This window comes from candidate division KSB1 bacterium (assembly GCA_024655945.1).
In the GTDB taxonomy this organism is placed as follows: Bacteria; Zhuqueibacterota; Zhuqueibacteria; order JANLFK01; family Oleimicrobiaceae; genus Oleimicrobium.
In genome coordinates, this window is the sequence record JANLFK010000015.1 from 57,672 (window position 1) to 98,686 (window position 41,015).

Here is a 41,015-nt window from a genome sequence, read left to right on the forward strand (position 1 = left end):
TAACACGCGGCAGGTCCAGGGGGCTGACGCTGAGCTCGTCCAGGTCGAGGCCCACCAGCAGCATGGCCGCCAGCGGGTCGCTGGCCATCTCGCCACACATGCCCACCCAGATGCCGCGTTCGTGACCGGCTTCCACCACATGTTTGATCAGGCGCAGCACCGCAGGATGATAGGCCTCGAACAGATGCGCCACGCGCTGGTTGCCCCGATCCGCCGCTAAGGTGTACTGAATGAGGTCGTTGGTGCCGATGCTCAGGAAATCCACCTCGGCTGCCAGCTGGTCGGCGGTGAGCGCCGCAGAAGGCACCTCGATCATGATGCCCAGCTCGAGGTCGCGGTCATAGTCCAGACCCTGCTCATCCAATTCCTTTTTGACCTCGGCGATCACCCTCTTGGCCTGCAGCAGCTCATCCAGGGAGGAGATCATCGGCAGCAGCAGGCGCGCCTGCCCATGCGCACTGGCGCGCAGGATGGCCCGCAGTTGCGTCTTAAAGAGCTCGGTATGCTCCAGGCAGATGCGAATGGCGCGTCGGCCAAGAAACGGGTTCGCCTCCGGCTGACCATTGCCCTCCTCTGCGATTTTGTCGCCTCCCAAGTCAAAGGTGCGAATGATCACCGGATTGGGAGCCACACCCTCTACCACCATGCGATAGGCGTTGTACTGCTCCTCCTCAGTGGGCAGGCCCTTGCCGGAAAGGTAGAGGTACTCGGTGCGGAACAGGCCAACCCCCTGCGCACCGTGGGCCACCACAGAGTCGATCTCCTCCGGGAACTCGATGTTTGCTGAAAGCTCGACGTCTTTGCCATCCAAGGTGCGCGCTGGCAGCTCCCGCAGCCTTTCCAGGCGCTGCTGCAGTTGCGCAAACTCCGCCCGCCGGCGACGATACTCCTCAATCACCTCCGGCGACGGGTGGATGACCACGGTGCCGCGCAGACCGTCCAGGATCATCATGTCACCGGTCTGCACCACGGCCGAAATCCTGCGCAGGCCCACCACCGAGGGGAGTTCCAGGGAGCGCGCGAGAATTGCCGCATGCGAAGTGCGCCCACCAAGGTCGGTGGCAAACCCCAGCACCTTTGCCTTGTCCAGGGAGACGGTGTCAGACGGCGAAAGGTCACTGGCCACGATGATCGCCGGCTCGGCCAGCGGGGCTAAGTGGTCCGGCCGCTGCCCCTGGATGTGGCGGATGACCCGACGCTTCACGTCGCGCACATCGGCAGCGCGGGCGCGCAGATATTCATCCCCGCCGGAGGCCAACGAGCTCTGCATGGCCCGCATGACTTCGTAGAAGATCAGGTCGGCGTTCTTGCGCTCGCTGCGAATGCGACGGATGGTCTCGTCGATGACCACCTCGTCCTCCAGCATCAACTGGTGAGCCTCAAAGACCTTGGCGCTCTCCTCGCCCAAGTCTCTCCCCACCTCGTGGCGGATGCGTTCCAGCTCTTGTCGCGCCTGTTCCACCGCCCGCTTGAGTCGCTCGATCTCGGTAGGCACCTCTTCCTCGGACAGATCGCGCGGAAAGATGTGCACCACGTCCCCACCCAGGACAAAGGCCTTGCCGATGGCGATGCCCGGTGAGGCGGCGATGCCTTGGAGCGTCTGCTCCTGTTTCGACTGGTCTACTTCTCCCACGCCCATCTCCCCTCCCGTGAGAACCTACTGCTCATCGAAGGTGCGCACGCTTATCAGCTCCTCCAGTGCCGCCATGGCCTCTTGTTCATCCACGCCATCGACCCTGACGGTGATGGTGCTGCCCATCTCCGCCGCCAAGGTCATCACGCCCATGATGCTCTTGCCGTTGACTTCGCGGCCGTCTTCATTCTTGGACACATAGACCTGCGACTTGAACTTGCCTGCGGTCTTGACAAACAGGGCCGCCGGCCGCGCGTGCAGCCCCAATTGGTTCTTGATTGTGAACCGCTTGACAATCATGGGCGGTTGCGCCAACTCTCCTTTGCGGCCCAGGCCATCGTTCAGCCAATGGCCGCGCCCAAGAGCACCCCAGTCACCAGGAGGGCGAGCACCACTGCCGGTACGGAGACCTTGCCGCTGCGCAGCGCCGCACAGGAAAGCAGCGCCGAGCCCGCACCCACCGCCAGGGAGGAGGCCGCGCCAGGCCCCAGCCACTTGGCACCGCTCGCCAGCAGAAGGCCGACAATGCCCGCTCCGGCAGTTGCTAAGCGATCGGCATACGGCTGAAACCTGCGCACCGAGATCCTTCTGACCACATCAAAGCCCTCGCGAAAGCCTTGGAACAACACATGAGCCCGGAACCACAAGTGCGGCACATTGTACACCAGCAAGAAGGCTATCACCCCCCACCAGCCGAGATGCATCGCCAAAATGACCCCTATCATGGCTGCTATGGGCTTGGCGCGGGACCAAAACAGCGTGTCGCCGATGGCGCCTAGGGGGCCACACAGCCGCTCTTTGAACAGGCGAATTGGCCGATCCTCTGTCCAGTTCTGCGCCACGGCCTGCTGCTCCAACTTGGCCACTGCGCCCAACACCCACGCAGCGGTAAACGGATGGGTGTTGAAAAACTGCAGGTGGCGCTGCAGGAAGGCCCGGCGCTGTTCTTCTGTTCTGGCCACCCTCCTGGCGATGGGGAGGATGGCAAAGCAGAAGCCCAAGGCGAGCATGCGCTCAAAATTCCATGAGCCCTGAATAAAAAAGGAGCGCCACCACACCCGCCAGAGATCACCGGTTCGCACCACTTCATGCATGGCTGCCGCCTTGCACCTTCACGCCAGGTAAAGGTAAAGCAAACCCGCTCCCAAACCAGCAGTCGCTGCCCACACATTCCTCCGCGAAAGGAGCAGCATGCACACGGCGCCGACGCCTGCGCCGATGAGCATTGCGCGTGTGAAGCCGAACGCCCCATCCCAGGAGGCGGGCACAACGGCGATTGCCTTGGAAAGTAGCCACAGGCCCACCACGGTAGCGACTGCGGTCAGGAGCGCCCCGGCCGCAAAGGAGAGCGCCATAGCCACCACGTGGCAGGTGGCCACCCCGGCCACATCGCCGCGCGCCGCCGCAGCATCGGCCCGATGCAGGAGAAGGACGTTGGCACGCCTGCAGCCGGTAACCACGGACCCGCCAATAACGGCTACCATCACGCCCCAGGCGACGGCCGCAAAGAGCTGCACGTCCGGACGATTGCTCGCCCGACCAAGCCAGATGGCCACACTGGCGCTCACCAGGGCACCCACGTTCCCCTCACTGACGCGCACCCCGCCCACCGGCACTTCAGCCAGCCAGAGCAGCTCAAGCAGTATGCCTATGGTCAGCCCCATCGGTACGTCGTGGAGCACAAGCCCAGCCAACGTGCATGCCACCAGCGGATGGGAAATCAGCACCTGGAAGGCAGCGGTGGTGTCGCTGGCGACCACGCCCCCGATGAGACAAATCAACAACACTTCTTGTGAAGGGGGTGCCATTGCGCGCAAACAGCCTCTTGAATTATACGCAATTCCGGCCTAAGAATCAATCGCAAAACTGCGCGAGCTTGGGTACCGAGCCCAGCCTGTCATGCAACCCGGGCCACCAGCTGCTCGCTCAGCTCCGCAAGGGCCTCCACCGCCGGACAGGGTCGCAAGGAGGAGAGTGCCTCCCGCGCTGCCTGCAGCTCCGCTGGGACCAACGCCTCCGCTTGAGCAATGACGCCCAATCTCCGGAACAACTCCTCCACCCTATCCAACTCCTCGCCGGTCAGAGGCCTCCCGAAGTGGGCCATGAGCCACTCCCGCTGTTCGGAGGACATGAGGGGCTGCGCAGCCACGACCAGAAAGGTCTTCTTCCCCTGCGTCAGATCGCTCCCACGCGGCTTTCCAGAGACTGCCGCCGGCGAAAGAAGGTCGAGCAAATCGTCCTGCACCTGAAAAGCGATGCCCAAATGAGTGCCATACTCGCGCAGCGCCGCCACCTCTGTTTTGCTCCCTCCGCCGGCCAGTCCACCCAGTTCGCACGAGGTTGCCAGTAGGCACGCAGTCTTTTTGCGAACCATGAGCAGATAGTCGTCCATGCTCACCGCCGGGCGGGACTCAAACTCCTTGTCGAGAGCTTGGCCTTCGCACACTTCCACGATCCCCTGCGTGAACACCCGCGCCATCTCTGCCAGATGCGGCAAAGGCGGACTGAGGAGCGCACGATAGGACAGGCCCACCAGGCCGTCTCCGGCCAGTATGGCCGTGCCCACATCCCATTTGACGTGCACGGTGGGGCGACCGCGCCGCGTATCGTCATGGTCCATGATGTCGTCATGGACCAGGGTAAAGGTGTGCAGAAGCTCCACCGCCACTGCTGCCGGCACGGCCGCTGCCACCTGGCCGCCCACCGCCTCCGCAGAAAGGAGGACCAACAACGGGCGAATCCTCTTGCCGCCGCTGTCGATCAGGTAGCGCATTGGCTCGTAGAGAAGTCCCGGTTCCTGCGGTGCACAGATTTCCGCCAGCGGCCTTGCTAACAAGGCACGCAGTTCCCGGGCCTTCTCCTCGAGGACTCCCACCCTCAGCAGCCCTCCATGAATCGGCCTTTGAGGAAGTAGCGCACCTCGCGCAGCCGGTCAACCTCGGCACACCCGGTCAGAAACATAGCCAGGCGGAACTCTTCGCGCCATTGGGAGATGAGCTCCTCGACGGTCGGCCCCTCCTTCCCGAACAGAGCCCTCAGGAAGGGTGCGGCAGCTCCGGCCATCTCGGCGCCAAGCGCCAAGGCCTTGGCCACATCCAGCCCGTCGCGGACGCCGCCAGAGGCAAGGAGATGCAGGCCGGGAATGGAACGGAGCTCCTGCAAACACAAGGCAGTGGGAATGCCCCAGTCCCAGAATTTCTCCGCAAGGCGAGGATCTGCCCCGCGGTAGTATTCCACGGCAGCCCACGAGGTACCACCTGCCCCGCTGACGTCAATGTAGCGCACCCCAATGTCTGCCAAGCGCTGCGCCACTTCCTTGGAGATGCCTGCGCCGGTCTCTTTGACAATCACCGGCACCGGCAGTTCCTCCACAAGCTGCTGCAAGGCCGCCAGCACGCCGCCAAAGTCTGTGTCTCCCTCCGGTTGCAGCGCCTCGTGCAATGGGTTGAGGTGGACGGCCAAGGCATCCACCTCCACCATGCGCATGATCCGCTCAACTGCGCCAAGTCCTCCCCTCTGCGCCACCTGCGCCACGCCGATGTTCCCGACCAACGGAATATCCGGCGCCACCTCGCGCACCGCACTGAAACTGCGCACGTGCTGCTGGTTCTCTAAGAGCTGCCGTTGGCTGCCCAAGCCAAGGGCTACGCGCTGGCTCTTGCAGGCCTGGGCAAGGCGCGTGTTCACTTCTTCGGCCTGGGCAAAGCCGCCGGTCATGCCGGTAATCATCAGCGGCATGGAGAGTGCCCTGCCGAGAAAGGTGGTACCGGTGTCCACCCTCTCTAAGGCCACCTCAGGCAGCGCACAGTGCAGGAGCTGAATCTGCTCAAACCCGGTGGTGAGCGCACGGAAACTCACGTCCTGTGACAAGCAGATCTCCAAGTGGTCCGCTTTGCGCGCCGCAACGCTGTCAACGCCATTTGTGCGCCCCTTGTCGTCGCCGGACACTGCCAACTTCCTCTGCTCCATCGTTACCCCGCCAATTATGGCTCAAAGGTAAGCAAAATCTGATTCCCAGTCAAGGGAAAGTTCCCCGTCGACGGCGCCCGCGCCCGCAGAATTTGCTTGCGTCTGTCCGCTTTTTTTCTTAACATATGCACGCCGGTGGTGGCTGTGCAGAATGAGGAAACGACGATGGAGAAGTGCCGAACGTTCTACCAATGAAAGGACGCTGATTGTCCGACGCCCTGTACAAGACGCTGCGCCTGTTGCGCTGTTTGTTTCGTTATGAGGTGGTCGGCCTGTCCAACCTGCCCGCCAGCGGGCCTGCGCTCCTGGTGGCAAACCATGTGGGCAGCACCGGTCCCATCATGCTCTTCTTCTCCCTCCCTGTACGTTTCCATCCCTGGGTGATTGCCGACCTCAGGGATCGCCGCCGTTCGCCAGCCTACCTCCTGCAACAATTCGTCCAGCCGACCCTGCACTTAGAGGGCTACTTCGGTCGCTTGCTCGCCAAGCTCATCAGCACCATCACCGTGCCACTTCTGCGCAACTTGGGCTGTGTGGCAGTGGAAACGCACAGCACCTGGACGGGGGCAGCATTCCGACGCAGCCTTTCGCTCCTCTTCCACGGCAGGAACATCCTGATCTTCCCGGAGGACCCTGCCCTGTCCATGGATCCCACCACGATGATGTACCCATTCAAATTCGGCTTTGTCCACCTGTGCCAAATGTTTCGGGAGCGCACCGGCCTGTCCCTGCCGGTGGTGCCGATTGCCGTGCATCCTTTCCGGCGCCTCATCTCAATCGGCCCGGTCCAGTACTACGAAGGCAACGGCTACGCCGAAGCGGAGGTGGCCCCGTTCGCCACGCGTCTTCACGAGCTCGTCCGGGAGCTTTACCTCAACCTCCCTGCGCCCCTACGCACAGCGAGCACATGACCCTGCAGGCCTGCAAGGTAGCGAAGGAGGAACTGGTTATGTGCACACGAGTGATCGTGGTGCTGAGCAGCCTTCTCTTTCTGGTGTCAGTGGGCAGTGGGCAAGTTGCGCCCACCTTCGAGCAATTCTTCATCGACAAGGCCTTGCGCGTAGAGCTCTGCCAGGTGGGCGATGCGCACGAGGAGTTCATTACCGTCCACCGCCTCTGCGAGGAACCTACCTGGCCAGAGACCAGAACCCAGCTCCTCGACCCCTTCAACAACGGTCGCTACACGGTGAAGCTTTACGACGTGGCCAGCAATTGCCTCATCTACTCGCGCGGCTTCGACTGCATGTTCGGCGAATACAAGACCACCACCCCTGCTTTGCAGCACACCAAGCGGGTCTTTCAACGCGCGCTGCGCGTGCCGTACCCTAAGTACCCGGTGCTCCTGGCCATCGAGGCACGGGATAAGCAGAACGCCCCCGACGTCCTCTTCACGACCTTCATTGATCCCAATGACTACCACATCGTCCGGGAGAGCGCTCCGGGCGACGCGGAAGTGTACGAGGCGCACGTGGTCGGCCCTCCCCAGGGGGCAGTCGACCTTGTCTTTGTCGCCGAGGGGTACACGGCGGCGGAGCGAGACAAGTTCACAAAGGACGTGGACCGGTTCATCGGCTACCTCTTTGCCACGCCACCCTATGCCGAACACACCGACAAAATCAATGTGCGCGGCCTGTTCAAGCCTTCGCCGGAGTCGGGGATGGACGAACCCAGGCAAGGCTCCTTCAAGCGCACTGCCTTTAACGCCTCCTTCAACGCCTTTGACCTGGACCGCTACATGCTCACCGAGGAGAACTGGCAGCTGCGCGCCACCGCCAGCCAGGTGCCCTACGACGCCATCGTCGTGCTCGTCAACAGCGTGCGCTACGGCGGGGGCGGCATCTACAACGACTATTGCATCACCACGGTGGACAACCCTGCCAGCAAGCGGGTGTTCCTGCACGAGCTGGGCCACTCCTTTGCCGGCCTTGCCGACGAATACTACGCCTCCGAGGTGGCCTACAACGAGTTTTACCCACCGGGAGTGGAACCCTTGGAGCCGAACATCACCGCTTTCCTGAACCCAGAGCTCTTGAAGTGGAAAGACCTGGTGTCGCCGGGTCTGCCGCTGCCCACGGACTGGGGCAAGGAGCGCCTGGACAGCCTGCAGGCGGAGCGGCAAAAGGCAAACCGGGCCATGGCGCAGGAGCTGGAACACGCAAGCAAGTCAGGGGCCAGCCAGGCGCAGCTGGACAAGATCCGCGCGAAGTATCGCAAGACGACAACTCGTCTGGACGCGCAGATCGAGGAGGTGCGCAAGGAACACGCCCACCTTCGGGACAAAGTGGGCGTGTTCGAAGGCGCGGGGTACGCCTCCAAGGGCCTCTATCGGCCGATGGTCTACTGCCTGATGATTTCCAGTCCAGACGACCAGTTCTGCAGGGTGTGCCAGCGAGCTATCTCGCGCATGATCAGCTACTACAGCGCACAGTGAGCGGGCAATCCCATCTTGCCCAAGAGGTTGATGCACGGTGACAGAAAGGAGGAAAGACGGCAATGCTTGTGAACAGGCGCGGCTTCATGACCTCCATGGGAGCAGGGGCCTTGACAACGCTTCTCGTGCCTGCTATAGGGGAAAGCTTTTCGGCGCCACGGGCACGGGTTCCCTGGCGCGCGCCGCGAGGTAAGGGCCTGCGCCCGCCGCTCCTGACCCCCCTGCCTGCCTCGGCCATTCGCCCTCTGGGTTGGTTGCGCGCTCAGCTGCGCATCCAGGCCGAAGGCCTGACTGGCCACCTGGACGAATTCTGGCCCGATGTGGCCCACAGCAAATGGTTCGGCGGCGACGCCGAAGGCTGGGAACGCGCCCCCTACTGGCTGGACGGTCTCATCCCCCTGGCCTGGCTCTTGGAGGACGCGACGCTCAAAGAGAAAGCGACCGCCCGCATCGAGCAGATCCTCGCCGGCCAACGCGAGGACGGCTGGTACGGCACCTATGTGCCCCCGGACCAGAGCGCCACAAAACAGTACGACATCTGGGCATTTTTCCTGATGAACAAGGTGCTCGTCCACTACCACGAGCTCACCGGTGACGACCGTGCCCTGCAGGCAGTGCTGCGCTGCCTGAAAGCCATGGACCAGCACCTGCGCCACTATCCCCTGTTCAACTGGGGCAAGTTCCGCTGGTTCGAGGACCTCATTGCCGTCTACTACGCCTATCGCCACACGGGCGAGGTGTGGCTCCTCGACCTGGCCCGCCTCCACCACGAGCAGGGGTTTGACTATCCAAGCTTCTACCGCCAGGAGGACGTGACCGTCCCTACGCCGCGTCGCGGCCTGTGGAAATGGACCAAGCACGTGGTGAACACCGCCATGGCCGTCAAGTCGGGAGCCCTCTGGTGGCAACTGAGCGGCGCGCCCCAGGACAGGCACTTCCCTGCGGAGATGATCGCCCTGCTGGACCGCTACCATGGGCAGGTGAACGGCATGTTCAGCGGCGACGAATGCCTGGCGGGCAAGAATCCCCTGCAAGGCACTGAGCTGTGCGCCGTGGTGGAGATGATGTACTCGTTGGAACAGCTGGTGTCCATCTTAGGGGAGGCGGCGCTCGCCGACCGCTTGGAGAGAATCGCCTTCAACGCGCTGCCGGCGACCTTCTCGCCGGACATGTGGGCCCACCAGTACGACCAACAGGTCAACCAAGTGCAATGCACCATCAACGAGGAGCATCTCTGGACCACGAACGGGCCAGAGTCGAACATCTACGGCCTGGAGCCGAACTTTGGCTGCTGCACGGCCAACATGCACCAGGGGTGGCCAAAGTTGGCGGCCCACCTGTGGATGCGCACCCCTGACCAAGGGCTGGCCGCGGTGGCCTACGCCCCGAGCGCCGTGGTCGCACAAGTCAAGGGCAAGCCGGTCACCGTGACCTTGGAGACCGATTATCCCTTCCGGGAGCAGCTGTCGTTTGTCATCGACAGCAAAGAGCCGGTGCGTTTCCCTCTCTGGTTGCGCATCCCGGCGTGGGCCGAGGGGGCAAAGGTGGATGTGCCAGGACTGGTTTCTTCGCCCCTGCGCCCGGGGAGCTTTGCCAAAATCGAACGGGAATGGCGAGGCAGCACTCGCCTGACCCTGGAACTCCCCATGCGGCCTCGCGTGGAGCAGCGCTACAACGACGCCGTCGCCATCGTGCGCGGTCCGCTGGTGTTCTCCTTGCTGATTGGCGAGGAGTGGCAGCAGGTGAATCAAGACAAGCCGTATCGGCAGCCGCCGCACGCCGACTGGGAGGTCCGTCCTACCACGCCGTGGAACTATGCCTTGCGGGTAGATGCCGCTAACCCGGAGCACTCCCTGTCCTTCGAAGAGCGCCCGGTGGGCTCGCCGCCCTTTTCGCCGCAAGGGGCAGGCATTGTGGCCAAGGCGAAGGGGAGACGACTCCCCAACTGGAAGCTGCAACACGGCTGGGCAGGTGAAACACCGCCAAGCCCAGTGCATTCCGAGCAGCCGCTCGAGGATGTCACTTTGATCCCCTACGGCTGCAGCAACATCCGCATCACCGAGTTCCCGCAGCTGGTCGAGTAGACGGACGGGGTCGGGGAACAGCACGGGGAGGGAATAACTTCGACAGCAGCCGAATGGGTGGAGCTGTGGCTATCTTGCTTGCCGGATGGCTGGGAGCTAACGACTGATAACGCTGCTATTGAGGACAAGAAGGGTCTCTCTTGCCGAGCTGGCCGGACGCACGGCCGGAAAAGGCTGCAAGACAGCGGGCTCCGCCCGTCGCCATTCCCCATGACCCCGGCCACGCACTTGCCAGGCTGTGCTCTTGAGGCTCACTGCCACCCGTATTCAAGCCCGGCCTGGTACATCGCCACGATGTTCTCCGGTGGCGTGATGGGCTGGATGTTGTGGCACGGCGCCAAGATGTAGCCGCCGCCTTCACCCAAGATCCGCAGGTTGTCCACCACCTCCTGCCGCACCTCTTCCACCGTGCCAAATGGCAGCGTGTGTTGGTTGTCTACGCCGCCGTGCAGCACCACCTTCCGGCCAAAGTCGCGCTTCAGGCCCTCGCGTTTCATGCCCGGGGTGCGCCACTGCAGGGGGTTGAGGATATCGATGCCCGCCTCGATCATGTCAGGAATGATGCGCCGAATGGCCCCATCATTGTGGTGAAAGACGAACGCCCCCGCCTGGTGGGCAAGGTCGATCATCTTCTTCATTCTGGGGAGAAAGAACTCTCGGATGACCTCCGGCGAGAAAAGCAGGTCGTTCTGGCCGCCCATGTCTTCGGCCACGTAGGTATAGGTCACCTGGCCTGGCGCCTGCTCGTAGATGCGCATCGCTTCCTGGTAAGAGAGCTCCAGCAGATGGTCCAGACAGTAGTGCACCATCTCCGGGTTTTCCAGCAGGTCGATGAACGCCTGCACGTCACCGCGCAGGTATTTGTAGGTCAAAAAGGGCTCGTACAGGCCGCCAGCCAAGGGCCAGCGGGCGTTCTCTTTGGCCTGCTTCTTGATGTCGGCATAGTCCCACCAGTCGGCGCTCGGCCAAGTGTAGTTGCGTTCGATCTCGGCCGCCGAGCGGAAATCCGCCAAAGGGTGGTGGATGCACTCGCTGTAGGTGCCGGTGCCGTAATCCACCGTGCGGAAGCGGCAGCCGAACACGTCAGTGTCCGGCGGCAGGGCAACCCCGACGTAGCGGGGAGTCAGCCGCACCGGGGCATCGATGTGCAGGCGCGCAAAGAGCTCCTCTCTGCTGCTGCACCCCAGGTGACGCATGAGGCGCTCCGTGGTCTCCGGCGTGGCCCAGTAGTCCATGGGAGCACGGTCTGGCTTCTGACGTTTGAGCACCGCGAGCCACCTCTCGCGCGGTGTCATTGTCTCTTTGCCCACGTTCACCTCTGCTGCACAAATTCGGCCCGGCTCCAGGCAAAACGGCCGCCGGTGTTCTCCGACGGCCGTGCCCATAGCCCTCTCGGTCTCGCCACGCGAGCCCCTACTCCTCCATGATCTCGGCTTCCTTCTTCTCGAGAAGCTGGTCGATCTCTTTGATGATCTCGTCGGTCAGCTCCTGCACCTTCTCCTGGTAGCGGTGAGAGTCGTCCTCAGAGATCTCATGATTCTTCTCGGCCAACTTCAGCTTGTCGTTGGCGTCGCGGCGCACGTTGCGCGCGGCAATACGACCCTCTTCGGCGATCTTCTTGCAGACCTTGACCAGCTCCCTGCGCCGCTCCTCGGTGAGTTCCGGGATGGGCAGGCGAATGAGGTGGCCGTCGTTGATGGGATTCAGCCCCAGGTCAGCCTTCAGGATGGCCTTTTCGATGGCGCCGATGACCGTGCGGTCCCAGGGCTGGATGGTGATCAGGCGCGGCTCGGGCACACCGATATTGGCCACCTGCTTGATGGGCACCTGCGCCCCGTAGTACTCCACGCGCACCGCATCCAGCAAGGCGGCCGAGGCCTTGCCCGTGCGAATCTTGGCCAGCTCCGCACTGATGCTCTCCACAGTGGCGCGCATGCGCCGCTTGGCGTCCTGGAGGATCATTTCCGGTTTGTTGTCAGCCATTGCTCTCACCACTCACTTTCGTTCCAACCTTTTCACCCAACACCACGCGCAACAGGTTACCAGGCTTGTTGAGGTTGAAGACGATAATGGGCAGTTTATTGTCCATGCACAAGGTGACCGCGGTGGCGTCCATCACCTTGAGCCCCTTGCGCACCACATCCATGTAGCTGATGGCATCGAACATGGTGGCGTCTTGGTGCTTCATCGGGTCGGCGTCGTAGACGCCATCGACCTTGGTGGCCTTGAGAATGACTTCGGCATCGATCTCCACCGCGCGCAGAGCGGCAGTGGTGTCGGTGGTAAAGAAAGGGCTCCCTGTGCCGGCGGCAAAGATGACCACGCGCCCCTTTTCCAGATGCCGGATGGCGCGACGCCGGATGAAAGGCTCGGCCACTGCCTCCATCTTGATGGCCGTGAGCACCCGCGTGGGCACCCCTTTGCGCTCCAGGTAATCCTGCAAGGCCAGGGCATTGATCACCGTGGCCAGCATGCCCATGTAGTCGGCGGTCACGCGGTCCATGCCGCGCGCGCTGGCCGACAAGCCCCGGAAGATGTTACCACCGCCGACCACCACACCCACCTGCACGCCGTGTTCTCGCACCACGCGGATTTCGTCTGCCATGGTGCTGACCACTGCCGGATCGATACCGAGTCCCTGCTGGCCCATGAGGGCCTCGCCGCTCAGCTTCACCAAGATGCGCTTGTACACGGGTTCTTGCACGAATTGCCTCGGTACGCTCTACTTTACGAAAGAGCCGCTGGCATTAGCTCCACCAGCGGCACCGCACTCCCCTACTCGCCAAGCTGGAAGCGAACAAAACGCCTCACCACGATGTTCTCGCCCAACTTGGCAATGTACTCGGTGATGAGGTCATTGACCGACTTGTTCGGGTCTCTGATGAAGCTCTGCTCCAAGAGACAGACTTCCTGATAGAACTTTTCCAACTTGCCCTGGGCGATGCGTTCCACCACCTGCTCCGGCTTGCCTTCGTTGCGCGCCTGCGTGCGGTAGATTTCCAGCTCCTTCTCGATAACCTCTGCCGGCAGCTCCTCGCGGCGCACCACTCTGGGGTTGGCGGCCGCCACCTGCATGGCTAAGTCGCGTGCCAGCGTCTTGAACTGGTCGGTCTTGGCGACAAAGTCGGTCTCGCAATTGAGCTCCAGCAGTACCCCCAGACGGCTGCCAGGGTGGATGTAGGACTCGATGACTCCTTCGCGTGCCTCGCGACCAGCCTTCTTCTGGGCGGTGGCGATGCCCTTCTTGCGCAACACCTCTATCGCTTTTTCAACATCCCCCTGCGTTTCTGCCAGTGCCTTCTTGCAATCCATAAAGCCGGCGCCAGTCTTTTCACGCAAAGCCTTTACCTGCGCAGCCGGTACGTCCATATCTTCGCTCCTTCCCTAGGCTATTCCTTGCTCAGATCTTCCCATTCAGCGGCATCCGGGGCAACGTGTTCTTCCGGGACTGGCGGCTCGCCCACCTGCTCTTCCTCCTCTGCTGCCGGCGGTACCAGCGCCGTCCCTTCTTGCGCCTCGATAATGGCATCGGCAATGGCGCGCGTAATCAGGCTGATGGACTTGAACGCATCATCGTTGGCCGGGATCGGAAAATCGATGGGATCTGGGTCAGCGTTGGTATCCAGAATGGCGATGACGGGGATGTTCAGGCGGTTCGCCTCCGCCACCGCAATGGCCTCCTTCTTGGTGTCCACCACATAGAGCGCACCGGGCACCCTGGTCATGTCGGCAATGCCGCCAATGGCCTTGAGGAGCTTCTCCCGTTCCCTTTCCCGGGCGAGGATCTCCTTCTTGGACAGGCGGTCGTAGGTGCCGTCGGTGGCCATCTTCTCCAGCGCCTTGAGGCGCTTGGCGCTCTTCTTAATGGTGACAAAGTTGGTGAGGGTGCCACCCAGCCAGCGTTCGGTCACGAAGAACTGCCCGCAGCGCTCCGCCTCGGCGCGGACAATGTCCTTGGCCTGCTTCTTGGTGCCCACAAAGAGGATCTTTTCGCCGCCACGCACGATGCGCGCCACCTCTTCGCAGGCGCGCTTCAGACAGGCCTCGGTCTTTTTCAGGTCAATGATGTGGATGCCGCTGCGTTCCATGAAGATGAACTTTTTCATCTTCGGGTTCCAGCGGCGGGTGAGGTGGCCAAAATGACAGCCGGCCACCAGGAGGTCTTGGAGAGTCACCTGTGCCATGCAATTCACCTCATGTTGGGGTTCAACCTCCACCTCTCCTCGGGCCCCTAAGAACCGCACATAGCGGCACCCCTCAGGGCATAGAGAGGTGTGCGTGATAACGTCGGCAGATGGTTATCGCTTGGAGAACTGGAAACGCTTGCGCGCGCCCGGCTGACCGTACTTCTTGCGCTCGACCATGCGCGGGTCGCGGGTCAGGAAGCCCTGGCTGCGCAGGGTCGGCCGCAACGTCTCATCGGCTTTGACCAGCGCCCGGGAAATCCCCAAGCGCACTGCCCCAGCCTGGCCGGAAAGTCCCCCGCCATCCACGCGGGCGATGATGTCGAATTTGCCCAAGGTGTTGGTAATCTGGAGCGGCTGCTCGATGATCATCTTCAGCGTCTCCCGCTTGAAGTAGTCCAAGAGCGGCCTGCCGTTGACGACCATCTGCCCCTTGCCGGGCATCAGCCGCACGCGCGCGACTGCGTCTTTGCGTCTTCCCACTGCCTGATAGTGTACAGTCTTGGTTACCATGTTCGTTCAACACTCCCGATCTCGGAGGATACCACAGTCCTTGAGCGCGCCGGAGAGCATTCCCAGGCGCCACTCTCATCAGGTCAAGGTAGCAACATTCGAGTACTTTCAGTACGCAACAATCCACCCCCGTTCCCTTGGGAGAAAGCCAGAGGCACGTAAACTTACACTGCCCTCTCCCATCCCCATGCGCCTCTTGCTCGCTTCGCCGTGGGACCTTGGCGGCTCCCACACCATCGCCCCCTTGGCTGCTTGTTGTCGCCTACCGCGATTCATGTTCTGAAGTGGCGCAGCGTCCTATTCTGCGACCTGCAGCTCTATGGCATCAGCACCCTCAGTCCGGTGCAGCAGCCCAAACATGGATGCGCTCCGCGCCACCGGGAGCGAAATGTCCGACCAATTGATAGCAAGGAGGTACAACAGATTGTCACAGACCCAGAGAGCGCCGCCTCGTGAGTTGTCCTGCGGCGCAGCACGCAGCCCATTGCGACCAACACAACGCAGGGATACTCCCCTCTATTTCGAACTTCTCTCAAGAATCGGGCAACACTGCGCGGGAAAGAGGTCGGCGGGGTCCAGACCGCTCGCAAGGGCAGTGCCGTCAACGAGCAATCTCGCCCTCTTCGCTCCAGGCGCAACTCCTCCACGTTTTCGCCGCCCTTGGAGCGCGCCCCACGCCGGTCCATAAACTGGGAAAAGACCCCGTTCCGGTCGCTGCTGTCCTGGTCCAGTGAAGGTCCCACCGCACCCGTGGAAGCAAGCTGGCTCTTCTTCAGGTGGAGCTCGCTTTCCCCCACGAAACGCTGCTGCGCCCCTCTTTCACCCCTTGGGCTACCTTCCCTATCAAAGAACAAGTCCCGACACAATCCTAACGGCGCCGGCTATCGCACTGAGAGCGGCAGCGGTTCCGGCTGCTGGGCCTGGTGTGGATGCTCCGGCCCAGGGTAGATTTTCAGCTTCTTGAGGAGCTTCCTGCCCAGGCTGTTGTGCGGCAACATCCCCCATACCGCGTGGCGCAACACCCGCTCCGGCTTCTCGCGCATGAGCTTGTGATATTGCTCAACGCGCAAGCCACCTGGGTAGCCGGTGTAACGGTAGTAGCGCTTCTGTTCGGTCTTCTTGCCCGTCACCTTGACCTGGGCGGCGTTGACCACCACGACAAAATCGCCCACATCCATGTGCGGGGTGTAGATGGGCTTGTGCTTGCCACGCAACACGCGTGCGATCCTGCTCGCCAGACGTCCCAGCACCTGGTCGGACGCATCCACCAGGTACCACTTCTGCTCGATGTCCTTCTTTTTCGGTACGAATGTTTTCAAGCCTTGCTACCTCCTCCCTGTTCAAAGAGCTTGGAAAGGTATCAAAAATGCTGCAAAGAAGCAAGATGTTTTTTCGTTTTCTGCGGGTTCCCTGCGGGCTCGCTGTTCTCCTAACCCCCCGCGCACCAAAACAGCCCCTTGTTGCACAGGGCAAGCACCAGTCCCCGCAACTTCCAGCCGTGGAACGGGGTGTTCCGACACTTGGAGTGCAGGCGACTGCGATCCACCACCCACTCGGCCCGCGGGTCGATGAAGCTCAGGTTTGCCATTGCCCCCTTGGCGATCTTCACCTGCTCAAGGCCCAAAGCGGCGCGCGGCCCTACGGTCATGGCCCTTAGCGCCTGGGCGAGGCTCAACACCTTGCCATCCACCAGTTCGCGCAGCACCAGCCCGAGGCTCGTCTCCAGTCCGATGATGCCGAACGGGGCCGCCGCGCATTCCACCTCCTTCTCTTCGATGGCATGCGGGGCATGGTCGGAGGCGATGACCTGGATGGTGCCATCGCGCAGCCCAGCCCGCAAGGCCTCCACGTCTGCAGCCGTGCGCAGCGGCGGATTCATCTTGGTGTTGGTGTCGAAGCCAACCACCGCCTCGTCGGTCAAGGTCAGGTGATGGGGTGTCACCTCGCAGGTCACCTGCACGCCCTCAGCCCGCGCGCGGCGAATGAGCTCCACTGCCCCGGCTGTAGAGACATGGGCGATGTGCAATTTGCCACCGGTGTACTTGGCCAGGAACAGGTCCCGCGCCACCATAATCTCCTCGGCAATGGCCGGCATGCCGGGCAGACCCAAGTTGGTGGAGACAAAGCCCTCGTTCATCACCCCGCCTGCGCTGAGAGTCAACTCCTGGCAGTGGTCGATGACCGGCCGGCCGAACATGCTGGCGTACTCCAAGGCCCGGCGCATCACTGCGGCATTGTGCACAGGGTCGCCGTCATCAGAAAAGGCCACGGCTCCCGCTTCCACCAGTTCGCCCATTTCCGCGATCTCTTCCCCCTTGCGCCCCTTGGACACGGCTGCGATGGGGAAAAGCTCCACGAGCTGGCCAGCGGCTCGCTCCTTGAGAAAGTCCAGCACCTCCCGCTTGTCGGCAGGGGGTTCGGTATTGGGCATGGGGCAGACGGCGGTGAAACCGCCGGCCATGGCTGCTCGACAGCCTGTCTCCACGGTCTCTTCGTCCTCGCGCCCTGGCTCGCGCAGGTGCACGTGCATGTCCATGAGCCCGGGAACGACAACCGCGCCACTGACGTCGATCACCTCGCCGTCGAACGAAGCGATCTCCACCTTGCCCAATTCGGCAATGCGCCCGTCGACGATGAGGATGTCCTCAGGGGTCTCTTTACCCGTGTCCAGGTCGAGCAGGGAGCCGCCTTTGAACAAGACTTTCTGTGCAGGTTTCGGCTGGTTCACGTTGTGCCTCGTGCTGTCATGAACCTTGGAGCGCACCCTGTGCACCGGCCAGCAGGTAGAGCACAGCCATGCGCACGGCCACGCCGTTGGTCACCTGGTCAAGGATCACGGAGAACTCGCTATCGGCCAAGTCGCTTTCGATTTCTACGCCGCGGTTGATGGGACCCGGATGCAGGATGGTGACCTCCTTGCCCGCGCGTTCCAGCCGGCGCCTGGTCACGCCGAAGCGTGCGTGGTACTCGCGCAGCGAAGGGAAGAGCCCGGCAGCCTGGCGCTCGCGCTGAATGCGCAGCACGTTGAGCGCATCCGCCCAGGCGATGGCCTCATCCAGGTCGTGGGTGACCGCCACTCCCCAGCGCTCCGCCTCCACCGGCATCAACGTGGAAGGCCCGCACAGGAGCACCTCCGCGCCCATGGTGCGCAGCCCATGCAGATTGGAGCGCGCCACCCGGCTGTGTTCGATATCCCCGACAATGGCGACTTTTAGCCCCTCCAACCGGCCGAACTTGTGGCGCAGGGTCATCATGTCCAGAAGCCCCTGCGTGGGGTGCTCATGACAACCGTCGCCCGCATTGATGACCGAGGCCGCCAAGCAACGGCTCAAGAAGTGCGGGGCCCCGGCTGCGCTGTGGCGAATGACTACCATGTCCACCTTCATGGCCTCGATATTGCGTGCCGTGTCCTTCAGGGTCTCGCCCTTGAGCACCGAAGAGGTAGCTGCCGAGAAGCTGACCAAGTCTGCGGAAAGGCGCTTTTCCGCCAGCTCAAAGGAAAGTCGCGTGCGCGTAGAGGGCTCGAAGAAGACGTTGGCCACCGTGACGGCGCGCAGCGTGGGCACCTTGGGAATGGGGCGCTCTAACACTTCGCGGAAGGTCTCGGCTGTGTCCAAGATGAGGGTGAGCTCCTCGCGGCTCATCCCTTGGAGTTCCAGAAGATGCTTGCGGCGGAACTCCATCTATTTCCCCTCCTCGGCCGCAATCAACAGCACGCAGTCCTCACCGTCCTGTTCCTTGAGGCGCACCTGCACCTCCTCGCCGATGGAGGTGGGCACGTTCTTGCCCACATAGTCTGCGCGAATGGGAAGTTCGCGGTGGCCGCGGTCCACCAGCACGGCTAACTGTACCGTGGCCGGCCGGCCAAAGTCCATGAGCGCGTCCAAAGCGGCGCGCGCCGTGCGCCCGGTGTAGAGCACATCGTCCACCAGCACCACGTTCATGTCGTCGATCTCGAAGGGGATGTCGGTGCCGCGCACCATGGGGATCTTGCGGCGAAAGTCGTCGCGGTACATGGTGATGTCCAGCGTGCCCAAGGGGATGCGCTTGCCCTCCAGCGCCTCGATCTTGCGCACGATGCGTGCCGCCAAGGGGGCACCACGCGTGCGGATGCCCACCACCGCTAACTTTTCCGTACCGCGATTGCGCTCCAAGATCTCGTGCGCTAACCGCGTGATGGTGCGCTCCAGCCCCTGCTCGTCGATGAGCTCCGCTTTGACCTTTTGTTCCGGCATCTTCCCTTCCTGCGCACAAAAAAAGCCTCGGCGAGAACGCAACAAGGCTTTGCAAGCTTCACCCAGGCCCTTGCCGATCTCACGGGATTGGCTTAAAGGGAGCAATTGTGCTTGCCAATTATAGCTAATTTCCGCGACATTGTCAACCTTTTTTCACAGATCACGCAAAGAACGCCAAGAGTCTTCAGAGAAAAACGAAGACCGGGGCTGGGACTTTCAAATGCCCCGTGGCGCCCTTTGCGGCCCCTTGGCGCACGTAGTGAGGTAGCTCTTTCAAGTGGCCCATGGCGGCCTTTGCCTCCTTCGCGCACGTGGCGTGGCGATAGCTTAGCGGCCATGGCGAGAAGGCCCAGGGCACAAAGAGCTTGAAATTTCCCTCAAGTTCCAGTATATTAGCTCAGAGCAATCTGCGACCTCAATTCCAAAAGGCGATGCCATGCGTCCTCGGGTGAAGATTACCTTAGCAGCTTTGTCCCTCCTCGTAGCGGTGACCCTAACCGTCTTAGCCGGGCCATTCTTTTCCACCGTCTCCCAGGTGGCGCAAAACCTGTACGTCAAGACCAAAATCCTCACCATGGTTCTCGATAAGGTACAGCGCTACTACGTGGACGAAGTCGACCCGGGCCAGCTGGTGGAGGACGCCATCAAGGGGATGCTGGCCAGTTTGGACCCGCACACGGTCTATCTCACCAAAGAGGACTTTGGCAAATGGCGAGTGGACTTTGAAGGCTACCACGGCATTGGCATCAGCTACGACATCATCCGCAACAAGATCACCGTGCTCAGCGTCAACGAGGACGGCCCGGCCTGCGCCGCCGGCCTTTTGCCCGGCGATCGCATCGTCAAGGTCAATGGCGAGTCAGTGGTGGGCATCAAGCGCGAGGAGGTGCCGCTGAAGCTCATGGGGCCGGCCGGCAGCACGGTGACGGTGAGCGTGGAACGGCAGGGGTGGGATCGCCCCCGCGACTTTACGCTCGTCCGGCGCCAGATCACCTTAGCCAGCGTGCCGGACGCCTTCCTGCTGCGACCGGAGGTGGGGTACGTGCGCATTGCCCGCTTCACCGGCTCCACGGTCACCGAGCTGGACAACGCGCTGCGCACCCTGTACGGCCAGGGGATGAAGCGCTTGATCCTCGACCTGCGCGGCAATGCTGGCGGCTACCTGCAGGCAGCCGAGGAGGTTGCCGACCGCTTCTTGCCCGGCGGCAAAATCATCGTCTTCACGCGCGGACGCGTCAGCTCCTCCCGCCAGGAATTCATCGCCACCGACCAGGCGACCTTTCCCATCATCCCCATGGTGGTGCTCATCGACCATGCCTCGGCCAGCGGTGCTGAGATAGTCGCCGGCGCCTTGCAAGACTGGGACCGCGCGCTCCTCGTCGGCCAGACCAGCTTTGGCAAAGGGCTGGTGCAGACGCAGTTCCCCTTCCAGGACGGCTCGGCCCTGTTGGTGACCACCGCCCGCTACTACACCCCCAGCGGCCGCCTCATTCAGCGCGAGTTCGCCAAACGGAGCCGCCAGGAATACTTTGCCGAGGCCGGCTACCAGGACCAGACGCCGCCGGAAGAAGAGCCCCCGCGTCCGGCATTCCAGACCTCCTTGGGCAGGACCGTGTACGGCGGCGGTGGCATCACCCCCGATGTGATGGTCGCACCTGAAGGACGCCAGCTTTCCGCCTCCTTCCGCCGCCTCTACTTTGCCGAGGAGCGGCTCTTCTACACCTTTTGCGAAAGCTATGCCGCTGCGCACCCCGAGATAGGCCAGGACCTGGAGCAGTACTTGGAACGCTTCACCGTCGCGGAGCAGATGTTCACTGCCTTTGCGCAACACGTGCGCAAGAGCGGCTTCACTTTCTCAGACAGCGAGTTCCAGCAGAACAAGAGCGACATCCAGTTTGCCCTCAAGCGAGAATTGGCGTTCATCTTCTGGGGCGATGTGGGGCGCTACCGGGTCGCCATCCAGGCGGACAACCAACTGCGCGCGGCTCTGGAGCAGTTGCCGCAGGCGGAACGTCTGCTGCAGAGCAAGGGCTTCCGCGAGCGCACCCTGCCGCGGCCGTAGCCGCATGCGGACACCTGAGCCTGTGCTACCGCCTCGAACTCGCCATCCCGCGTGGGCGCTCAGATTTGCCGCCATGCCAGCGAATTGCCAACGGAGGACGAGCACATGAGCAGAAGGCAGACGGTGTTCATCGGAACAATGCTTATCGCCATTTCCCTGCCTGCAGTTGGCCTCTCGCAGCAGGTCCCGGCTCCCGAGCAGTTCTTCGGCTTCAAGTTAGGCTCTGACTACAAGCTCGCCGGCTGGGAGCAGATCGTCTCCTACTTCAAGGAGCTGGACCAGGCCTCTGACAAGCTGCAGGTAGTCGAGCTGGGCAAATCCACTATGGGCCATCCGTTCATCCTGGCCATCATCTCCTCGCCGGCGAACATGGCCCGCCTTGACGAGCTGAAGGCCAACTCCCGGCGCATTGCCCAGGCGCGCGGGTTGTCCGAGGAGCAGGCACGGCGCCTGGCCCGCGAGGGGACCATCGTCGTGCTCATCACGTGCAGCATCCATGCCACGGAGGTGGGCGCCACCCAGGCTTCGCCAGAGCTGGCCTACAGACTCATCACCGACGATTCACCTGCCAATCGCCAGATTCTGGACAACGAGGTCTTTCTGCTGGTGCCCTCCTTCAATCCGGACGGCCTGGTGCTGGTCAAGGACTGGTACGACAAGTACTTAGAAACCCCCTACGAAGGGAGCGGTATGCCGTGGCTGTACCACAAGTACACGGGCCACGATAACAACCGCGACGCCTTCATGCTCACCCAGGTGGAATCGCAGTTGGTGACCAAAGTGATGTACCAGGAATGGTTCCCGCAGATCTACTTGGATATGCACCAGATGGGCAACAGCGGCCCGCGCATCTTCGTGCCGCCCTACCAGGAGCCCCTGAACCCGAACCCTGACCCGCTGGTCACCTGGGAGAACTCGCTTTTGGGCGAACACATGGCCATGGACCTGCAGGCCAAAGGCTACCGCGGCGTGGCCACGCGCATCTACTTCACCGCCTGGTGGCAGGGCGCCTTCTTGCAGACGGCCTGGTGGCACAACATGGTCGGCATGCTCACCGAGCTGGCCAGCTGCCGCATCGCCTCGCCCATTTTCCAGGAGAAAAAAGACCTAAAGGGTGGCGGCTTGGGCTTTCCCGAGTACCGCATGGCCACCAATTTCCCGGACCCCTGGCCTGGCGGCTGGTGGCGCCTGCGGGACATCGTCGACTATGACCTTGCCGCTGCCTACTCCCTGCTGGAAGCAGCAGCGCAACTGAAGGAAAAGTTCATTTACAACCACTACCTGATGGGCAGGCGGGCCATCGCCAAAGGGGAGAGCGAGCCGCCCTACGCCTTCCTGATTCCGCCTGACCAGGCCGATCCTGGCGCCACGCGCACCCTGCTGGAGGTGCTGCACAAAGGTGGCGTGGAGCTGCATCGCGCCCAGGCTCCCTTCGTCGCAGACGGGGTCACTTACCCGGCGGGCACGTACGTGGTGCTCATGGCCCAACCCTACCGGGCCTTCGCCAAGGACCTCTTGGAACCGCAACGCTACCCGGATCTGCGCGAGTACCCGGAGGGCCCGCCTATTCGACCCTACGATGCCGCCGGCTGGACCCTCCCCTTGCAGATGGGAGTGAACTGCATCGAGGTGCAGCGGCCCTTCCGGGCAGAGCTCACTGCCGTGGCTAAGGTGGAGGCCGAGCCCGGCGCGGTGAGTGGCGGTCGCTACGCCTACGCGCTCTCCGCGCGACAAAACGCTACCTACGCAGCCATCAACCGCCTGCTGGCCCAGGGGGCGCCTGTGTACATGGCAGGCGAGGCATTCACCGTGGGCGGGCAGAGCTATGAGCCGGGCACGGTGCTCGTCCCCACCGGCAAGGTAGCGCCGGACAGGGTGCGCAAGATCGCTGCCGACTTGGGGCTGCGCATCCAAGGCGTGGGCGGCAAGCCACGCGTCAAGGCCTATCGCCTGCACCCCATGCGCATCGCCGTCTACCAGCCGTGGACCTCGAGCATGCACGAAGGGTGGAGCAGGTGGGTGTTGGAGCAATATGGCTTTGCCTACACGAACCTGCACAACGAGGAGATCAAGGCGGGGCGCCTCCGGGAACGCTATGACGTCATCTACTTCCCGGACATTTACGCAGAGGGAATTTTGGAAGGAAGACCGGAAGGCACGGCGCCTCCTGAGTTCACCAAGGGCATCGGGGCGGAAGGTCTGGCCAACCTGCGCAGCTTCGTGGACCAGGGCGGCTCTATCGTCGCCATCGACGGCGCCGGCGAGCTGTTCATCAACGAGTTCGGGCTGCCGGTGGCCAATGTGGTTAAGGACCTCAAGGCCGCGGACTTTTTCTGTCCCGGGTCGATTATAGCCGCCGAGTACAACACCTCTCACCCGGTCGCGTTTGGCATGGAGGCGCAGAGCGTGGCGTACTTTGCGCGCAGCGCTGCGTACAAGCTCGTGCCGTCCTTCACCGTGCAGGCTCAGGTCATCGCCAAGTATCCGGCAAAGCACTTACTCAAGAGCGGCTGGTTGTTGGGCGAGAAGCACTTGGCCGAGCGCGTGGCGGCCGTGGAGGTGCCGGTGGGCAAAGGGCATGTGGTGCTCATCGGATTTGATCCCATCAATCGCGCGCAGGCGCACGCGACTTTCAAGCTGCTCTTCAATGCATTGTACTACGGCGGCGCTGAACCGGCCCCTCTACCGTGAGATGAGGAGGGAACAAGCAAGCGCTGTCGAAAAACTCCAGGAGAGGAGAGCTATGCAGCAGCCGGTGCCCCAGCAGCTTAGTGTCGAGTTGGGGGAAAAAGAAGCGGAGGGGATTTACTCCAACTTGGCGTTGATCACCCATTCGCCGGCGGAGTTCGTCATCGACTTTACGCGCATGCTCCCCGGCGTGCCCAAGACTAAGGTTTACGCGCGCATCATCATGACCCCGCAACATGCCAAGTCGTTTCTCCTGGCCCTGCAGGAGAACGTGGGCAAGTACGAGAGCCAGTTTGGCGAGATCAAGCTGCACGCCGAGCAGCAGAGGATGCGCGAGTTGGGGTTCAAGCCGGGTGCCGAGGGGCAGGAGAAGGAGTGAGCTGAGCGGCCTGGGCGGTCAGGGAGGCACGCGCGTGCTTGCAGGAAGGGCACGTCGGGCGGGCCTGCTCATGGCGTTGATGGCGTGGTGTGCCGCGGCGCACGGCAAGGAGAGCGCAGCGAGCATCGGCCTGGCAGGCGGCTGGTTCAAGCCCAATTGCTTGGCCGCCCAGGCGTCGGTGTCGCCGTTCGACTCGCTGGCCACCGCACCCTGGTTAGCCGTCGTGCTCAGCAGCCGGGCGTTTTCCGGCACGTCGCTGCGTCTCTCTGCAGGCTGCTGGGCACACGGCGGAGAGCGCTCGCTTACCGTGGTGCCGGTGAGCTTAGACTTCAAGCACGAGTTGGTGCAAGGGTTGCCGTTCAGGCCGTACGTGGCCTACGGTGGGGCAATTTACTGGGGATGGGAGGCGCAGTGGCGGGAGGTGCGGCGCGCCCCCCCCGCGGCGCGGGGCTGGGGCGCCACCTTAGGGGTGGGTCTGGATGTGAAGCTCGGCCGACACTGCAGCGCCTTGGCCGAGTTCGACTATCTGTACGTGACCTTTCGGCAGGAGCTGGGCCGCGCCAAGGACTACAGCGGCCCGCGCCTCATGCTGGGGCTCTCTCATGGTTTCTGACCTGTGTTCTCGCGAAGAACGCCCGGGATGAAGTCGCGCAAAGTCCGCCACGGCACCGCAAAGAGCGCAACGAAACCTGAGAGTGCATCACCCAGCCCCAACTTATGGCTTTCTCAGACGCCTTGGCGCCCCTTAGCGGAACTTTGCGCCCGTTGCGCGATAAGCTCTGGCAATACTTTGGCGCGAAACCCCTCACCGCAGCTTCAGAAGCTTGACGCTGGCGTGGTACCCATCCCCGCAGCGCAGGTGACACACATACACCCCTGCGGGAACATCCCTGCCTCCATCGTCGCGCCCGTCCCAGCGCGCCTGGTGCTCCCCGGCGGGGGCGTCCCCCTGAACCAACGCGCGCACCAACCTGCCGCACAAGTCAAATATCGCCAGCTGCACCTCCTGCCCAGCGGCTAAGGCAAACTGCACCGTCGTCCCGGGATTGAAGGGGTTGGGGTGTCCGCCCAGCAGCGCCGTGCGCGTCGGCACGGTGCTCGGCTGCCCATCGGAAGCCACTGGAACGTAGATCACCACCGGCCCGAACAGCTCCACCTGCCCGCCAAAATCCTCCTGGCGCAGCTTGTACCAGTAGGTCTGCCCCGGCGCGACCGTGCGGTCGATGTACTGATAGCTCTGCGGGTCCACGGAGCTGCCCGCCCCCGGGATGAGCGGGCTGATGCTGCGGTACGGCGCCGTCTCCCCCTCGCTGCGCAGCACGTAGAAGCCGCGGTTATTGATCTCGCTGTCCGTCACCCAGGTGAGCCTCACTCCACCCGCCACCACCGCTGCCTGGAAGGACGTTAGCGTGACGGGGAGAGACACATCGTACTGGTCATCGAGATTGGTGGTCCCACCTGCCACCCCAGACCCCCACAGCGGGCTGGTCTGCGTAGCGACCGTGCCACCGCTGGCGTCGCGGACCTCGAGCTTCCTAATAGCAGTGTTGGCCGGCACCGCCATCTTGAAATAGCCGGCAGTGCTGGGGTAGCCCTCGCTGACCCCGTTATCCTCCACAGCGTAGGCGCCGATGATGTTGTCACTTGCGTCGTACGCCAGAATCACCAGCCCCGCCGTACTGGCTGCCGCCGTCGCCTCGACCCAGGCGCCGGTGGTGGACATGTTCATGTACGTCACAGTGTGAGAGGCGTCCTCAAGGATGGGGCCTTCGCTTTGACCTACTTCGCGGGCGGAGGCCCGGAAGGCTGCCGTGGCATTCTTGGCCCTCAGGAAAATCCACCCGCACCAGTTGCCCCCTGCGTCCAGCGTGCGGACCGGGCAATGGTCGTAGTATTGCGCGTTCTGCCAGGCGCCGTCCTTCCAGATCAGGAAGTTGGAGCCAGACACAGTGGTGACACGAACGTTTACCTGTTTCCCGGCCTTTGCAGACCAATTGGCTATCTCGACCAAGACGGCGAATGGCGTCGCCCCGTCGGTGTTGCGCCCGTCCGCGTAGAGCGGGAAGACGGTGGTGCTGATAGTCTGGCCTACCCCGACTGCAGGTGCGAAAGCAAGCAGTATGGCGACACGTAGTCCCCTTTTCATGGCCTGTCCCTCCTCGGCTTCTCTCGAGGCTCCTCTGAGCCTTTTCCAACTACAAGATAACCCCGACACCCGAAAAAGTCAAGAACAAAATTCACTTCCTTCCCTTCGCCAGCCGGCATCCGCCTTTCCACGAACCCTGGCTTCCTGTGCCTACCCGTACCCGCTCCTTTCAGAAACCCATCGCCCCAAACCGCAGCCTCCCTGCACTGGCAAAATTCAGCAAGTAACCAAGAGGGTATCCTTTGGTGCTGAGATAGCGCAACAGCGCCGCCTCGCGAGTGGGGCTGAGCGAGTCGCACGCCTGGGTGTTCAGGATGGTCCTTCCCTCCACCACGATATCCCGACAGTAGTCTCGTGCCCCCACATCGTCGTATCCGACGTCCATCTTCTCCCCCTGCTTCGTCGCCAGCCCCGCGTTGCGAAGCTCGCCCATCGGTGTGTTTTCTCCGACCGTCTCCAGAAAGCCTTTGCCGAGCGCATTGTCCACTCAAAAGGCACACCCAAGCACGTTCTCGCCCAATTCCCTTCCTAGAAAAGAGGCCCATCGCGGCTCCCAGCCGTCTGCTCATGCCATCAGCGGTCCGTCGTTGCAGTTCGTCCTCTGACCCCGTGGCTTACGGCCGATGCACGGAAGAGTCCGCCGCTATCGACAGCCCCACATGGCCCACTAGCTCTGCCGCGCTCTTGCCCTCCACATGCCCCGCGTCCCGCCTGTGGCGCCACTGCGGGCCACCCTCCAGCAGCACATTGCGCCACGGCTGCAGGCGCGCGGCAACGCCGCCTTCCACCACCTTCTCGACCACCCCCCATGGAAAGCACCAATGATGTGGGAACTCCCGCAACCTGTAAGGGTCGCGCACGATGTCTAACTCCCCGCGCCGCTCGTAGGCCAGCCACGCCCGCGCCGTCACATAACGCAACGGAAAGCCCGTCCACGACGCCTCGTGCCTGTCCATGTCGCTCCCCTCCATGAACCCCAAAGGCAGCCCTCGCGCCACATAGTTGATGTGCGGCGTCTGATGGCGGTGCGTCCAGGTGGAAATCCGGACGTAATCGTAGCGCACCCCGCCTGCTCTGGGCCCCAGCACATACGAGGCCCCGGCACGCACCCCCGTGGCGCCCGGAATGGGCTCGCGGTCCAACTGCACGTCGTCGATCATCAGAAAGGCCTAGGTGCGCAGGCGTTTCACCGGGAACCACTCGACCCAGCCGATCAGGAACCAGTTGTCGCGATTCTTGCTCAGCTCATTGGTACGGGCGTTCCGCCCGTATTCCTGGTACATCATGAAGGGGTTAGAGTAGGCCAGGCTCAGCGGCCGATCCACGCCGGCGTAGAGCATCCCCTCGCCGAGGCCGAGCCACAGGTTGCGCCCATTGCCATTGGTGAGCATGTGCGCGGCCAAGTAGCGGTGCACGTTCCCCTTGGTAGGCCCATCGACCTCGGTCTCCAAGTAAGCGGTCAGCGCGCGAAACTGGAACCGCCTATAGCGCAGCTCCACCAGCACCCCATCGTATGCCGGGCCCCAGGCGCTCAACCAGACGCTATTGCCATCCCCAGGACCCCACGACTCCTTGAACCGGCCAAAGCGGGCAGTGAGCCACGAGCCTGTGTACTCGACGAACGCGTAGTCGCACTCGGCAGCGTTAATCCCGCCCAGGCGCTGCTTCTGCCGGGGATGCCCGGTAAAGGCCGGCACCTCTGCCGAATCAGGCGTGGCCCGGACCCGCAAATAGACGTACACTCCCGGCGCAAAGTGCACCTCCCTTCGCGCAGCTATCTCGTGCTGCAGCTCAGCGCGCAAGAGGTCATATGCCCAGGGAGGCAGAGGAACCTCCGGGTGTGCTTCGACCGGGGCAGTGGCCAGGGACGCTGCCGTCTGTCTGTCCTGCGGCCAGACTGCCCTGTGCAGCTCGACCCCACCAGCGCAGGCGGCAGCAGTTTTCAGGTACAGGTTGAGCCAGTGGTCAAAGGGCAGCACCTGCCCGTGAGCCGACACTCCTGCGGCAACAATGAGCAGCACGGTCAACAGGGACGCTCGTATTCTGCACATGGATGGCTCCAGAAATAGGCCTCGTTTGCCCGAGGTAAAAGTCCCAAGGCACGACAACGAAAGAAAGGAGCTCTTACGCGCAATGAAGAAGACGAGGGCAGGCAGTCAACGGCGGGCGGTGGGCCTGGCCGTGCCACGCAACAGCGTGCGCGCCGCCAGCACCACCAGCCCAGGCTGGGCAAGGACCAGACGGGAGAGCATGCTCGCCAAGTGGTCGCGATTGTGCGAGGCGAGCAAGGAGAGTCCGCGGGGATTCAGCGAGGCAAACAGCCGCAGGTAGTCCTGGCGGGTGAAGCGACTGAGAAAGACGCGCAGCAGGTGGTGGGCAAGTAACTCTCGGCGCAGCTCCCTGAGCTGCTCAAGATAGGAGCTCCCCGTGCTGATTGCCGCAGCAGCCGCCGCTGCCCCTTTCAGGCCCGTGACCGTACCGCCGACGGTGGTTTCTTTCACCTGCCCTGCGGAGTCCCCCACCAAGTAGACCTGGGCGCTGCCGAACCTGCGCACAGGCTGCGCGCGCAGAGGATAGAGCGGCACCCAGGCCGCCTCCATGGCCAACGGGCACAGGCGGTGTTGATTGAGGAAAGCCAACAGGGCACCTCTTGCCTCCTGGGGACTTTCCGCGGCGAGGCCCACTGCCGCAGTGCGTGGCGAGTCCGGAATCAGCCAGAAAAAGTACGGGGTCGCCTCCGGCTCGAACCAGGTGTCCACGGTGTGTGGGTCGCAGGCGGGGGGCAGTTCCACTTTCGCCTGCAGGATGGGCACGCGCGGCCGCCCGTCCAGCTCGGCGCAGCGGGCCACGTGGCTGGTCGCGCCGTCGGCAGCCACGACGCTCCGTGCAAGCACCCGCACCGTGCGCAGAGAATCCTTCTCGCGGAACTCCAAGACCAGGCCGTCGGCGGTGGGCAACATGCCCTGGAAGGCATACCCGCGCCGCAGCTCTGCGCCACTCTCCACTGCCATGCGCTCCACCAGCGCCAGCAGATCGCGCCTCTCCACCACGATGTCCGGCTCCTGCAGCGGCACGTGCAGGCTGTGCCCGTCCGTGTGCAGCCGGAAGCCGTTCACCGTGTTCCTGATGACACCCGCCTCTGCCACCTGCGGCAGCAGGTTCAATAGCTCGCCGGTGACGATGAGGGTCCTGGACGGCGGCATACGCTGCGGCGGCAGCTGGTCGAACACCGTCACGCGCAGGCCCCGACTCGCCAAGAGATGCGCGCAGTACAGCCCTGCAATCGATGCGCCAACGATGACTGTGGGTTGAAAGTCCGTATGCAATGAAGAGCTTCCGTCCTTTGTGCTTACCAGTGGGGCAGGCTATTCGATCGGGGATGGGAGTTTGACCACGGCACTAACGAGGTTGCTCGCCGTCTCGCCCCCTGCCTCCTGCTGCCCGTGAGCCATCCATCGGCAACGGTTACGAAGCCTGTTCTCTTATCCGGTTACGTCCATCGGTGACGGTTACCAGGCCCGTATCTTTGGTCGGCTACGTCAATCGGTTACGGTAACGACGCCCGTCTCTTTCCGGCTCCGTCAAACGGTAACGGCTACGATTCCCGTGTTGTTGTTCGGTTACGTCAGTCGGTAACGGTAACGAAGACCGTTTCGTCCTACGACAACGTCCCTCGTCCACCAGCTTAACGGACGTCACCGCGACGGGCTTCGTTACCGATTCACGTAACCGTCGGACGATCGAGAAAACGGGCTTCGTTACCGATTGAGGCAACCGCCACACATCCCCCCACCACGGGCTTCGTAACCGACAGACGTAACCGTCAGACGTCTCCACCAAACGGGCCTCGTTACCGATTCACGTAACCGTCAGAGGTTTCCGCGCAACGAGCCTCGTTACCGATAGCCGTTACCGTTAGACGATCCACATCAAACCTTAAGCAAATCCCTCACCATGTCCACAGCCTCTCCGGCCATGTCCACTGCATTGTGTGCTGCAGTCTTGGTGTACACCTTTGCCGGAATCCCGTCAGGAAGGCCATTGGGATAACGAGTAGGTACATAGTAGCCATCTAGAATGCTCCATTCCATTGCGTTCTGAGAGAACTCAGGGCGATAATCAGCGGCCTGTGCACACAACCTCTGCACCGAATGTCCCAGAACAATCTCCTCTCCCTGCGCATACAGAAATGCCTTAATGGCTTTCTCAGCGACTTGCTGAGCCAGGAAGCAAGCAAGATGATAGGCGCCCTGTTCCGCCAAATGGCGCGCCCACTTCAAGTCCTCAGTCGCCTGCTCCAGCCAGCGCAAGCCTTGTTCCAGAGGAGCTCTTCTCATAAACTACTTTTCCCGATGCCAACGCATATTGGATAAACGGATTGCCGGCAAGAGAACGCAGTTCTCCCGCTGTGTATACGAGCAAATCGATGTCGACCGCCGGCACAAGCCGGCCATACAGTGCGGCTGTACGGGTAACGAAATCACAATCTGAACGATTCACTACAACCAGCACATCAAGGTCGGTAAATAGGTCGCTACGCCCCCTGGCATAAGAGCCAAAAACGATGACCTTCTCAACCTCTGGCAAATGCGCGAGCCGGCCGACGATGCGCTTGAGCTCAGAATCCAGCAGGCGAGAGTACCGACTTCTCTTTTCTTTCAATGATCCCATGCTCTTATCGCTAACCGTTACGATGCCCCTCTCTTTATCAGGCTACGTCCACCGGTTACGGTCACGAGGCCCGTATCTTACGTGGGTTACGTCCGCCGGTTACGGTTACGATGGCCGTTTTTTTCCTCCAACACGTGGTTCGGGTAAGGTTACGAAACCCGTTTTGTCCTACGGCAACGTCCCTGGCCCACCAGCTTCACAGCCGTGACCGCAGGGCGCAAACGAGACGGGCGTCGTAACCCACGGACGTAACCGTTACACCGCCGCGCAAAACGGGCCTCGTGACCGTAGGACGTCACCGATAGACGGTCCACGAAACGGCCCTCGTAACCGACAGACGTAACCGCCACACGATCCCCAAAACGGACCTCGTGACCCTAAGACGTAGCCAGTCAGCGACCAATAACCCACATTGCCCATACCGCTTGCCGGGCCCTACGAGCGGAGATTAGTGCAACCGCCGCATGCGGTGCCGATGGGGCTCAACTACACAGAAAAAACGACCTAACTCTTCCTGGCTATGCTCCTCGAAAACACGCTTGAGTTCGCCGTGCACATCATCGATGGTGGAGGGGCTGACTCTCAGAAGAAGAACACCCACCGATAGCTCCCTCTTGAGGAACACGACAGCCCCGAAACCTTTGTCACGGGTAACAAGCAGTCGACGCATCTCCCTCGCCTTCAGCAGCAAGTCTTCGTCCGGGGCGCGCTGCAGCCCGATTTCACGAGCCGTGACTACATCGTGGCGCCACTTCCTCAGCTGGTCGACGGTAAGCTGATAAACATCTTGATCGACCAGCACACGCATCTCACACCGTGTCTATGTGAATCTCTTCCGAGCGTACTATATCTGCGGCGTAAGCGGCGCAGGCTTTGACGTCGTCCACGTCCAAATCCGGGTAGTACTTTTCGACAATTTCCTGGAAAGAGATGTTTTCCTGCACCAGCTCCAACACGTTCTCGACACAGATGCGAGTGCCGGCAATGCAGGGTTTGCCGAAGTGCACTCGTGGATCAATCACTATTCGCCCTTCATAAGACCTATTCACGGCTTCCTCGACCTCCAATTCACTCGTCTAGCCTCTTCCCGAGGGCCTGACGGCATCACGTTGCCACTGTCGCCTGACATCTCGATTTTGTCAGTCGGCAACGCCGGCCGCGCCATTCTTGGCTACTCTGCCAATCCCCTGTATTTTCCCCGAACCCGGCTCTACAAGCCTGCGCGCCGAGGCGGCTGCAACGCCCGTTTGTTTATCCGGTTACGTCCATCGGTGACGGTCACGATGCCCGTCTTTCCGTTCGGCTACGTCCATCGGTTACGGTTACGATGCCGGTATCTGTATTCGGTTACGTCAATCGGTTAGGGTTACGAAGCCCGTCTCTTTGGTCGGCTGCGTCAAACGGTAACGGCTACGATGCCCGTCTTTGCCTTCGGTTACGTCCGTCGGTTACGGTTACGAGGCCCGTTCTCTTGTCGGTTAGGTCATCCGGTCACGGTTACGATGCCCGTTTTTTTCCCTCCATCACGTGGTTCGGGTACGGATACGAAACCCGTTTCATCCTATCGCAACGTCCCTGGTGCACCAGGTTAACGGACGTAACCGTAACGGGCTTCGTTACCGTAAGACGTAACCGTCAGACGTCTCCACCAAACGGGCTTCGTAACCGACACCCGTAACCGTTAGACCATCCGCAGCACCTAGCCCTGCCGCACACCCATCAGACAGCTTGCAGTCACCCCCTAGCGCCTATATCAAGAATCTACGGATGCTAGTTGCAAGGGCATGACGACCTCGACGCGAGACAAGTCGTCCGCAGAAAACCTGCTCGACGCTTCAAGTATCTCAATGCCCAACAACACGTCTTCTTCCCCTATGTCGAGGATAATACCCTGGGCTACCTCCTCGTTGCGCACGAATGTCCCCTCTTTGAGACGGATGTAGAGAGCATCCGCTTGAGTGTCGTACGATATCCTCACCGCCTACTCCTGCCACATTGCAGTTATCACAACAACCTGTCCCTGTTCTTCCCTATACACGACCTTTATGCGTCCCTTAGGAAAACGGCGAAACGCGACTTTCCTGCTCCTGTAACCAACTGTTATCTCCTCCGGTTCCTGCAAAGTCCTCGAAACCATCTCCTCACTAATCCCCCTCAAGGCCATCCTTTGCCTGGCGTGCACGGTGAACCTGATGCGCCCGCTTGACATGTGGTCTTCAGGAGATCGGATGACGTCCGACGGTTACGGTCACGAGGCCCGTCTTTGCCTTCGGTTACGGTCACGACGCCCGTATCTTTGGTGGGTCACGTCGTTCGGTAACGGTCACGAAGCCCGTCTCTTTGTCCGGCTACGTCAAACGGTGGCGGTTACGATGCCCGTGTTGTTGTTCGGTTACCTCAGTCGGTAACGGTAACGAAAACCGTTTCCTCCTACGGCAACGTCCCTCGTCCACCACCTTAAGAGCCGTTACCTTAGGACGTAACCCAAACGGGCCTCGTAACCGACAGACGTAACCCTTGGACGTCTGCAAAATACGGGCCTAGTTACGGTAGGACCTAACCGTTCGACGTCTCCACAAAACGGGCTTCGTTACCGTAAGACGTTGCCGTCACACGTCTCCCCACAACGGGCCTCGTTACCGTAAGGACGTTACCGTTAAACGATCCAACGAGCCTGCCAGCCATAGACCACTACCGTCCAACAGCATTCCGTGACAGCCACCACCACGACGCACATCTCGTCTATACTATCTCCTTCACCTTACCGATGAAAATAGGGTACAGTCTTTCTGCCTGTTCAATGAACTTCTCGATTCGCCGCCACTTGACATCCAAATACTCGTGGACCAAGATGTTTCTAAGAGAAGCAACTGTAGAAAACTCCTCGCCAAAAGAATGATCTATGAATAGGGTCCCGAAAACCTTTAGGGTATCCTTGTACGTCTGGGGAATCTGCCCTTTGTCCGCCGCCAGGATGATCTTGGCAATGTCCAAGGCGCTCATAACCAAATTCTCCACCCACCTCTCTACCACCTTCCTCTTGAAGCTGTCCTGAACGTAATCCTTCCATGTAAACCCCTTGATCAGCTCGATCTCACTGAATTCGTTCTCCAAAAACCTCAGATACTGCAAGACCCTTGCCCTTTCCTCAGGAGGGAGGGAGCGGGCCCTCTCCGCAATCTGGTAAAAGTCAGAGACGAAATCCCACCAATCAACCGCTTCGTAGCTCACTTTGCAAAGAAGATCCAGGAAGAGCCGGCGATCCCTGATGAGCAAGGGATGGCCCGTTCTCAAAACGTTGTATACCAGCGTCGGACATGCTCGGTTCAATATGACAAAATCCACCTCATCCGTTGCCAGAAGGTCTATCAAGTCAGACCAGATCCTGTCCTCACCAGGATATTCCCTTTCCGTCTCCAGCTCTAGGTACTCATCCGGTGTGAAATAGACAGCGATATCCCAATCGGACGACTTTTTCCAAAAGCCCTTTGCCCTGGAGCCAAACAGAAAGGCTAAGGCAATGCCGGGTTCCTTCTCAAAATACTGGGTAAGCACTCTGATCTTATCATTAACCTTCTGCATGGGCTACCTAGGGTCTAGCAAGCGTGACCAGAGCCGTTATCCCAAGAAGACGCCCAAACAAGCAGCTGCTGTTAAACTTCTCTCCTCGAAAGCATCTGCTCACTCAACAATGGATAACCACCTAAGAACATCGGCCGTTCCCGGGCAATACAAGACTTACCGGTTGTGCACACCGCATTGCTTCCAAGCCAAACCGGACGGAAATGTCCTTAGCGCGGGAGTGAATGCCTGGAACGCTCTCACTTGCTGCGCCGCCAAAGAGGCCGTGTTGTGGCTACTCCTCATCCGCCCTCTGGTCCCATCTCGCCGCTCAGGCTGCCATCCAACGTGTTACGGTTACGATGCCCGTTGTTTTCCTCGGTGACGTGGTTCGGTTACGGTTACGATGCCCGTCTTCGGCTTCGGTTACGTCAATCGGTTACGGTCACGATGCCCGGGTTGTTGTTCGGCTACGTCGTTCGGTTACGGTTACGAAGCCCGTCTCTTTGGCCGGTCACGTCGTTCGGTTACGGTCACGAGGCCCGTTTTGTTGTCGGTTAGGTCATTAGGTCACGGTTACGATGCCCGTTTTTTTTCCTCCGCCACGTGGTTGGGTTACGAAACCCGTTTTGTCCTACGGCAACGTCCTTGGTCCGCCAGCTTCACAGCGGTGACCGCAGGGCGCAAACGAGACGGGCGTCGTAACCGACGCACGTAACCGTTGGACGTCTGTAAAGTACGGGCTTCGTTACCGACCGACGTTGCCGTCAGCCGATCCATAGAACGGGCCTCGTAACCGACAGACGTAACCGCCACACGTCTCCCCACAACGGGCCTCGTAACCGTAGAACGTAACCGTTCGACGTCTCCACCAAACGGGCTTCGTTACCGTGAGACGTCTGCACCCAGCGGGCCTCGTTACCGATTAACGTGACGGATGGACGATTGAAAAAGACGGGCTTCGTCAGCCCAAGACGTAATCGTTTGACGTCTCCAAGAGAGCTGTCCCACCATCGGCACTTCGCAAAGGTGCTGGTCGCCAGACACGGCGCTGGAGAGCCTAAAGTGACCAACTGTGGCCAAGTTCCAGCCACAGCCTGAACCAGTAGTAGAGACCTCGGGAATTCTCACCGGCGCGGTTGCCAACGTTCCGGACTGCCTCATACCCCAGCACAGCTTCAGCAAAGCCGAATCTGGTGACTGGATGCCACCGTAACTCAAGTTGAGCCCGCCAAGTGCTCTCAACAATACCAGTGGGAAACGGTTCGGAGTAGTGGGCGAGACCAGGAATGTTCCAGGGCTGATCGAAAGGCTTGTCCATGGAACCCTCGCCCCGGCGCAGAAAGAGCACATGGGTCTGAGCCCTGAAGGCATCCCTCAGCCAGTGGTTTGCCCTCAACCAAAGCCGATCGCAATCGCTACCATACGGGAACCCCAGGGGCCGGTTCCGGTGGACGTAATTAGTAAAGCCGTGTAGGGTCTTATAGGTTCGGTTGGTGACACGAGCGTATTCGATCTCCGAGAACACGCCAGCCGGCAGACCGCGCAAACCCACCAGGAAGCCCCATTCTGCCGGCTCCAGGTCGCCGGGCAATTGCCGTTCCACCTGAATGTCATCGATGAGCAGCTGGCCGTAGAGTTGGAGGCCAGAGGCTGGATAGACGGAGACATCTACCGCCCCCATGATGTTCGCGTCTCCGCCAATGCCCAGACTCTCGTTAACTGTCGGATCAAACAGCGGGATCACCGGGATGTGAAAAGCAAAGCGCGGCGAGAGGAGGGGGCCCCCGTAGACTACCGTCTCGCTCAAGCCCAGCCAGACCGTTGGCCTGAGCCGAATGTCAAAACGGTGACCAGAGAAGTACCGATTGTTTTCTCCCACGCGATCCAGAAAAGCAGAGACATGACAATAGTATAACCACCTGTAGTGAAAACGGACCGACACGCGATCCATGGGTCTCTGCACGTCTGAGAGAATGAGCGAGCCTGAAGATGCCGGGCCCCAGGAGCAGAAAGCCCGACCCAGTAACAACTCAAAGTTGGGCACCGTAAGCACGACGTAGCTTTCTTCGGCATAGGAGGCATATCCGCTCTGCCGCTTCCCGAGGTATGTGGGGTCCTCGTCGAGACGGTTGTCCAGTAGGACAGTGGTGCGCGCGCTCAACTGACCGCGCCACGAAAAGCCAATAATTCCCCTCTGCGTGTGGCGCAAGGCGTCGGCACGGCCTGGGGACACCCGGCCCACCAGATTATCAGAGTCCACCGAGAGGGAGAGGCCGACGTTGGAAGCTGGAATTTCCTTAGAGGGGAAGTAGGCCTCCAAGTGGAGGAACGGTGCAAATCTGGCGTGAGCCAAGAAGGGCCGCCGTCCCGCGACAAAGCCGGAGAGGGTAGAGGCGAGAAACGGCCGCAATGAGAAGTCTAAGGAAGTATCGGGGCCCAGAAGGCGTAATTGCTCTGCATAATCGTAGGCCCAGTGGTAAGGGGGCAAGAGGGTTTGAGCGGGCGAGTGGCGACAGGCGAGCAGACAAAAACTAACCGCCCCCAGGACCCGGGCCAACATCCGACGCCGTCGTTTGCGGAACATGAGGGCTCCTGTGGACAAGTCTACTCAGGTTGTTGTCGCGTTTGAGGCTCAACGGCTGCGATGACGCTGGCGAGCTCCAGCAAGTCTTTGGCTACGAAAGTGGGGGTAACCTGCGAAGAGGGACCATCCGACCCGTTCAGAATGAGGGCTGTCTTGGCGCCGATACTTTCCCCTGCCGCGACGTCGGAAGCCGAGTCTCCCACGACAATCGAGTTCTCAAAGTCGATGGCATATGGCATCTCAGCCTGCGCCCGGTAGAACATCCCCGGCGCCGGCTTACGGCACTGACAGCGGTGGTGCTCATCATGCGGGCAATAGTACACCGCGTCCATCTCCACGCCGTGCGTCGCAAGGCTATCGAGCATGTTGGCATGGATCTCCTGGAGAGCGCGCTCGGTCAAAAGCCCTCTAGCGATACCCCTTTGGTTGGTGGTGACGATGAGCCGGTAACCCATGCCCGAGAGGGTGCGTAACGCCTCCGGCGCGCCGGGGTAGAAACGGAACGCTTCCCACTCCCTCACGTAGTCGTGTTCGGGTGGCTTTACGTTGATAACACCATCGCGGTCGAGGAACAGGACCCTGACCTTACGCTTCGACGCCGACTTGCGAATGGCTTGCGTCAGCATGTGCTGTAGAACAAGGTGAAGATCTTCGGCGATACCGTAGTTCCGAGTAGCGCTGACCAACGCCACGTCCACCATCTTGGCTGCTTCGCCGCCACCAAAGCCCAACAGCCCTATAGTCTGCGCTCCCCGGGACCTGGCATACTCAAGCGCCCTAAGGACATTGGGCGAATTGCCAGAGGCGGAAATCACTATCACCACGTCGCGATCCCCGAGCAGTCCCTTCAGCTGCTCCACGAAGATCTGTTCGAATGAGTGGTCGTTGCCAAGGGCCGTAAGGAGAGAGGAGTTGTCACACAGAGAAAGCACGCGAAACCTTGCGGCCCCTTCGGTAGCGGTACCCTTACCCAGGTCGCAGGCGAGATGCGAAGCCGTGGCGGCGCTGCCTCCGTTGCCGAGGACAAAAACCGTGCGACGCTCGTCGCGCGCGCGGAGCAGCATTTCGACTACCCGATGTAGGCGCCCATAGTCAATGGTTTCAAGTTCCGCCTTGAGGCTGGCCACATAACTACCAAAGATGGACTGCATACTTATCCCCTCCGTTAGGCGGCGTCCCTGTCCGATGCCCGCAATCCGCATTGTGATTTCGACGGGCCGTGCTGGAGTCCGTAGAGCGTCTCGGACAGGGAATTGCCCGCGGCACTATTTCCACCGGTAGCGCCGATAGTTGAAGATGACCTTGCTGCCGTCGGACTCGATCATGAAGGGAAGTTCGCGGTAGCCGTGGAGTGCACTGCGGACTGCGTCCTGGGCCGCGCGCGGGCAGTAGAGCAGGAGAAAACCGCCACCGCCAGCGCCGCATATCTTGCCACCAAGAGCACCGGCCCGCCGTGCACACTCGTACATTTCATCGATTTCCGGGTAAGAGATTCCGTCAGCTAGCATCTTCTTCATCTCCCACGTCCGATGGAGAATGTCCCCTATGGCGTCGAATTCCCCCTCGATGATGGCGTTGCGCACCATGTAGGCATGGTTCCTTATCTCCCTGAGATAAACGATGTTGTCACGCACATTCTCGTTCTGCTTGGCCAAGATCTGGTTGGCACGCCGCGTCCTTCCGGTAAAGAACAGCAAAAGGTTAGAACCAAGCTTGCGATACTTCTCGTTGTACACTGGAAGCCTCTCGACCCGCACGCTGCCGTCCGGCAGAAACTCGAGGAATCGCACCCCCCCATGGGCCGCAATGTACTGATCCTGTTTGCCTATCGGCTTGCCCAGAATGTCGATTTCTATGTCGCACGCTTGCCGCGCCAGTTGGTCTGCACTAACCTGGATACCCTGAAATGCGTAGAAGGCGTTGAGCAGGCCCACGGTCACGCTACTTGACGAGCCCAGTCCTGTCCCCTCTGAGGGCACGTCTGCGAGAGACGTTATCTCGACCCCGCCACTGACGCCCGTGAGGCGCATGGCTTCCCGGACAAGTTCGTGCGCGATCTCGTCGACGCTCTGCACGATTTCTTTCCGCGAGTAGTTGATGTAGATCTTCTCGTCGAAGCGTTCCTTGACGATGACATACACAAATTTGTCGATGGCGAGCGAGGTGACGGCGCCGGGCTCCATGCTCCAGAACGCCTCAAGGTCCGTACCGCCGCCCGCGAGACTGACCCGAAGCGGGGTCTGCGTAATCACCATGGCAACCCCTCCAGGAGCAACTAACCACCGATTTCACCGATGTACACTGACTTGGGGAATACCGAACAGCACACCAAGCCAGGGTTACCGACAGTTTCATGATGGACCGGGTCAAGCCGCGAAAGGCCCTGATAAGGAAAGAGAGCCTCCGCCCTGCCAGCCCGGGGAAACCCAACGCCAGGGATGCGGGGCCGCCGCCAGCTCTCTACCCTCTGTCCATCATCTTGATCAGTACAGACGACTGGCCCATTCAGCCGCGATTCAGCGCCCCGGGCGAACCCGTCTGACTACCCCGGCCTGGCTCATGTGTTTCTCGGCGTAGCTCAGTATGTCCTCAATGTCCGTCTGCTCTTGCAAGTACTGACGGTACTCGCGCAGGCTGTCCTCGGGTGTGCACTGCGGCTCCCAGCCCAGCGACCGCAGCGCGGCAATGTCCGACACAGCGTGCCGGGTGTCGCCAAGACGGTAGGCGCCCGGGACCCTTGCAGGTATTTCTGTCTCGAACACCCTTTGCGCCATTTGATAGAAGTCCAGTACCGTGTACGCGCGACCGCCGCCTACGTTGAACACCTTGAAATTCGTGCTGTCCTCGTCCAGGACCAGCAGGTTCGCTCGGAGCACGTCTCGGATGTTGACAAAGTCGCGCAGTTGGCGGCCGTCTTCGTAAATTACGGGTGGCTTGCCCAAAAACAAGCTCAGAGAGAAGATGCGACATGCGCCGGAGTAGGCGTTGTACAACGACTGCCGCGGCCCCTGCACGATCGAGTACCGAAGTGCCACTGTCGGAATTCCATTTTGTCTGCCCAAGGTGAGAGCGAGCTGCTCCTGGGAAAGCTTCGAAATACCATAGGCGTTCACCGGGTTAGCGTGGTCCTCTGTAGCCGGCAAGTATTCCATTGGCCGGCCACATGCTGGGCAGAGGATGTCCCAGCTCCCCTGTGCCAGCATTTCCGGCGTTCGCTGGGTCGGGGAGACCTTGCTGTTGCATGCACGACAATGATACTGCCCCTCTCCATACACCGCCTGCGAAGATGCGACAATTATCTTGGCGAGTTGGGGCCGGCGGGCACCGGCGACTTCATAAAGAAGAGCGGTACCGACAGCGTTGACGTGGAAAAAGGTGCTATAGTCTGTCATGTAATCCTGGTAGGCGGCGAAGTGGAAAACCGCATCAATGCCACGCAGAGCCCGTGCCCAGTCGTCCTTGTTGCGGACATCACCGAGCAGAAACTCGGCTTCGGGCGAGATGTAGCTTGGCTTGCCGTGCGGGTGGATGCGCGGATGCAGATTGTCAAGAATCCTAACATGGTGCCCCGCGTCGAGCAGGGCGTCGACAGTGTGGGAGCCGATAAAGCCGGCACCGCCGGTCACTAGTACCCGCAACCTTGCCTCCGACTACGCCTCGCCGCCCAGTGCCGGGCGGTCCTTCACAAGAAGGTGGCCCTGGCCACTCGCGTTCAATGATTCTTGCCCGAGACGGTGTACCACGCGGAGTATAGGACGAGTTTGATGTCCAGCCATAGCGACCAGTTTTCAATGTACTCCAGGTCGAGCTTCACCCAGGCGTCGAAGGCCCGCGGCTGCCCGCGCAGGTGCCAGAGGCAGATCATGCCTGGC

Annotated in this window: 39 protein-coding genes (1 of these 39 only partly in view); 7 read left to right on the plus strand and 32 right to left on the minus strand. The window is 61.3% G+C overall.

Going from position 1 to position 41,015, the window contains the following annotated elements; all coding sequences use genetic code 11:
- The 6 genes from ptsP to fni form a co-directional block, all read right to left on the minus strand.
- Nucleotides 1–1,639: the 5' portion of a phosphoenolpyruvate--protein phosphotransferase gene (gene ptsP, locus NUW13_14745; protein MCR4440278.1), read on the minus strand. 143 nt of this gene lie to the left of the window's left edge; 1,639 of the gene's 1,782 nt are visible here — the first part of the coding sequence; the start codon lies at nucleotides 1,637–1,639; its stop codon lies off the left edge, out of view.
- A gap of 18 nt (nucleotides 1,640–1,657) precedes the next feature.
- Nucleotides 1,658–1,933 carry an HPr family phosphocarrier protein gene (locus tag NUW13_14750; protein MCR4440279.1) on the minus strand — a complete coding sequence of 92 codons (276 nt, stop codon included), beginning with the start codon at nucleotides 1,931–1,933 and terminating at the stop codon, nucleotides 1,658–1,660.
- A 41-nt stretch (nucleotides 1,934–1,974) separates the two neighbouring features.
- Nucleotides 1,975–2,727, minus strand: coding sequence for a PTS system mannose/fructose/sorbose family transporter subunit IID (locus NUW13_14755; protein MCR4440280.1), 753 nt, complete (start codon nucleotides 2,725–2,727; stop codon nucleotides 1,975–1,977).
- Between the two features lie 18 nt (nucleotides 2,728–2,745).
- Complete coding sequence (locus NUW13_14760; protein ID MCR4440281.1) at nucleotides 2,746–3,414, minus strand: PTS sugar transporter subunit IIC; 669 nt, start codon at nucleotides 3,412–3,414, stop codon at nucleotides 2,746–2,748.
- A 116-nt stretch (nucleotides 3,415–3,530) separates the two neighbouring features.
- Entirely contained in the window at nucleotides 3,531–4,508 is a 978-nt protein-coding gene (locus NUW13_14765; protein MCR4440282.1) for a polyprenyl synthetase family protein, read from the minus strand.
- A gap of 2 nt (nucleotides 4,509–4,510) precedes the next feature.
- Nucleotides 4,511–5,602, minus strand: a complete 1,092-nt coding sequence (fni, locus tag NUW13_14770) for a type 2 isopentenyl-diphosphate Delta-isomerase (GenBank protein MCR4440283.1) — start codon at nucleotides 5,600–5,602, stop codon at nucleotides 4,511–4,513.
- A gap of 206 nt (nucleotides 5,603–5,808) precedes the next feature.
- Between fni and NUW13_14775 the strand changes: the two genes are divergently transcribed.
- From NUW13_14775 to NUW13_14785, 3 genes are all read left to right on the plus strand, one after another.
- Complete coding sequence (locus NUW13_14775) at nucleotides 5,809–6,513, plus strand: hypothetical protein (GenBank protein ID MCR4440284.1); 705 nt, start codon at nucleotides 5,809–5,811, stop codon at nucleotides 6,511–6,513.
- A 38-nt stretch (nucleotides 6,514–6,551) separates the two neighbouring features.
- A complete protein-coding gene (locus NUW13_14780; GenBank protein ID MCR4440285.1) occupies nucleotides 6,552–8,033 on the plus strand; it encodes a M64 family metallo-endopeptidase in 1,482 nt (493 codons plus the stop codon).
- 62 nt (nucleotides 8,034–8,095) lie between these two features.
- A complete protein-coding gene (locus NUW13_14785) occupies nucleotides 8,096–10,117 on the plus strand; it encodes a glycoside hydrolase family 127 protein (protein MCR4440286.1) in 2,022 nt (673 codons plus the stop codon).
- A gap of 251 nt (nucleotides 10,118–10,368) precedes the next feature.
- Here the strand turns inward: NUW13_14785 and NUW13_14790 are convergent, their stop codons facing one another.
- From NUW13_14790 to pyrR, 10 genes are all read right to left on the minus strand, one after another.
- Nucleotides 10,369–11,412, minus strand: a complete 1,044-nt coding sequence (locus tag NUW13_14790) for a uroporphyrinogen-III decarboxylase-like protein (GenBank protein ID MCR4440287.1) — start codon at nucleotides 11,410–11,412, stop codon at nucleotides 10,369–10,371.
- Nucleotides 11,413–11,530: 118 nt separating this feature from the next.
- The gene (frr, locus tag NUW13_14795; GenBank protein MCR4440288.1) at nucleotides 11,531–12,100 is read right to left on the minus strand and encodes a ribosome recycling factor; all 570 of its coding nucleotides are present in this window, start codon (nucleotides 12,098–12,100) and stop codon (nucleotides 11,531–11,533) included.
- A complete protein-coding gene (pyrH, locus tag NUW13_14800; protein MCR4440289.1) occupies nucleotides 12,093–12,821 on the minus strand; it encodes a UMP kinase in 729 nt (242 codons plus the stop codon). The genes frr and pyrH overlap by 8 nt, the downstream gene beginning before the upstream one ends.
- Nucleotides 12,822–12,892: 71 nt before the next feature.
- Complete coding sequence (gene tsf / locus NUW13_14805; GenBank protein ID MCR4440290.1) at nucleotides 12,893–13,486, minus strand: translation elongation factor Ts; 594 nt, start codon at nucleotides 13,484–13,486, stop codon at nucleotides 12,893–12,895.
- 20 nt (nucleotides 13,487–13,506) lie between these two features.
- Nucleotides 13,507–14,301 carry a 30S ribosomal protein S2 gene (gene rpsB / locus NUW13_14810; protein MCR4440291.1) on the minus strand — a complete coding sequence of 265 codons (795 nt, stop codon included), beginning with the start codon at nucleotides 14,299–14,301 and terminating at the stop codon, nucleotides 13,507–13,509.
- Nucleotides 14,302–14,415: 114 nt separating this feature from the next.
- Nucleotides 14,416–14,814: a 30S ribosomal protein S9 gene (gene rpsI / locus NUW13_14815; GenBank protein ID MCR4440292.1), complete on the minus strand. Its 399-nt coding sequence runs from the start codon at nucleotides 14,812–14,814 to the stop codon at nucleotides 14,416–14,418.
- Nucleotides 14,815–15,695: 881 nt separating this feature from the next.
- Nucleotides 15,696–16,133: a 50S ribosomal protein L13 gene (gene rplM / locus NUW13_14820; GenBank protein MCR4440293.1), complete on the minus strand. Its 438-nt coding sequence runs from the start codon at nucleotides 16,131–16,133 to the stop codon at nucleotides 15,696–15,698.
- Between the two features lie 110 nt (nucleotides 16,134–16,243).
- Nucleotides 16,244–17,542: a dihydroorotase gene (locus tag NUW13_14825; protein ID MCR4440294.1), complete on the minus strand. Its 1,299-nt coding sequence runs from the start codon at nucleotides 17,540–17,542 to the stop codon at nucleotides 16,244–16,246.
- A 16-nt stretch (nucleotides 17,543–17,558) separates the two neighbouring features.
- Entirely contained in the window at nucleotides 17,559–18,497 is a 939-nt protein-coding gene (locus NUW13_14830) for an aspartate carbamoyltransferase catalytic subunit (GenBank protein ID MCR4440295.1), read from the minus strand.
- A complete protein-coding gene (gene pyrR, locus NUW13_14835; protein ID MCR4440296.1) occupies nucleotides 18,498–19,049 on the minus strand; it encodes a bifunctional pyr operon transcriptional regulator/uracil phosphoribosyltransferase PyrR in 552 nt (183 codons plus the stop codon).
- Between the two features lie 436 nt (nucleotides 19,050–19,485).
- On the opposite strand from pyrR, the gene NUW13_14840 reads away from it, so the two are divergent.
- The 4 genes from NUW13_14840 to NUW13_14855 all read left to right on the plus strand — a co-directional run bounded on the left by NUW13_14840 (nucleotide 19,486) and on the right by NUW13_14855 (nucleotide 24,791).
- On the plus strand, nucleotides 19,486–21,111 hold the full coding sequence (locus NUW13_14840) for a S41 family peptidase (protein ID MCR4440297.1): 1,626 nt from the start codon (nucleotides 19,486–19,488) through the stop codon (nucleotides 21,109–21,111).
- 105 nt (nucleotides 21,112–21,216) lie between these two features.
- Complete coding sequence (locus NUW13_14845) at nucleotides 21,217–23,802, plus strand: M14 family zinc carboxypeptidase (protein ID MCR4440298.1); 2,586 nt, start codon at nucleotides 21,217–21,219, stop codon at nucleotides 23,800–23,802.
- Nucleotides 23,803–23,854: 52 nt separating this feature from the next.
- On the plus strand, nucleotides 23,855–24,178 hold the full coding sequence (locus tag NUW13_14850; protein MCR4440299.1) for a DUF3467 domain-containing protein: 324 nt from the start codon (nucleotides 23,855–23,857) through the stop codon (nucleotides 24,176–24,178).
- Between the two features lie 34 nt (nucleotides 24,179–24,212).
- A complete protein-coding gene (locus NUW13_14855; GenBank protein MCR4440300.1) occupies nucleotides 24,213–24,791 on the plus strand; it encodes a hypothetical protein in 579 nt (192 codons plus the stop codon).
- Between the two features lie 192 nt (nucleotides 24,792–24,983).
- Here NUW13_14855 and NUW13_14860 read toward each other — a convergent pair whose 3' ends face one another.
- From NUW13_14860 to NUW13_14935, 16 genes are all read right to left on the minus strand, one after another.
- Complete coding sequence (locus NUW13_14860; protein ID MCR4440301.1) at nucleotides 24,984–26,324, minus strand: hypothetical protein; 1,341 nt, start codon at nucleotides 26,322–26,324, stop codon at nucleotides 24,984–24,986.
- A gap of 169 nt (nucleotides 26,325–26,493) precedes the next feature.
- Nucleotides 26,494–26,811: a GxxExxY protein gene (locus NUW13_14865; protein MCR4440302.1), complete on the minus strand. Its 318-nt coding sequence runs from the start codon at nucleotides 26,809–26,811 to the stop codon at nucleotides 26,494–26,496.
- Nucleotides 26,812–26,938: 127 nt separating this feature from the next.
- Nucleotides 26,939–27,484, minus strand: coding sequence for a hypothetical protein (locus NUW13_14870; protein ID MCR4440303.1), 546 nt, complete (start codon nucleotides 27,482–27,484; stop codon nucleotides 26,939–26,941).
- Nucleotides 27,485–27,493: 9 nt separating this feature from the next.
- Entirely contained in the window at nucleotides 27,494–28,375 is an 882-nt protein-coding gene (locus tag NUW13_14875) for a hypothetical protein (GenBank protein MCR4440304.1), read from the minus strand.
- Between the two features lie 105 nt (nucleotides 28,376–28,480).
- On the minus strand, nucleotides 28,481–29,650 hold the full coding sequence (locus NUW13_14880) for an NAD(P)/FAD-dependent oxidoreductase (GenBank protein ID MCR4440305.1): 1,170 nt from the start codon (nucleotides 29,648–29,650) through the stop codon (nucleotides 28,481–28,483).
- 603 nt (nucleotides 29,651–30,253) lie between these two features.
- Nucleotides 30,254–30,661, minus strand: coding sequence for a HEPN domain-containing protein (locus NUW13_14885; protein ID MCR4440306.1), 408 nt, complete (start codon nucleotides 30,659–30,661; stop codon nucleotides 30,254–30,256).
- Complete coding sequence (locus tag NUW13_14890; GenBank protein ID MCR4440307.1) at nucleotides 30,609–30,995, minus strand: nucleotidyltransferase domain-containing protein; 387 nt, start codon at nucleotides 30,993–30,995, stop codon at nucleotides 30,609–30,611. The genes NUW13_14885 and NUW13_14890 overlap by 53 nt, the downstream gene beginning before the upstream one ends.
- A gap of 448 nt (nucleotides 30,996–31,443) precedes the next feature.
- A complete protein-coding gene (locus NUW13_14895) occupies nucleotides 31,444–31,803 on the minus strand; it encodes a DUF5615 family PIN-like protein (GenBank protein MCR4440308.1) in 360 nt (119 codons plus the stop codon).
- 1 nt (nucleotide 31,804) lies between these two features.
- Nucleotides 31,805–32,017, minus strand: a complete 213-nt coding sequence (locus NUW13_14900; protein ID MCR4440309.1) for a DUF433 domain-containing protein — start codon at nucleotides 32,015–32,017, stop codon at nucleotides 31,805–31,807.
- Between the two features lie 731 nt (nucleotides 32,018–32,748).
- On the minus strand, nucleotides 32,749–32,973 hold the full coding sequence (locus NUW13_14905) for a DUF2283 domain-containing protein (GenBank protein ID MCR4440310.1): 225 nt from the start codon (nucleotides 32,971–32,973) through the stop codon (nucleotides 32,749–32,751).
- 764 nt (nucleotides 32,974–33,737) lie between these two features.
- Nucleotides 33,738–34,577, minus strand: coding sequence for a DUF86 domain-containing protein (locus NUW13_14910; GenBank protein ID MCR4440311.1), 840 nt, complete (start codon nucleotides 34,575–34,577; stop codon nucleotides 33,738–33,740).
- A gap of 1,039 nt (nucleotides 34,578–35,616) precedes the next feature.
- Nucleotides 35,617–37,143, minus strand: coding sequence for a capsule assembly Wzi family protein (locus NUW13_14915; protein MCR4440312.1), 1,527 nt, complete (start codon nucleotides 37,141–37,143; stop codon nucleotides 35,617–35,619).
- 20 nt (nucleotides 37,144–37,163) lie between these two features.
- Nucleotides 37,164–38,294 carry an HAD-IIIA family hydrolase gene (locus tag NUW13_14920; protein ID MCR4440313.1) on the minus strand — a complete coding sequence of 377 codons (1,131 nt, stop codon included), beginning with the start codon at nucleotides 38,292–38,294 and terminating at the stop codon, nucleotides 37,164–37,166.
- Nucleotides 38,295–38,408: 114 nt separating this feature from the next.
- Nucleotides 38,409–39,398 (minus strand): GHMP kinase, encoded by a 990-nt coding sequence (locus NUW13_14925; GenBank protein MCR4440314.1) that lies wholly within the window; start codon nucleotides 39,396–39,398, stop codon nucleotides 38,409–38,411.
- A gap of 261 nt (nucleotides 39,399–39,659) precedes the next feature.
- Complete coding sequence (locus tag NUW13_14930) at nucleotides 39,660–40,781, minus strand: NAD-dependent epimerase/dehydratase family protein (protein MCR4440315.1); 1,122 nt, start codon at nucleotides 40,779–40,781, stop codon at nucleotides 39,660–39,662.
- Nucleotides 40,782–40,855: 74 nt separating this feature from the next.
- Entirely contained in the window at nucleotides 40,856–41,008 is a 153-nt protein-coding gene (locus tag NUW13_14935; protein ID MCR4440316.1) for a sugar transferase, read from the minus strand.
- Between the last annotated feature and the right edge of the window lie 7 nt (nucleotides 41,009–41,015).

Excerpts from the sequence above, each read along its gene's own strand:
- NUW13_14750 (MCR4440279.1), bottom strand. The coding sequence starts at position 1,933 with ATGATTGTCAAGCGGTTCACAATCAAGAACCAATTGGGGCTGCACGCG.
- NUW13_14755 (MCR4440280.1), bottom strand. The coding sequence starts at position 2,727 with ATGCATGAAGTGGTGCGAACCGGTGATCTCTGGCGGGTGTGGTGGCGC.
- fni (MCR4440283.1), bottom strand. The coding sequence starts at position 5,602 with ATGGAGCAGAGGAAGTTGGCAGTGTCCGGCGACGACAAGGGGCGCACA.
- NUW13_14780 (MCR4440285.1), top strand. The coding sequence starts at position 6,552 with ATGTGCACACGAGTGATCGTGGTGCTGAGCAGCCTTCTCTTTCTGGTG.
- NUW13_14785 (MCR4440286.1), top strand. The coding sequence starts at position 8,096 with ATGCTTGTGAACAGGCGCGGCTTCATGACCTCCATGGGAGCAGGGGCC.
- NUW13_14790 (MCR4440287.1), bottom strand. The coding sequence starts at position 11,412 with ATGACACCGCGCGAGAGGTGGCTCGCGGTGCTCAAACGTCAGAAGCCA.
- frr (MCR4440288.1), bottom strand. The coding sequence starts at position 12,100 with ATGGCTGACAACAAACCGGAAATGATCCTCCAGGACGCCAAGCGGCGC.
- tsf (MCR4440290.1), bottom strand. The coding sequence starts at position 13,486 with ATGGACGTACCGGCTGCGCAGGTAAAGGCTTTGCGTGAAAAGACTGGC.
- rpsB (MCR4440291.1), bottom strand. The coding sequence starts at position 14,301 with ATGGCACAGGTGACTCTCCAAGACCTCCTGGTGGCCGGCTGTCATTTT.
- rpsI (MCR4440292.1), bottom strand. The coding sequence starts at position 14,814 with ATGGTAACCAAGACTGTACACTATCAGGCAGTGGGAAGACGCAAAGAC.
- NUW13_14830 (MCR4440295.1), bottom strand. The coding sequence starts at position 18,497 with ATGGAGTTCCGCCGCAAGCATCTTCTGGAACTCCAAGGGATGAGCCGC.
- pyrR (MCR4440296.1), bottom strand. The coding sequence starts at position 19,049 with ATGCCGGAACAAAAGGTCAAAGCGGAGCTCATCGACGAGCAGGGGCTG.
- NUW13_14840 (MCR4440297.1), top strand. The coding sequence starts at position 19,486 with ATGCGTCCTCGGGTGAAGATTACCTTAGCAGCTTTGTCCCTCCTCGTA.
- NUW13_14845 (MCR4440298.1), top strand. The coding sequence starts at position 21,217 with ATGAGCAGAAGGCAGACGGTGTTCATCGGAACAATGCTTATCGCCATT.
- NUW13_14850 (MCR4440299.1), top strand. The coding sequence starts at position 23,855 with ATGCAGCAGCCGGTGCCCCAGCAGCTTAGTGTCGAGTTGGGGGAAAAA.
- NUW13_14860 (MCR4440301.1), bottom strand. The coding sequence starts at position 26,324 with ATGAAAAGGGGACTACGTGTCGCCATACTGCTTGCTTTCGCACCTGCA.
- NUW13_14870 (MCR4440303.1), bottom strand. The coding sequence starts at position 27,484 with ATGATCGACGACGTGCAGTTGGACCGCGAGCCCATTCCGGGCGCCACG.
- NUW13_14875 (MCR4440304.1), bottom strand. The coding sequence starts at position 28,375 with ATGTGCAGAATACGAGCGTCCCTGTTGACCGTGCTGCTCATTGTTGCC.
- NUW13_14885 (MCR4440306.1), bottom strand. The coding sequence starts at position 30,661 with ATGAGAAGAGCTCCTCTGGAACAAGGCTTGCGCTGGCTGGAGCAGGCG.
- NUW13_14890 (MCR4440307.1), bottom strand. The coding sequence starts at position 30,995 with ATGGGATCATTGAAAGAAAAGAGAAGTCGGTACTCTCGCCTGCTGGAT.
- NUW13_14895 (MCR4440308.1), bottom strand. The coding sequence starts at position 31,803 with ATGCGTGTGCTGGTCGATCAAGATGTTTATCAGCTTACCGTCGACCAG.
- NUW13_14910 (MCR4440311.1), bottom strand. The coding sequence starts at position 34,577 with ATGCAGAAGGTTAATGATAAGATCAGAGTGCTTACCCAGTATTTTGAG.
- NUW13_14915 (MCR4440312.1), bottom strand. The coding sequence starts at position 37,143 with ATGTTCCGCAAACGACGGCGTCGGATGTTGGCCCGGGTCCTGGGGGCG.
- NUW13_14920 (MCR4440313.1), bottom strand. The coding sequence starts at position 38,294 with ATGCAGTCCATCTTTGGTAGTTATGTGGCCAGCCTCAAGGCGGAACTT.
- NUW13_14925 (MCR4440314.1), bottom strand. The coding sequence starts at position 39,398 with ATGGTGATTACGCAGACCCCGCTTCGGGTCAGTCTCGCGGGCGGCGGT.
- NUW13_14935 (MCR4440316.1), bottom strand. The coding sequence starts at position 41,008 with ATGATCTGCCTCTGGCACCTGCGCGGGCAGCCGCGGGCCTTCGACGCC.